49 protein-coding genes and 9 pseudogenes (2 of these 58 only partly in view) are annotated in these 56,086 nt (G+C 69.3%); 30 read left to right on the plus strand and 28 right to left on the minus strand.

Annotated elements, in window-relative coordinates; genetic code table 11:
- Positions 1-325, plus strand: the end of a protein-coding gene (locus ACGFNV_RS35515) for a transposase family protein (RefSeq protein WP_393628298.1). Its footprint begins 425 nt before the window's first position; 325 of the gene's 750 nt are visible here — the last part of the coding sequence; its start codon lies beyond the left edge, outside the window; its stop codon occupies positions 323-325.
- Positions 326-837: 512 nt separating this feature from the next.
- On the opposite strand, the gene ACGFNV_RS35520 is transcribed toward ACGFNV_RS35515, so the two are convergent.
- Positions 838-1,764, minus strand: a complete 927-nt coding sequence (locus tag ACGFNV_RS35520; protein ID WP_393628300.1) for a hypothetical protein — start codon at positions 1,762-1,764, stop codon at positions 838-840.
- 361 nt (positions 1,765-2,125) lie between these two features.
- Here ACGFNV_RS35520 and ACGFNV_RS35525 point away from each other — a divergent pair, with 361 nt between their 5' ends.
- Together ACGFNV_RS35525 and ACGFNV_RS35530 are read left to right on the plus strand one after the other, a co-directional pair.
- A complete protein-coding gene (locus tag ACGFNV_RS35525) occupies positions 2,126-2,365 on the plus strand; it encodes a hypothetical protein (RefSeq protein ID WP_393628301.1) in 240 nt (79 codons plus the stop codon).
- The gene (locus tag ACGFNV_RS35530; RefSeq protein ID WP_393628303.1) at positions 2,365-2,742 is read left to right on the plus strand and encodes a fic family toxin-antitoxin system, toxin component; all 378 of its coding nucleotides are present in this window, start codon (positions 2,365-2,367) and stop codon (positions 2,740-2,742) included. Before ACGFNV_RS35525 ends, ACGFNV_RS35530 begins: the two co-directional genes overlap by 1 nt.
- Before the next feature lie 370 nt (positions 2,743-3,112).
- On the opposite strand, the gene ACGFNV_RS35535 is transcribed toward ACGFNV_RS35530, so the two are convergent.
- On the minus strand, positions 3,113-5,017 hold the full coding sequence (locus ACGFNV_RS35535; protein WP_393628305.1) for a YncE family protein: 1,905 nt from the start codon (positions 5,015-5,017) through the stop codon (positions 3,113-3,115).
- 762 nt (positions 5,018-5,779) lie between these two features.
- On the opposite strand from ACGFNV_RS35535, the gene ACGFNV_RS35540 reads away from it, so the two are divergent.
- Positions 5,780-6,442 carry a maleylpyruvate isomerase N-terminal domain-containing protein gene (locus ACGFNV_RS35540; protein ID WP_393628307.1) on the plus strand — a complete coding sequence of 221 codons (663 nt, stop codon included), beginning with the start codon at positions 5,780-5,782 and terminating at the stop codon, positions 6,440-6,442.
- 8 nt (positions 6,443-6,450) lie between these two features.
- Here ACGFNV_RS35540 and ACGFNV_RS35545 read toward each other — a convergent pair.
- The 4 genes and pseudogenes from ACGFNV_RS35545 to ACGFNV_RS35560 all read right to left on the minus strand — a co-directional run.
- Positions 6,451-6,597 (minus strand): annotated as a pseudogene (locus tag ACGFNV_RS35545) (ATP-binding protein); the annotation flags it as partial.
- A gap of 341 nt (positions 6,598-6,938) precedes the next feature.
- Positions 6,939-7,925 carry a competence protein CoiA family protein gene (locus tag ACGFNV_RS35550; RefSeq protein ID WP_393628309.1) on the minus strand — a complete coding sequence of 329 codons (987 nt, stop codon included), beginning with the start codon at positions 7,923-7,925 and terminating at the stop codon, positions 6,939-6,941.
- Between the two features lie 89 nt (positions 7,926-8,014).
- Entirely contained in the window at positions 8,015-8,344 is a 330-nt protein-coding gene (locus tag ACGFNV_RS35555) for a hypothetical protein (protein WP_393628586.1), read from the minus strand.
- Between the two features lie 211 nt (positions 8,345-8,555).
- A pseudogene (locus ACGFNV_RS35560) lies at positions 8,556-8,693 on the minus strand (IS630 family transposase); the annotation flags it as partial.
- A gap of 128 nt (positions 8,694-8,821) precedes the next feature.
- On the opposite strand from ACGFNV_RS35560, the gene ACGFNV_RS35565 reads away from it, so the two are divergent.
- From ACGFNV_RS35565 to ACGFNV_RS35575, 3 genes are all read left to right on the plus strand, one after another.
- Positions 8,822-10,042: an alpha/beta hydrolase family protein gene (locus tag ACGFNV_RS35565; protein WP_393628311.1), complete on the plus strand. Its 1,221-nt coding sequence runs from the start codon at positions 8,822-8,824 to the stop codon at positions 10,040-10,042.
- A gap of 681 nt (positions 10,043-10,723) precedes the next feature.
- Complete coding sequence (locus tag ACGFNV_RS35570; protein WP_393628313.1) at positions 10,724-10,909, plus strand: hypothetical protein; 186 nt, start codon at positions 10,724-10,726, stop codon at positions 10,907-10,909.
- Entirely contained in the window at positions 10,872-11,234 is a 363-nt protein-coding gene (locus tag ACGFNV_RS35575; protein WP_393628315.1) for a lamin tail domain-containing protein, read from the plus strand. Before ACGFNV_RS35570 ends, ACGFNV_RS35575 begins: the two co-directional genes overlap by 38 nt.
- Positions 11,235-11,438: 204 nt before the next feature.
- On the opposite strand, the gene ACGFNV_RS35580 is transcribed toward ACGFNV_RS35575, so the two are convergent.
- Positions 11,439-11,576: an ATP-dependent DNA ligase gene (locus tag ACGFNV_RS35580; protein ID WP_393628317.1), complete on the minus strand. Its 138-nt coding sequence runs from the start codon at positions 11,574-11,576 to the stop codon at positions 11,439-11,441.
- A 253-nt stretch (positions 11,577-11,829) separates the two neighbouring features.
- Here ACGFNV_RS35580 and ACGFNV_RS35585 point away from each other — a divergent pair, with 253 nt between their 5' ends.
- Genes ACGFNV_RS35585 through ACGFNV_RS35595 form a run of 3 tightly spaced genes read left to right on the plus strand, consistent with a single transcriptional unit; the run spans position 11,830 to position 12,837 of the window.
- The gene (locus ACGFNV_RS35585; protein WP_393628319.1) at positions 11,830-12,156 is read left to right on the plus strand and encodes a PadR family transcriptional regulator; all 327 of its coding nucleotides are present in this window, start codon (positions 11,830-11,832) and stop codon (positions 12,154-12,156) included.
- Positions 12,153-12,509 carry a DUF1048 domain-containing protein gene (locus tag ACGFNV_RS35590; protein WP_392658283.1) on the plus strand — a complete coding sequence of 119 codons (357 nt, stop codon included), beginning with the start codon at positions 12,153-12,155 and terminating at the stop codon, positions 12,507-12,509. Before ACGFNV_RS35585 ends, ACGFNV_RS35590 begins: the two co-directional genes overlap by 4 nt.
- Position 12,510: 1 nt before the next feature.
- Positions 12,511-12,837 (plus strand): DUF1048 domain-containing protein, encoded by a 327-nt coding sequence (locus tag ACGFNV_RS35595; protein WP_219188471.1) that lies wholly within the window; start codon positions 12,511-12,513, stop codon positions 12,835-12,837.
- A 301-nt stretch (positions 12,838-13,138) separates the two neighbouring features.
- Here the strand turns inward: ACGFNV_RS35595 and ACGFNV_RS35600 are convergent, their stop codons facing one another.
- The 5 genes from ACGFNV_RS35600 to ACGFNV_RS35620 form a co-directional block, all read right to left on the minus strand.
- On the minus strand, positions 13,139-13,558 hold the full coding sequence (locus tag ACGFNV_RS35600) for a hypothetical protein (RefSeq protein ID WP_393628321.1): 420 nt from the start codon (positions 13,556-13,558) through the stop codon (positions 13,139-13,141).
- Entirely contained in the window at positions 13,555-15,657 is a 2,103-nt protein-coding gene (locus ACGFNV_RS35605; protein ID WP_393628322.1) for an integrase, read from the minus strand. The genes ACGFNV_RS35600 and ACGFNV_RS35605 overlap by 4 nt, the downstream gene beginning before the upstream one ends.
- The gene (locus ACGFNV_RS35610; RefSeq protein WP_393628324.1) at positions 15,654-16,223 is read right to left on the minus strand and encodes a hypothetical protein; all 570 of its coding nucleotides are present in this window, start codon (positions 16,221-16,223) and stop codon (positions 15,654-15,656) included. Before ACGFNV_RS35610 ends, ACGFNV_RS35605 begins: the two co-directional genes overlap by 4 nt.
- A 74-nt stretch (positions 16,224-16,297) precedes the next feature.
- The gene (locus tag ACGFNV_RS35615; RefSeq protein WP_393628325.1) at positions 16,298-16,939 is read right to left on the minus strand and encodes a hypothetical protein; all 642 of its coding nucleotides are present in this window, start codon (positions 16,937-16,939) and stop codon (positions 16,298-16,300) included.
- Between the two features lie 449 nt (positions 16,940-17,388).
- The gene (locus tag ACGFNV_RS35620; protein WP_393628327.1) at positions 17,389-18,387 is read right to left on the minus strand and encodes an integrase; all 999 of its coding nucleotides are present in this window, start codon (positions 18,385-18,387) and stop codon (positions 17,389-17,391) included.
- A 441-nt stretch (positions 18,388-18,828) separates the two neighbouring features.
- Here ACGFNV_RS35620 and ACGFNV_RS35625 point away from each other — a divergent pair.
- Positions 18,829-19,332 (plus strand): annotated as a pseudogene (locus tag ACGFNV_RS35625) (integrase core domain-containing protein); the annotation flags it as partial.
- An 896-nt stretch (positions 19,333-20,228) separates the two neighbouring features.
- On the opposite strand, the gene ACGFNV_RS35630 reads toward ACGFNV_RS35625, so the two are convergent.
- The 3 genes and pseudogenes from ACGFNV_RS35630 to ACGFNV_RS35640 form a co-directional block, all read right to left on the minus strand.
- Complete coding sequence (locus ACGFNV_RS35630) at positions 20,229-21,209, minus strand: aldo/keto reductase (protein WP_393628328.1); 981 nt, start codon at positions 21,207-21,209, stop codon at positions 20,229-20,231.
- Positions 21,210-21,538: 329 nt separating this feature from the next.
- A complete protein-coding gene (locus tag ACGFNV_RS35635) occupies positions 21,539-22,021 on the minus strand; it encodes a nitroreductase family deazaflavin-dependent oxidoreductase (protein WP_393628330.1) in 483 nt (160 codons plus the stop codon).
- A gap of 71 nt (positions 22,022-22,092) precedes the next feature.
- Positions 22,093-22,923: pseudogene (locus ACGFNV_RS35640) on the minus strand (SDR family oxidoreductase); the annotation flags it as partial.
- A gap of 245 nt (positions 22,924-23,168) precedes the next feature.
- Between ACGFNV_RS35640 and ACGFNV_RS35645 the strand changes: the two are divergent.
- A complete protein-coding gene (locus ACGFNV_RS35645; protein WP_393628332.1) occupies positions 23,169-24,128 on the plus strand; it encodes a helix-turn-helix domain-containing protein in 960 nt (319 codons plus the stop codon).
- Between the two features lie 530 nt (positions 24,129-24,658).
- Here the strand turns inward: ACGFNV_RS35645 and ACGFNV_RS35650 are convergent.
- Both ACGFNV_RS35650 and ACGFNV_RS35655 read right to left on the minus strand, forming a co-directional pair.
- On the minus strand, positions 24,659-25,303 hold the full coding sequence (locus ACGFNV_RS35650) for an NAD(P)-dependent oxidoreductase (protein WP_393628333.1): 645 nt from the start codon (positions 25,301-25,303) through the stop codon (positions 24,659-24,661).
- Positions 25,304-25,327: 24 nt separating this feature from the next.
- On the minus strand, positions 25,328-26,110 hold the full coding sequence (locus ACGFNV_RS35655; RefSeq protein ID WP_393628335.1) for an MBL fold metallo-hydrolase: 783 nt from the start codon (positions 26,108-26,110) through the stop codon (positions 25,328-25,330).
- 140 nt (positions 26,111-26,250) lie between these two features.
- Here ACGFNV_RS35655 and ACGFNV_RS35660 point away from each other — a divergent pair, with 140 nt between their 5' ends.
- From ACGFNV_RS35660 to ACGFNV_RS35680, 5 genes and pseudogenes are all read left to right on the plus strand, one after another.
- Positions 26,251-27,162 carry a helix-turn-helix domain-containing protein gene (locus tag ACGFNV_RS35660; protein WP_393628568.1) on the plus strand — a complete coding sequence of 304 codons (912 nt, stop codon included), beginning with the start codon at positions 26,251-26,253 and terminating at the stop codon, positions 27,160-27,162.
- A gap of 26 nt (positions 27,163-27,188) precedes the next feature.
- Positions 27,189-27,415: pseudogene (locus tag ACGFNV_RS35665) on the plus strand (dioxygenase); the annotation flags it as partial.
- Positions 27,416-27,581: 166 nt separating this feature from the next.
- Positions 27,582-27,760 (plus strand): annotated as a pseudogene (locus ACGFNV_RS35670) (transposase); the annotation flags it as partial.
- Positions 27,750-27,938 (plus strand): winged helix-turn-helix transcriptional regulator, encoded by a 189-nt coding sequence (locus ACGFNV_RS35675; protein WP_393628570.1) that lies wholly within the window; start codon positions 27,750-27,752, stop codon positions 27,936-27,938. The pseudogene ACGFNV_RS35670 and the gene ACGFNV_RS35675, both read left to right, overlap by 11 nt.
- A 26-nt stretch (positions 27,939-27,964) precedes the next feature.
- Positions 27,965-28,072, plus strand: a pseudogene (locus ACGFNV_RS35680) (transcriptional regulator); the annotation flags it as partial.
- Positions 28,073-28,171: 99 nt separating this feature from the next.
- Here ACGFNV_RS35680 and ACGFNV_RS35685 read toward each other — a convergent pair.
- Positions 28,172-29,227: an aldo/keto reductase gene (locus tag ACGFNV_RS35685; RefSeq protein ID WP_393628337.1), complete on the minus strand. Its 1,056-nt coding sequence runs from the start codon at positions 29,225-29,227 to the stop codon at positions 28,172-28,174.
- A 210-nt stretch (positions 29,228-29,437) separates the two neighbouring features.
- Here ACGFNV_RS35685 and ACGFNV_RS35690 point away from each other — a divergent pair, with 210 nt between their 5' ends.
- The 3 genes from ACGFNV_RS35690 to ACGFNV_RS35700 all read left to right on the plus strand — a co-directional run bounded on the left by ACGFNV_RS35690 (position 29,438) and on the right by ACGFNV_RS35700 (position 32,920).
- Positions 29,438-30,088 (plus strand): TetR/AcrR family transcriptional regulator, encoded by a 651-nt coding sequence (locus tag ACGFNV_RS35690; RefSeq protein ID WP_393628339.1) that lies wholly within the window; start codon positions 29,438-29,440, stop codon positions 30,086-30,088.
- Positions 30,089-30,487: 399 nt separating this feature from the next.
- Entirely contained in the window at positions 30,488-30,724 is a 237-nt protein-coding gene (locus ACGFNV_RS35695; protein WP_393628341.1) for a hypothetical protein, read from the plus strand.
- Positions 30,725-30,853: 129 nt separating this feature from the next.
- Positions 30,854-32,920 carry a SpoIIE family protein phosphatase gene (locus ACGFNV_RS35700; protein ID WP_393628342.1) on the plus strand — a complete coding sequence of 689 codons (2,067 nt, stop codon included), beginning with the start codon at positions 30,854-30,856 and terminating at the stop codon, positions 32,918-32,920.
- 42 nt (positions 32,921-32,962) lie between these two features.
- Here ACGFNV_RS35700 and ACGFNV_RS35705 read toward each other — a convergent pair whose 3' ends face one another.
- Both ACGFNV_RS35705 and ACGFNV_RS35710 read right to left on the minus strand, forming a co-directional pair.
- A complete protein-coding gene (locus ACGFNV_RS35705; protein ID WP_393628344.1) occupies positions 32,963-33,928 on the minus strand; it encodes a glycoside hydrolase family 6 protein in 966 nt (321 codons plus the stop codon).
- Positions 33,929-34,199: 271 nt separating this feature from the next.
- Positions 34,200-34,337 (minus strand): hypothetical protein, encoded by a 138-nt coding sequence (locus tag ACGFNV_RS35710; protein ID WP_393628346.1) that lies wholly within the window; start codon positions 34,335-34,337, stop codon positions 34,200-34,202.
- On the opposite strand from ACGFNV_RS35710, the gene ACGFNV_RS35715 reads away from it, so the two are divergent.
- Positions 34,288-34,404 carry a hypothetical protein gene (locus tag ACGFNV_RS35715; protein WP_393628572.1) on the plus strand — a complete coding sequence of 39 codons (117 nt, stop codon included), beginning with the start codon at positions 34,288-34,290 and terminating at the stop codon, positions 34,402-34,404. The genes ACGFNV_RS35710 and ACGFNV_RS35715 overlap by 50 nt on opposite strands.
- Before the next feature lie 313 nt (positions 34,405-34,717).
- Entirely contained in the window at positions 34,718-37,162 is a 2,445-nt protein-coding gene (locus ACGFNV_RS35720) for a SpoIIE family protein phosphatase (protein ID WP_393628348.1), read from the plus strand.
- A gap of 507 nt (positions 37,163-37,669) precedes the next feature.
- Here ACGFNV_RS35720 and ACGFNV_RS35725 read toward each other — a convergent pair.
- The 3 genes from ACGFNV_RS35725 to ACGFNV_RS35735 form a co-directional block, all read right to left on the minus strand.
- Positions 37,670-38,941, minus strand: coding sequence for a discoidin domain-containing protein (locus ACGFNV_RS35725; protein ID WP_393628349.1), 1,272 nt, complete (start codon positions 38,939-38,941; stop codon positions 37,670-37,672).
- A gap of 126 nt (positions 38,942-39,067) precedes the next feature.
- Positions 39,068-40,462 carry a prolyl oligopeptidase family serine peptidase gene (locus ACGFNV_RS35730; RefSeq protein ID WP_393628351.1) on the minus strand — a complete coding sequence of 465 codons (1,395 nt, stop codon included), beginning with the start codon at positions 40,460-40,462 and terminating at the stop codon, positions 39,068-39,070.
- Positions 40,463-40,655: 193 nt separating this feature from the next.
- Entirely contained in the window at positions 40,656-42,089 is a 1,434-nt protein-coding gene (locus tag ACGFNV_RS35735; protein WP_393628353.1) for a CitMHS family transporter, read from the minus strand.
- A 180-nt stretch (positions 42,090-42,269) separates the two neighbouring features.
- Here ACGFNV_RS35735 and ACGFNV_RS35740 point away from each other — a divergent pair, with 180 nt between their 5' ends.
- The 5 genes and pseudogenes from ACGFNV_RS35740 to ACGFNV_RS35760 form a co-directional block, all read left to right on the plus strand.
- The gene (locus tag ACGFNV_RS35740; RefSeq protein ID WP_393628354.1) at positions 42,270-43,196 is read left to right on the plus strand and encodes a LysR family transcriptional regulator; all 927 of its coding nucleotides are present in this window, start codon (positions 42,270-42,272) and stop codon (positions 43,194-43,196) included.
- Positions 43,197-43,435: 239 nt separating this feature from the next.
- Entirely contained in the window at positions 43,436-44,653 is a 1,218-nt protein-coding gene (locus ACGFNV_RS35745; protein ID WP_393628356.1) for a CaiB/BaiF CoA transferase family protein, read from the plus strand.
- On the plus strand, positions 44,643-45,605 hold the full coding sequence (locus ACGFNV_RS35750) for an HpcH/HpaI aldolase/citrate lyase family protein (RefSeq protein ID WP_393628358.1): 963 nt from the start codon (positions 44,643-44,645) through the stop codon (positions 45,603-45,605). The genes ACGFNV_RS35745 and ACGFNV_RS35750 overlap by 11 nt, the downstream gene beginning before the upstream one ends.
- Positions 45,606-46,166: 561 nt before the next feature.
- Entirely contained in the window at positions 46,167-48,182 is a 2,016-nt protein-coding gene (locus ACGFNV_RS35755; RefSeq protein ID WP_393628360.1) for a glycosyl hydrolase, read from the plus strand.
- A gap of 496 nt (positions 48,183-48,678) precedes the next feature.
- Positions 48,679-49,939 (plus strand): annotated as a pseudogene (locus ACGFNV_RS35760) (arabinofuranosidase catalytic domain-containing protein); the annotation flags it as partial.
- Positions 49,940-50,153: 214 nt separating this feature from the next.
- On the opposite strand, the gene ACGFNV_RS35765 reads toward ACGFNV_RS35760, so the two are convergent.
- On the minus strand, positions 50,154-50,672 hold the full coding sequence (locus ACGFNV_RS35765) for an MFS transporter (protein WP_393628362.1): 519 nt from the start codon (positions 50,670-50,672) through the stop codon (positions 50,154-50,156).
- A gap of 27 nt (positions 50,673-50,699) precedes the next feature.
- Positions 50,700-51,983: an MFS transporter gene (locus ACGFNV_RS35770; RefSeq protein WP_393628364.1), complete on the minus strand. Its 1,284-nt coding sequence runs from the start codon at positions 51,981-51,983 to the stop codon at positions 50,700-50,702.
- A 56-nt stretch (positions 51,984-52,039) separates the two neighbouring features.
- On the opposite strand from ACGFNV_RS35770, the gene ACGFNV_RS35775 reads away from it, so the two are divergent.
- The gene (locus tag ACGFNV_RS35775; protein WP_393628366.1) at positions 52,040-53,137 is read left to right on the plus strand and encodes a DUF5937 family protein; all 1,098 of its coding nucleotides are present in this window, start codon (positions 52,040-52,042) and stop codon (positions 53,135-53,137) included.
- A gap of 642 nt (positions 53,138-53,779) precedes the next feature.
- Here ACGFNV_RS35775 and ACGFNV_RS35780 read toward each other — a convergent pair.
- The 3 genes from ACGFNV_RS35780 to ACGFNV_RS35790 are packed head-to-tail and all read right to left on the minus strand — an operon-like array spanning position 53,780 to position 54,998.
- Complete coding sequence (locus ACGFNV_RS35780; RefSeq protein ID WP_393628368.1) at positions 53,780-53,920, minus strand: hypothetical protein; 141 nt, start codon at positions 53,918-53,920, stop codon at positions 53,780-53,782.
- Positions 53,917-54,069: a hypothetical protein gene (locus tag ACGFNV_RS35785; protein WP_393628370.1), complete on the minus strand. Its 153-nt coding sequence runs from the start codon at positions 54,067-54,069 to the stop codon at positions 53,917-53,919. The genes ACGFNV_RS35780 and ACGFNV_RS35785 overlap by 4 nt, the downstream gene beginning before the upstream one ends.
- A gap of 23 nt (positions 54,070-54,092) precedes the next feature.
- Complete coding sequence (locus ACGFNV_RS35790; RefSeq protein WP_393628372.1) at positions 54,093-54,998, minus strand: NmrA family NAD(P)-binding protein; 906 nt, start codon at positions 54,996-54,998, stop codon at positions 54,093-54,095.
- Positions 54,999-55,115: 117 nt separating this feature from the next.
- Between ACGFNV_RS35790 and ACGFNV_RS35795 the strand changes: the two genes are divergently transcribed.
- Positions 55,116-55,436, plus strand: a complete 321-nt coding sequence (locus tag ACGFNV_RS35795) for a hypothetical protein (RefSeq protein ID WP_393628374.1) — start codon at positions 55,116-55,118, stop codon at positions 55,434-55,436.
- A gap of 296 nt (positions 55,437-55,732) precedes the next feature.
- Positions 55,733-56,086 (plus strand): annotated as a pseudogene (locus ACGFNV_RS35800) (MFS transporter); its annotated part runs 721 nt beyond the window's last position; the annotation flags it as partial.

A 56,086-nucleotide genomic window follows, 5' to 3' on the forward strand; every position in this document is an offset into this window, starting at 1 on the left:
GATGCCCGGCCGCGCGCACGATCTCACTGCGGCCCGCGCCCACCGGATCATCCGGATCTGTGAACGCCAGGGCGTCCCGATCCTCGCCGACCGCGCCTACATCGGTGCCGGCCCATGGGTGACAACACCCCTCAGACGCCCGCCGGGCCGGGACCTCACCCCGACCCAGCAAACCATCAGCCGAGCGCTGGCCACGGCACGGGCACCGGTCGAACGCGGCGTCGCACGGCTGAAGTCCTGGCGGATCTTCCGCAAGTCCCGGTGCAGTCCGAATCGAATGTCGTCAATCTCCGCGGCCGTGCTCACTCTGGAGCGGCAACGCTGAAAGACCTCACTGTCCCTGAGCAGGCCCCAGTCGTGGCCCTGGGCTGCCCGGATGCAGGCGGCGAGGTGAACCTGCAGCGCGGTGTCCGCCTCGGCGAGGTGCTCCATTGCCTGCGTGTGCTGCTCCGCCTCGACCGTTGGCGTCACCGCTGGGGAGTCCTGGCGTGCGGCGTGGCGCTGCTCGGCGGCCCGAATGGATTCCCGGAAGCGTTCGACTTCACGCAGACGTGCGGCGCGCGAGGCCTTGCCACCGAGGCTGCTGGTCTTGCGCCGGCCTTTCGACTTCTTGTCCTTCGGCCCGCCGTGGTCCCCGCTGGTGAGCTGCACCCGTTTGGAGGAGCCGTCCCGCCGCTGTCGTCCGCCGCTGGTCATGCCTTAACGCTACCCAGGTCATGCCCCAGCGGGGCATGCCTGCGCTTGGGGATGGTCACGAAAAGCCGTCCACGGGGCGAAGCAGCAGACCGCAGCGCCGACGACGGTCTTCACAGACAGCTGATGTTTTTGCCTCTTGTGTCATCGCCTCCGGTAGCGCCAATGCTGGTGGACCCTGAGGATTTCGTAGCTCCATGTCGTCTGCTGCTGTGTGGTGTTCGTCCCGCAGGGCAGGCCAAGTTGTTCGGCGATGACGGGAAAACGCGGATGCATCTGCCGGTTGCCGGTGGTGACGAGGGCAGCCAGGAGCGGTTCTCCTTCCTGGCGGTCTTCGTCGACCAGCCACAGGATCACGGACTCGTCGTCGGGGTGGAGCCGGCCCAGGCCGGGCAGACGCTTGCGGATCAGGGGCCAGCTGGTGGTGGCGCCGGTCTTCGCGGTCTCCTCCAGCAGCGGCCGCAGGCCGGTGGCGATCTCATGCAACCGTGCGGCCTCCAGCAGAGCAGGCTGCGCCTGGCGAGAAGGACGTTCGGCCGCTGCCGCTGCGGGGACGGGCCGCGCAGGTGGCTGCACGCGCGGGGCGACAGTCCTCGTCGTCGGGCCCTGCTGCTGTGAGGACCGGACAGGCTTCTGCTTCTGCGCCCGGCTGGCAGACGGCGGCCGGGGCGGTGCAGCGGTGGTCCGGCCAGGGCGCGATGAGGGTACTGGCGGGGCGGATGAGGACGCCTGGAGCCGCTCAGCCTCCTGCCACCGGCGGGAGGCGAGGATTTCCTTGTAGGACTGCAGGAGCGCCCGCTGCTGCCTGGTCTCACTGGGTGGCGCCCCTGCCGCTTGCTGCCAGGCCAGCGCGTACAAGTCGGCCGCAGCCGCGACGGAGTGCCCATCGATGGCCCGCTTCAGCTCCGTCAGAGTGTGGTTCAGCATGCGGCGCACCGTGGCGATCTCCATCGCAGAGCGCGGCGCACGGCCGGTTGTGCGGCGGCGGAAGTCCGCCTGCCAGTCGGCGCCGCCGCTCAGGCGCACCCGGTTCCTCGTCACCTTCACCCCCCTCAACGCCCCCTGGAACATGGGGACATCACGTGTACGACTGCACGCCGCAGCGGCGTCTAGCCGCACGCGAGAGCCCTGACATACCCGGGGCCGGCCGGGGCCAATCCACACCTACGCAGCCCGCATCTCTGTACAGGGATCGCGCAGGCAGCCCGCCCTCGTCCGCGGTCACGCTGGGCCGGGCTGTGCGCACCCGTTCATGCCCGGGAAGGTCCCGGCGACGGGGGCGCCGCGACGTGCGGACGGCACGCCCGCCGAGCGGGAGGGGAGGTGCTCCTTGCCCGTAGCCGGTCCGCTTCTGTCGGGGCCGGGCGCTGTGCCGCCGACTGTGGCGTAGCTGTCGCCACCGCCGCATGGTAACGGCTGTTACCATGACGGTATGGCGAAGACACAGCTGGGCGCGCGCGTGGATGAGGACGTGGCGGAACTCGCGAAGAAACGCGCCGCCGACCTAGGACTGAGCATCGGGGACTACCTCGCCAGGCTGGTACAGGACGATGCCAGCGGCCTGCGCGCCCGAGCGGTGGACGCGGCCGCCCGCTTCCTGGCCGAACACCAGGCGGTCTTCGACGAGGCCGAAGAAGCCCAGCAACCGCCCAGGGGAGCACGCGCGGCCTGATGGATCTGCACATCGACGTTCCCTGGATCCTGCAAGTCGCCGAGGCCGCCGGGGCGGACGATCCGGCCCCCGACGACTACGGCGTTCCCGTCTCGGCGGTTGCCCGCCACCGGGCCGAGCTGTTCGAGCAGCCCGTCTACGGCGGCCCCTACGCCAAAGCCGCCGCCCTGGTGCACACGCTGGGCCGGTGCCGCTGGCTGGAGCGCTCCAACATGGCTGTTGCCGCCGCGTCCGGCGTCATGTACCTCGAAGCCGCCGGGATCTCCGTCAAGCCCGGCCGTGAGGACGCCATCGCCCTGAAGGACATGCTCCTTGACCCCGCCTGCACCGCGGGGAAGATCGCCGCTCTGCTGCGGACCTGGCCCACCACCACCTGACGCCCGCAGGCCGGCCACTGCCCCCAGGGCCGGGCGGCGGGAGCAGGCTGCTCCCACACGGCGGTGAGCGGCCTTTGCCCTGACGTGCTCGGCTGCGGGCCGAGGCGTCCTCCGGGGAACTGTGCAGTTCACCTACCGCCCGGCAACCGGTGTCGATGCCGCGGCGGCAGGTGTCATTCTGCGGGCCCGGCCGGGCCGCGCACCCGACGTGCCGACGCTGCTGTCGGCGGCGGGCCGGCGGCGATCTCGGCTTCTGCCTGCTGAACCTGTTGTTCCAGTCCTCGTCGACCAGTCGGTTCACCTTGTCGAGCGCGTCACGCCGCGAGTCGGCGAGGCCGTGCGCGGCCGCGCACGGCCTCGCGGGCAGCGCCTACCTGGAGAAGTAGAAGTACTTCCAGGCGCCGTGCGTGGTGGAGTTCACCGTGTCCCCCGAACTGCTGTTGATGTAGGAGGAGCGGACGCGGGCGCGGATGCCGGACTGGCCGGCATGGCCGAGGTTGACGATCGACTTGCCGTTGGTTTTGAGGGCGAAGTACTCGGTGGCGGTGTCGTACCACCTGCCGTCCGAGTACACCTGGAGCTGGACCCGCTGCTTGCGGCCCTTGTAGTAGCTCATCGACGTGGTGGCGATGACGTCGGTGTTCTTGTGGAAGTACTGGTACGTCGTGTTGCCGATCCTGCCGGTCCTGTAGTGCCCGGAGAGGGTCGTCGAGACCTTCACCCTGGCGTAGGCCGTGGCCTTGACCGACTTCGGGGCGTAGCGGGCGTCGCCCTTGAACACCGCGGTCAGAGTGGTGTCACGGCTCATGTCGAGGGTGACCCACAGGTTGCCGTGGGAGTTGACCCTGCCGGTCTTGACGAGCTTCTTCGGCTTGTCGGCACCGAACGGGTCGGCCCAGATCTCCACGGAACGGTTCGAGTACGTGGTACCCAGGTGCGCGGCGAAGGCGACGTCGGCACCGTAGGCGTAGAGCTTGCCGTTGTTGTTCAGGGTCAGGCTCGGAGTGGCGCGCGAGACGGTGGTCTTGTCGGAGGCGGTGACCGCGGTGTGGGACGCGTCGCCCGCGTAGGTCACCGTGTATGTGACGGCGCCGCCGGCCGGCGGGGTGTCCGTGAAGGAGAACTTGCCGCCCGATCCGAGGGACTTGGTGCCGAGCGGCTTTCCGTTCGGTGACTCCAGGTCGGTTCGGGTGACGGTCAGTGGGGTCCCGGCGGGCAGCGCCAGGCCGGAGGCGAGAGCGCCCTTGACGGTAAGGGGCCTGGCCCGGGTGGCGGTGGCGGGGGCGTCGACGGTGAGCGTTGTGACGTACTTGCGGGGGGCGTCGACGGCGTGGAACCGGGTGGCGTCGTCGGATTCGGTCAGTACGAACAGCTGGGTGCCGTCGTGCGACCAGTTCATCGAGTGCCCGAACCAGGGCATCCAGCTGGACGACAGGTTGCGGATGCCGGGCGGACGGGTGGGGTCGGCGCTGAAGACGTAGGTGTCGCCGAGGTTGTCGGTGTCGAGGACGGTGGCTGCGACCGTGCCGTCCTCGGCGATGCTGACCGTCTCCGGTTCGGAGGCGACCGGGTAGGTGCGCACCTGCTTCAGGTCGGAGAGCCGGTACTCGGTGAGCGCCCGGTTGCCGGGGCCCGCCACGACGACGTTCTGGCCGTCCGGGGTGAGGGCCGCGTCCTTGTAGAAGCCGCCCTTGTCCGCGGAGACGCGGATGGCCGGGGTACCGGTCGAGATGTCGTAGACGATGATCGGGCCGGAGCTGATGCCCGAGTCGAGGGCCAGCAGGGTGCCCGGGTTGTCGGGGTCGGCGTACAGCTCGGGCGGAGTGGCGAAGTCGTGCCCGCCAGCCAGGTCGAGCGTCACCGTCGGGCTCTGGGCCGTCAGGTCCACGACGCCGAGTCCGGAATCCCACTGGTCGCCGTAGCCGAACCACAACTTGCCTCCGGCGTAGGCGAGCCTGGAGGGAATGGTCTTCTCACCGGTCGCGTATTCGGCGCTTGGGGTGAGGGTCGCCGTATCAAAGGCGACGATCTCGTCGGCCCCTTGGACCGCGGCGTACAGCGTCTTGGAGTCCGGGCTCAGCTCCAGGTCCCTGACCTGCGGCAGGCCGCTGAGGGTGGCAGTGACCTTACCGGTGTAGTCGGTGACGACGATCCGATTCTGGTACCGGTCGCTGAAGTACAGCCTCTGGTGCAGGCCGTCGACGACGGTGTCGTCGGCGTCCGAGACAGCGATGGGCCTGCTGGTGTCGGCGGATGCCGCTGTGGTGCTGAGCACCACTGAACTCAAGACGATCGCCAGCGTCGTAGCGGCCGTGAGAGTGCGTCTGTGCACGGTGATTTCGAACCCCCCGGTAGCGAAAATCGGTCTGGGGCCACCGCACCCGGCGGCCGCAGGCAAATGGGTGCGACCGGTGGAGTGCATGTGACCAATGAGTGCAGGTTAAGTCATGGCCCCGACAAGCCGAGCAGTGGGATCACCCGCTGACGCGCCCGGAAGCGTCCTGGTTTCGTCGCCGAAAATCCCGCCGTCGTGCCGGGCAGCGCAGTCGCAGGCCAGCGTCCAGTGTCAAAGTGCCCTGCTCTGACAGGACGGCAGGGCAGGGGCGGTCCGTGGCCGTGCGCCCTGGTGCGGGCCGCCCCTGTCGGAGCCCGACTTCAGCTGGTGGGTATCAGGGTCGCCCTGCCGGGGCGGCCGGCGGGGACCGTGGCGATGCACGGCGCACGAGCGGGGCGAGGCCCCCAGTACGCCGGCGAGATCGAATCTCGTGGAGGCGCCCACGGATGGAAACTCAGACCCGCTGGCGACCTTCACGGCGCAACACGCCGGCGAACTCCTCACTCACCACGACGGTCCAGGGCCATGCACCACCGAACGGCGGCACCGCGCTCCCGCCGAACTGCACGGCGACCAGCGCAGCGTGGTCCCAGGCGACGTCCCTGCCCCATACGCCAGCATGACCGTTGGAAACGACGCGCTGCTTGGGAGGCCACCATGCGCAAGCCACACCGCCCTCAGGAGCAGACACTCCCCGCTCACATGCTTGCGCTCATCGACACTGCTGCTCGCCGACGCGCCGACAAGCAACCCTGCGCGCCAGATGACCTCGGCATACGGGACCAGCGGTACGCCCGGCGCCCGTTGGACGGTTCGGCCAGCTACCACGCCCAGTGGACTGTCAGCGGTCTGGCCGGCCACCTCGCGTATCAGATTTTCAGCGTGGATCCGGCGCTGGAGGGACCCGCCTCTGAGCAGGAACCCGTCCCCGTGCTGGAGCACTATGCGCGGGCGGTGTGGATCGACGCGCCGCTCGACGGCGAGATCAGCTCTGGAATCCGAGCGAAGGGCGAAAACATCTCCTCCGAAGGGTTGCGGCGTCTGGTCGAGCGCGTCCATGCCACGCTCGACAGGCAGCGAACCGGCCTTGAGGAGGTGCATGGCGACTGGGTGGTGTTCATGCCGCAAACCGGGTGGGCACTGAGCCTGGACGATTTCCTCGTGACCCGGATTGTCGAGCTCGCTGTGCATATGGACGACCTGGCGGTCAGCGTGGGCCTCAGCACGCCGGAACTTCCCGGCGCTGCCCTCGATCCCGTGGTTGCGCTGCTGACCGGGCTTGCCGTCCGGCGCCACGGCCAAGCGGCACTGCTACGTGCCCTGACCCGCGCGGAGCGGGCACCAGCTGAGATCAACGTGTTCTGAACGCTGCGTCAGCTCGCGCCAGCCCGTTCGACCTGGGCTTTAGTGTGGGCGAGGCGATAGGACTCGGTGCCTGTCCGGATGATGGCGCCGTTGAAGGTCAGCCGGTCGACGATGGCCGCGCAGAGCCGCGGATCTGTGAACGTCTTCGTCCACCCGGCCGGTAACCTGCGGTCCGCTCGATGGCCTCCCGGCCCAGCCGGAAGACCTCTCATACCCCAGGCTCGTCGCCGTCCTCATGGCGCACGGCGGCTCCCTGACCATACCGGTCACCGCGTTCGAGCCCGACTCCACGGAGCCCTGACGGATCCCGGCACGCCGTGGCGTTGAAGCCGCTGGATGACGGCACGGTGCCGCCTGTCCGCAGAGGGCCGTCTGCGGGCCGGTAAGACCTGTTGGGTCAATACAAGGACGGCGCTGACACCACAGAAGTACAGGGCGAGCATCGCACGCCACTCCTTATCAGGCCCGTTAGGTCTAACAGGGGCAACTAGATTCCTCAGCACAGGATGTGGCGCCGGTTCTTCGCCAGCAGCGGGTCCAGCGGACGGTGGCACACCTCGCACCGCAACCCGCCCGCCGGCACCGGCGGCAGCGGGGCGGGATTCGGAGCCCGGGCCGTCCGCTCGCGGGACTCGCGGACGGCCCGGGCGTACCGGGCTTCGCTGTCCAACCGCCGCTTCGCGTCGTCCCGCGCCTCCTGTTGCGACTCGCGTAACCGCTTCTGCAGGTTCTCCGGCAGTACCGCGCCGCCCGGGCCCAGGTCCAGAGCGCCGAGCGGCATCGTCACCCGCTCCAGCTCGTCCAACGCGCACGGCGGGTGATGCAGCCCGAACACCGACAGGTCCGGCGCCTGCCACCATTGGTGCACGCGCGCGTGCTCCCGCCCCAGCGATGTCGCAGCCTCCCGCTTGGAGACGGAGTAGAACCACACTGGCAGGCCTTCGTCGAGCACGATGTGCGGGAAGTGCACGCGCGGCCGCCAGAACCAAACGTCGACCACGCCCTGACGCGCGTAGTCCCGGTGACGGGCCCGCCACCCGTCATCCGTCATGAGCTTGCGCTGTGCCTCCAGCGCTACCTTCGTGCCGTCCACGAGCAGCACCTCAACGTCGGCCCGCCGGTCGCGGTCCTCCGTCCACTGCTCCAGTCGCACCCGGTCGACCCCTGGCCGGGACCGCGCCCAGGCCGCCAGGGTGTGCTTGGTCGTGATGTGCCAGACGGTCTCCGGGCTATGCCCGCCGATCGGGGCCTGCCCGGGCGGGTGCGCGAAGTGTCGGCGGACCTTTCCGCCCAGCCGCCCCCGCGTCACCAGCGGCACCTGAGTGCCCGCCGGGGCCTCGAACCCGTGGAAGCAGTAGAAGCACACCAGTTGGCCCGTGCCGCGGTACCCGATCCGCTTCCAATGCTCCAGTGGCCGCTCCGCGACGTGCACCTCCCGACGGGCCTCCAGATCGAAGCCCACGACCAGCAAGTCGTCTTGCACGGCGCCCCTTTCCGTCCGGACAGCGCCGGATGCTCACGGCCGGTCCCACAGCCCTAACAGTGCCTGTCGGCGGGCGGCGGTCCTCATGTTCACCCCTGGTAGGGATCCACCACAGCCCAGCCCTCCGGGACCTCCCGCACTTCGACGCCGGGGGCGAGGACCTGGTGCACGTACGTGCCCTTGGACCATCCGGCGAGGGTGTTGACCACGGTGGTGATGATCGGCTCCTTGACGTTGTCGAACAGCACGACGGGCTCGAGAGCCGAGCCCTCGATCGAAGGCTCCCCTCTGCCCTCCCCCAGGGGCAGCCACCCGATCACGGGGACGACGGTGATGTCGCGGCTCTCCGGGTCGCCGATGGCGATGCGCCATCCGTTGGGTGCGGAGACCAACGGGCCGGTCACGTTGTGGGACGTCATGGTGGCCAGCGTGCCGGACCGGCACGTCCTGCGGTAGGCCATACCGGTCGAATCGAGCCGAAGCCGAGCTGCTGCGCCGGTCGATCGGCTCAGCGCCGACCGTCCGCGCGGCGAAGTACTGGGTGTAGGGCGGCAGATCGTAGGGGCGGACGCGGCCTATTTCAGTCAGCCGGGCAGTTGCGGGCGTATACAGACGAAGGGGCACAGGTGGGTAGAGGCCGTGGAAGTAGGTGATGCCGTGTGTGCGGCGGTAGGTGGCAGGCAGCCTGTCAGGACTGCCGTGCTTCTGCCAGCAAGAGCCGGCGGTGGGGCGGATTCCCAGCGGCCCGAACTCGTCGAAGGCGAACGTGGGCCGCATCAGCCCCAGGATGTAAACCCGTGAGCCGATGCCGTACGGGAGAGGCACGTGACAGCGTTCCGATGTGCCCACGGACCGGCCGTGGCGGCACGATTGACGACCTGTGACACGGAGGTCCCATGACCGTCTCGCCGTTCATCGACCAAATGAGCATGACACGCCGCCGCATGCTGGGAGCCGCGCTGGCCGCCGGGTCCGCCGTGCCGCTCGCCGCCATCGCAAGCCCCGCATGGGCGGACCCGGACAGACCCGCCCCCGCCCCGGAGCGGCTCGCGCTGCCCGTGCCCACCGGGCCACACCTAGTAGGCACGGTCCCACTGCACCTCGTCGACCGGTCACGCCCGGACGACATCGCGGGCCCCGGACACTTCCGGGAGCTGATGGCCAACGTCTGGTACCCCGCCCGGTACGTCGAGCACTACCCGGTGGCGCCCTGGATGCCGGCCGGCGCCCTTCAGTCGTTCCTCACCGACGTCGGGTTCAGCGACCTGGTCCCCCTGGCGCCGCTCACTGCCGGCCACGTGGGCGCTCCAGTGCGGCGGTCGGGCCGACGGCTGCCCGTCGTCGTGTTCTCGCACGGCGCGCACAGCCACCAGAGCGACCACACGGTCATGGTCCAAGAGCTCGCCAGCCACGGATACGTGGCTGTGACGGTGGCTCACCAGTACGACACGTACACCGAGTTCCCCGACGGCCGGGTCGCCGTCCCGCTCTACGACCAGAAAGCACCGACGATGCCCGGGGACTTCGCCGCCGACCTGCGCTTCGTCCTCGACTGCGTCGAGCAACTCGCCGCCGGGTGCAATCCGGACGTCGACCAGCGGGAGCTGCCGGCCGGGCTGCTCGGCTCCCTCGACCCACGGCGCATGGGTGCGTTCGGCTGGTCGAAGGGCGGGACAGCCACCGCCTGCGCCATGCTGGCGGACGACCGCATCCGGGCCGGTCTGAGCCTCGACGGTCCGATGCAGATGAACCCGCCGCTCGCCGGTGACCTGGACCGGCCGTTCATGATGATGTCCGCCGAGTACACCCGGGCCACGGATCCCGAGGCCGCCGTGTTCTGGTCGCATCTGCGGGGCTGGCGGCTGAACATCCAGGCTCAAGGCGCCGTCCACATCTCGTACGGTGACGATGAGGCGCTTTTTCCCCAGGTGGCCAAACTGTCCGGATGGAGCAGGCAGAAGCTCCAGGACGTGATCGGCAGCCTCGATCCCGACCAGGCGGTGAAGATCCAGCAGGCATACCCGCTCGCGTTCTTCGACGAACACCTACGCGACCGCCGCGGACACCTGCTCGACGGGCCGTCCCCGGCCTTCCCCGCCGTGACGTTCCTTCCCTGAGACCCCTGGGCCATGGAGCCGCGGCCCGTCACAGGCGCCTGAGGGAGCAGGACGACTGGGCCGAGTTCCACCCGACCCGCCTCGGGTTCAGCGCGCCGTGGGACGACTTGTACGACGCCTAGGAGGTCGGCAGTCGAGATCGTGTTGCAAACGGTCAAGATCCCTTTGCCAGAGTCTTCGAGGGCGCCGAGTGGTGGCTGAGACGGTTGCCGATTCGAAGCCGCTTGAACGAACCAGATCGACTCAGACAACAACCAGCATCCGACTAGCCGGAACCAGACCACCTGGCTCACCCGCTGCGGGCTGCGCCCCGGGCGGGCACAGCCCGGTCGCGCTGATGCGCTGTAAGGCGCGCGCCTACCGGCCCGACCCATCGTGCATCCATCCCACCTGGGCCCGGCTCTACAGCGTGGAGCTTGTTCGGCCGAAGCGGATGGCCGACGCTCGCGCAGGAAGAGGCGCTGGACCGTGCGATGGCCGTGAGGTCCACGTGCCCAAAGTGCCGCCGGAGGTACTGCTTCTGCCTGCCGCTGCCTGCCCAGGTGTCTGCGTCCTCCGAACAACTTCGGTTGACCTCCCGGAGTCCAGTGGTCAGTGACGGTTCTGCCCACCGCGAAGGAGCTTCGGATGACGTCGTGGGCGGAAGGAATCCCTCAGGGCGATGTCAGGGTGTGCGGGAAGATGGGGTACGTGCAGCTCCCCTACGTCTACTGCGTCACCAAGTACAACCCCGCCGACCGCGATGAGTACGGGCATTACACGGGCACCGAGGGAACCGGCAGCGATCACGGCGAGATCGAGGCGGCCTATCTGCAGGCAGTCCTGGCGTGTGCCGTTGACCGTCCAGTACGACTCCCCGGGCCGTGACGACCGCTCCAACCGCTCACTGAACAGGGAGTGGGTGGAACTCACCAACACCACCCGCCACGCGGTCAACCTCGACGGCTGGACCTTCGAGGACGAGGACGGCCACACCTACACCTTCGAGGACTACCGCCTGGCCGGCCGCGCCACGGTCCGCATCCACACCGGAGAAGGCCGTGACACCCGCACCGACCTCTACCAGGACCGCCGCAACTACGTGTGGGACAACCGCTCCGACACCGCCTCCCTGCGCAACGACCGCGGCCGTCTCATCGACGAGGACTCCTGGGGCCACGACCGTCACCACAACGGCGACAACCGTCACTGACCAAGCCCCCATTCGGGCAGCCGGACAGGCCGCCCGAAGCGAAGGGTGAGACGACGGTGCGTCCGGCCTGGTACTGGCCTGGCGCACCGTCGGCATGAGCGGGGGAGTCCCTGGCCTCCAGCAAGCGCCCCACGGTCGGCCCTGGTCGACGGGGACGGCGCCCGCCCCATGCTCGGAGCCACCCGGGCCGAGGCGCGCGGCGACCTACGGCGATGCGATGTGCGGGACATCGTCGGGGGAGAGGTCTGGCCGGGTGCGGTGCCAGCGCGCGGGGTGGCGCCATCGCCCGGCGCCGTCGCGGGCGACGTCGACGTCGACCTCCACGACCAGGTCGGGCTGCACGAGGGTGACGTCCAGGGCCTCGTTTGTTCCCCATCCGGCGGATTCTCTGTCAAGTTCAGCATGTTGACCTGCAAGAGCCCACCCGTCAGCTCAATCGATGACCGGGCTGCAGTGTTCGACAGAACCCGGTTGCTCGCCGAACGAGTCGGCCCGGGGTTGCGTCCACCGGAGACGTTACCGTTCCACTACTCGGTGATACCGTATAGCGGTACTCGGTACCACGTAGTACTGGAAGGGCTGAGGAGCACCCGCGATGGACGACCTGACGGAGATGTTGAAGGGCACGCTCGAAGGATGCGTGCTCGAAATCATTGGCGGCGAGGAAACCTACGGGTACGCCATCACTCGCCAGCTGAATGAGCTCGGCTTCGCCGACGTCATCGAGGGGACGGTGTACACGATCTTGCTGCGGCTGGAGAGGAACGGGCTCGTCCAAGTGACGAAACGACCATCCGGGGTCGGTCCGCCGCGCAAGTTCTACGCGCTCAACGACGCCGGGCGCGAGGAACTCGCAAAGTTCTGGGCGAAATGGCAGTACCTCTCATCACGCATCGACAGGCTCAAGGAGGGCGGGAGATGAACTTCTGGGAGAAGGTCACAGGCAGCGATCTCACCAGAGATTGGAAGGCGTTCGGAGCCCGGGTCGAGGCCCTGCCGGACGACTACCGGGAGGCGTGGGACCAGATCGTCGCCCACCTCTTCCCCTACGGGGACTTCACCGGCCGCAACCTGACACCGATCCTCGACTCCGCCCTTGGGCTGCTCGAAGTGTCGGCAGCGGACGGGCAGAGCATCCACGAGGTGCTCGGCGACGACATCCAGGGCTTCTGCACAGCGCTGGCCGGCGGGGCTGGGGCCCGGACGCATCGCGACCGGTGGCGCGAGCAGTTGAACAGGAACGTCGCACGGAAACTGAGCCGGCTGGGAGGCTGACGTGAGCATCCAGGACATCATCGAAGGCAAGAAACAGTGGCGGGCGCACGTGGCCCGGGTCAAGGCACTCCCACCGGACTACCAGATCGTCTACAAGGAGATGCAGAAGTACCTGTTCAAGGTCGGACCGGTCAGCCTGTCCGACGGACTCCTCCTCCCTGGAATCGTCGACTTCTTCGAGGAGGGCGTCGCCGAAGGAAAGGGAGTCTTGGAACTCATCGGCACCGACGTCGCCGCGTTCTGCGACGACCTGATCAAGGACTCTCCCACCTACGCGGATGCCTACCAGGAAGCCATTAGCGGGGAACCCGGCGCGGCCGGGAAGTGACAGCCGCCGGACCGGTTCGCGGCGGTTCCGCCACGGTGGAGTTCATGGCGTCGTCTGCGTCGGCAGCACGTGCACAGGTGTCCCGACATCAGCTTTGAGCAGAGGGCTCTCCTTCGCGTCGGCTGCTCCGAGCTCTTTGAGCTGGCGAACCTGCTGGCGTAGAGGCCGTTCGCTGGCCGGCGTCCCTCCCCGGCCCGGGTGCAACGATGGTTAGCGCGCCGTCGGAGGGATGTCGCGGGCCTATGGCGGGTGGGGATCGACACGGCGAAGGCTGGCACCTCCGCCGCGGGGCGGCGTGTGATCACCGTCCCGGAGGCTGGGGCTGGGCAGGCAGCAGTCGAACGATGAGGCCTGGCGTGGCCAACTGTTGGCGTAGTTGTCGGTTTTCCAGGGTGAGCTGATTGACGACCCGGACGAGGTTCTCGACGTCCGTTGCCAGTTGCGCGAGCTGCTCTTTGTCGGCTGCGCGAAGTTCTTTCAGCTTAGTGATCTTCTTGCGCAGCCGTCGTTCCGAGTCTGTGGGCTGACCTCGTTCCTTGACCTTGGCGTAGAAGTCGTTCTTGAGGTCGGGATGGCGCTGGGTGAGTGCGTTGCGTGGCACCTGGGCCTCTTGGGCCAGGGCGACGATCCTGAGCGCGCCGTTGGAGTGCTGGGGAGTGCCGGCGAGGATACGGTCCATGGCGGCGCGGATGCGTGCGCGCTCGTCGAGGGCTGGGGTCATGGAGTCGTCTCCGGGGTGGTGATGCGCTGGTCGTGGTGTCGTTTGGCGTGCGCGTGGAGCTTGGTGGCGTTGAGGCGAAGCCTCTCGGCCAGTGGGGTCGGGAGGTGACTGGCGCGCTGTTCGAGCTGGTGGGCGGCTTCGCGGAGCTGGCGGGCGTGGTTGTCGGTCCGGGCGATGTTGGCGCAGGCGGGCATGCAGTGATCGAGGCGGGGGGAGGGCTGGTGGCCCGTGTGGTGGCAGAGCGCGGTGTCGGCTTTGTGGACACACATCAGCAGGGTGTTGGGGTTGTCGTAGACGGTGAGGTGGTGGTTGGCCAGCAGGTCGCGAGCCTGTTTCGCGGTGACGATCTGGCCGGTGAAGGTGGCGTCGCGTGTGGCGGCGTGGACCGCCCGGCGGGCCGTGGGGCCCGAGATGCCGGCGCCGGTGGTCAGATCCTCATGGAGGGTGGTGAGGGTCTCTACGGTGGCGCGGGCTGTTTCGACGTCGAGAAGGTCGTCGATGCCGTCACGGCCGCGGGAGGCGTAGCCGCCGGAGATGGCGGTGCGCAGGTGGCCGTACTGGATGGCGAGGGCAACCAGGCCGCCAGGGCGACGGGCGATGTGCCAGGCGAGCGTGCGACGGAAGCGTGCCGTGCCGACGGCGCCATGCGGGGCGGCCGGGATGATCTCGCCCGGGCGGTCCAGAGCTGTGGCGGAGTGGGAGGCGAAGACGACGAAGTCCTCGATGCGGCCGCGCATGGTCTTCAAGCCCAACGAGCCTTGGCGGCCGCGGCCGCCAATCGTGGCGTTGGGGGTTGTGGAGTCGAACAGCAAGGCGCCGTCCGGGACGATGCGTTCCAGTACGCGGATGGCGCGGGTGACCGGGGCGATGGCCACCCAGGGGGCTTCCCGCGGGGTGCCATGGGAGAGGTGGTTGCCGTGCTCGTCGAGTGCGGTCTTGTAGACGTTGCCGTAGATCAGGTGAGGTCCGGTGTCTGGCTCGGGGCAGCAGCCGCTGCGCAGGCCGAGGACTTCTCCGGGGCGCATTCCGGTCAGGTAGGCGATGACGACGAAGCAGGCGGTGGCCAGGTGGCGCAGCAGCGTTGTGGCTTCACCGAAGTCGATGGCCTGGCGCCAGGGGCGGTTGTCGATGCGGCCGGTGATCGTGATGTCGAGAGGGCACGGGCCGGGGTGACGGCGGATGTAGGCTGCCCATCCTTCACGGCCAAGCAGGCGACCGACCTGCTGTCGGGAGGCACCGGTGAGGGCGGCGATGTAGGTAGTGGCCGCGCGGTGCTCTCCGTTCCAGATGCTGGGCAACGGCTGTTGCTCGGTGACGATCCGGTCGAGGAAGGCGCGGAGCATGACCAGTCCCGCTGGGGCGGCTGCGTTGGTTTCGGCGATGGCGGACATTCGATGGCGCTCTGCCGCAGCCGCGAGGATGTCTTCCGCGAAGTCTTCCACCATGCGCAAGGACCAGATCAGCAAGGGGCCCATGACGGCGGGGGTGATCGGGGCGGTGATGTTCTCGCCGCCTGGGGTTGCTGACGGCAGATAGTCGTCGATGCCTTCGCGGAGCCAAGGGGGCTCGCCGATACCGGCCGGGGCCGGGCTGGTCTGGTCGAAGGCCCACAACCGGGATGTGGCGCTGAGGTGCAGGTGAACGGTGCTGCGGCTTCGGTTGCGCTGGTGAAGGTGCCGACTGTAGGAGATCAGCACGTCAGCCGTGCAGTCGGCGAGGGTGGCGATGCCCCGCGATGCGAGCCATTCCGAAAGCTGCCGCCAGTGTCCGAGAGTGGTGCTGATGACGCTGGCGCTGACTCGTGGCCGCCAGGAGACCGAGCGGTCGATCAGGAATCTCTGTGGAAGCGATCCGTTGATCATCAGCCAGGCCAGGAGGCGTAGCTCGGTGCGCAGTTGTCCGGAGGGGAAGGTGTTCCAGTCCACGCTGTGCCGAGTGGTGCTGGGGTTGTCGATCAACGCGGTCAGTGGCCAGACAGACTCCGCGTAGGCGGCGACAGGGGCCGTGTTGTCGCCGTGAATCAGGTCGACGGCGATCGTTGGGGTGTCAGGTTCGGGTAGCTGGATGGGCGCCTGGCGTGCGGGAACGGTGAGGGTCACGGGTTGAGGTCTCCGTCGAGCAGGAGAATGATCATTTCTCGGTCCCCGGGTGTCGCGGCGGCGAGGGCCCGTTGCCACTGCGCCGTGCCGAGTCGGTCTTTGAGGTTGTCCAGGCGAGCATGGGCATCTCCCCAGGTCGTCTCCCACTCGGTCATGTCCAGTAGGTCGCGCAGGGTCGCCAGCGCCTGGTGGAGGAGGGCCAGCCGGGGGTGGTGGCCGGGGTGGATACGGGCGTTGGGGCACGCAGTGCACATGAGGAAGGACGCCTGGCAGTTGATCCCGTGCCCGTTGAAGGGGCTGTGGGTGTAGTCGTGGCAATCGGCCGTGGCGGTCGGTTGGTCACCTGGCTCGGGGTGCTCGCTGAGCTGGGCTTGAAGCACAGTGCGCCGGGCGCGATCGAGTGCGTCCTGTGCACCGTCGGCGATCACCGGCACGGCCGCCTGGTGCACCTGCGGCTCGGGGATCACGTAGGTGCGATCGTGCGTGTCCTGGCTGTTCTGCCCCGACTCGCGTCGGTGCAGCACGTTGACGGTCTTGCGCGTGCGCCGCAGCAGCGAGCCCTTCAAGCCGGCCTCCTGCGCCCAGGTGTCACTGCGCCCTTTGCCAAGCAGATACTGAACGGTCCCACGCGTTGCAGGTCTCAGCGTGGATGACTGGGCAGAGCGTTGCGCCAGATCAGCAGTCGGTCGATGTCCGGGGCGTGTTCGCGTACATAGGCGCGGGCGAAAGAGGTGGCTTCCAGCGCCTGGGTGATCAGCCGTCCCGGGGAGCGGGCGTCGGTGTCGACCCAATTGCGGGTCTCCACATGCCGCCCTGCGCCGCGGCGGGGCTTGTGCAACTCCACTCGATAGACCGGCGAGCCGTCCTCGCCCGGATCGGGAGTCGCCTTCGGCACAGGCATCTCGGCGATTGCCGTGGCATTCAGGCCGTGTTCGATCACCAGCAGCATTCCCAGCGCGGATGCCTCCTTGGTGGTGAGAAACAGGCGGTGCCAGGTGTACGGAGCAGACTCACCGCCCAGAGCTTCCTTGTAGCGCCAGGTCACCCGCTGGCGCCCAGTGGCCGCCCGATACCCCGGGGCATAGCCGGTGCGGGCCAGCACATCCAGTGCCTCGCCGACCTTCGCTTCGCGGCTGCCCCGGGCGAAGGCTCCGGCTCGCCAGGCATCGAGATGAGCTGCGTTCTCACTGATGCGCAGGTGCGCGGCACGGAACAGCTGCCGCGCGGTTTTCTTCAGCACCTCGAACTCTGCTGGTCTGAGCGCTGTTTCCTGTACCTTCAACCGCGGGAGCCGCTGAGGCATAACATCCCGGACCGCGGCTGGGACGCAAGGGTGATGTCGCAGCAGGTGGACCATGCAGCGTAGCTGCTGCTGGCCTGCCGGTGTGTGGGGGCGGCTCAGCCGCCAGGCCCTCCATAGTCCCGGGGTGAGCGCGTCCAGGTCCTGCACCGGCTGGTCCTGGAGGGCGACGAACTGGGCAAAGGCCCGGATGGCACGGAAGTTGGTAGCCGCGACGGCATGAGAGTCCCACCCCTGCCCAGATCGGCACCGCTCTGCGAAAACGGCCGCCATCGACCGCTGGAGGCCCACCTCGACGGGCAAAGACGCGAAGTCGAACCGGCGGACCGTGCCGCGAGCGCTGTGATGCTCCACGACCAGGCCGCCTTGGAGAAGGATCTCGGGCCGGTGGTGCGGCCCGCTCGGGCGGGCGGCTGCCCGGCCTCGCCGGCTCACGCCACTCCCTCAAGGCGGTCGTCGACATCCTGGATGCCTTCGGCCTCCCGCGCCAGCCGCGCGAACGTTTCGTCCATCGGCCGCCGGCCCATGTTCAGTTCCGGCACATCTTCGAGCAGGGAGCGCAGCCGCAGGTCGGCCACCGGAGCAAGGTAGATGTCCCGGGTGGTCTCGCGCTGTGCGTGTCCGAGCAGGTCCTGGACCATCTGCCACGGATCACCGTAAAGCAGGCGGAAGTCCCTTCGCTCCTCCGCGGTCAGGCCCATACGCGCATCCATGACGTGGTTGAGGACCACGAGCATGAACAGGGCGAAGCTGTGCCGGCACATGTGCGGAGTGCAAAAAGGCGGCTCCGCCATCAGCGCACCCAACTCCTGACGGCACCGGTCAGTGGCCGCGCGGAAGACGTTCTCCCACGAGGCTGGTCGCAGTGGCAGCCCTTGCTCGTTCAGCCACAACCACAGCGGCTCCGGCCCCTCCGGCCCTTCGGTGTACAGGGTCATCCGCTCGGCCACGGTCGCCTCGCTCAGCGCCGTATGCCCGGCGGCGCCGTCACGGTCACGCCAGTGCAGCAGCCGCCGACGCTGACCGGTCATATGGGTCACTAGCCGCAGATCGGCCAGTTCCTCGTACCGGCCTTTCGCCTGGGCACGCCGGATGGCTGCTGCCCGCGAGGACTCCTCGTAGCTTTCGATGCCACCGACCACCGGTGCGGCTACGTAGAAAGTGCGCGGTCGCTTGGATTTCGTCACCGCCCGGGCCAAGCGGCCCGTGTAGTACCGGCCGCCGTCCAGCGCGATCCGTGGTACTTCCATGGTCAACAGCGACGCTCCCTCCACCAGGCGCATGCCTGAGGAGAACAGCAACTCGGCGTACGCGACATTGCGCGCCTCCAAGCGGCCGGCCCAGGTCGCAGCGGGCCAGCCCTGAGCCGTGTGGCCGCGCATTCCGACGTCCAGCCACCTGCGAAACGCCCGCGGGGTCAGCCAGTGCACATTGCTGGTCCGTGCACTCTTCTCCCGTCCGGCCGGGACCGAGGTCGTCCCTCCGTACCGCCCTGCAATCGTCCGCAACTCCACCGGGCTTGACGGGACGTACCCTCTCCGGTTCGCCCAGTCATAGAGCCGCGTCAACGCCGCGAGCTCGCGGTTCCGATCCCGCGGCCCTCGTCAGCCCCCTGAACGCGGCCCGCCCCCATCTGACAACCACCCACCCCGACCTCGCCGCCCGACTCGATGCCCTCACCAACTCCGTCGCAGCCACAACTACGGCCCCGTCCGCCGCCCCCAACTGAGGCGACAGGAAGCACCAAGCCCGGTCATCCGCGGGCGCCCCGGGGGCCGCCATCATGGGGGCGTGCGAAGGGGCGGCCGACGCGGTCCTGTTGTGCATCGTGTATATCGCGCTGTACGAGGCCGACGGCCAGGGACAAGGTGGTGGACCGCTGCTCCCGGCTCGCCTACACCGAGCCGCTCGCTGACGAGAAGGGCGCCACGGCAGCCGCTTTTCTGGCCCGGGCGAAGGTCTGGTTCGCCGCCCACGGCATCAACCACCTCCAGCGCGTCGTCACCGACAACGGCGCCTGCTACCGCTCGCGCGACTTCGCCCGCATCATCGGCAACCGAACCCGGCACCAGAAGACCAAGCCCTACACGCCCCGCCACAACGGGAAGGGGGAACGCTACCAACGGATCATGGCCGAAGAGATCCTCTACGCCCGCGAGTTCACCAGCGAAGAAGACCGCGCCGCCGCCCTCAGCAACTGGAACATCCACTACAACTATCACCGCCCGCACAGCGGAACGGGCGGCCTGCCGCCCGCAGCACGCCTCAAGAACGGCGTCACCAACGTTCGGCCCTCCTACAGCTGGTGCTGTGACCGGAAAGGTTTGCCGGAAGCTCGCGGCGTCCGGTGCGGTGCCTCGCAAGGCGGAGCATGACCCGCGTACTGGATGTACTCGGGTGATGCGACAACGCGGCGAGGGGCCGTGCCGGGCGTCGCGAGCCGGTGAACCTTTCCGGTTACAGCACTAGGCACCACTGCGCGCAACCTACCGCCTTGTCCCAGCAGCGGGTACTTCGGCGCAAAACGAGGTCAGCCAGTCGAGCCCGAGATCGGCCAGGTGCCGGCGCCGCTCGGTCGTGAGGTGTTCCCGTGATGCGGATCTCCTGGATCGGTTCCTCCGATTCCAGGCCGAAGAGAGCCGTGATCTTCCCCGGGGCTGACCGACACACCTGGCTGGGCTTGGGCTTGGGCTCGGCACCGGACACCGGCCGTCCGCTGGACCGGCCCGCTCAGCACCATCGACAGCGAGAATCGCTGGGCCGACGCCCGACGCCCTCCTCAACGACGACACGCTTCCGACCCCGGACCGCGTCGCCGGACTGCTGCTGATCCTCTACGCACAGGAGATCGCCACCATCAGCCAACTCACCGTCGATGACATCACCATCGACGGCGACACTGTCGCGATCACGGTCGGCGCCCCGCCGGTCGTCCTCCCCACACCGCTGGCCAGCCTGGTCCGCAAACCCGTCGCGACCCGCCGCGGCACCGCCAAGATCGGCACACCCGATAACAGCCCCTGGCTGCTACCGGGAGGCCATCCAGGACGCCCTCTCACCAACAGCCAGATCAGTATGCGTCGCCACAAGATCGGCGTCCGGCCAAACACGACCGCTCCACCGCGCTGTTCACACCCGCGACGGAACTCCCGCAACGCCGTGAGACAGCCGCCTTCCTCACCCGCCACACTCCGGAGCCCACACCGCGAACGCGCCCTTCCCGACACCGACACCGGGGTGCGACGGTTCAGCAAGTCGCCAGGGCGTCAGATCACCGGTCGATGGTGGCCATGTTGGCCTCGTCGTGGCGTTCACCCGCGGCCGGTGTGAGGTTGTTCAAGCGGTCGAGCTGGGCAGCGCTCAGTTCGATGCCGTCAGCGGCGGTGTTCTCTTCGACGCGCGCGACCCGCCGGGTTCCGGGGATGGGGGCGATGTCGTCGCCGCGGGTCAGCAGCCATGCCAGCGCGGTCTGTGCCGGGGTGGCGCCGATCTCGGCGCCGATGGCCTGTACTTCGTCGACGATGCGCAGGTTGCGCTGGAAGTTCTCGCCGGTGAAGCGCGGGTTGGTCTTGCGCCAGTCGTCGTCGGCGAAGTCGTCGACGGTGCGGATCTGCCCGGTCAGCAGGCCGTGCCCGAGCGGGGAATAGGGCACGAACCCGATACCGAGCTCGCGCAGCAGCGGGAGGATCTCGGCCTCGACGTCGCGGGTCCACAGGGAGTATTCGGTCTGCAGCGCGGCCACCGGATGCACGGCGTGTGCCCGGCGGATCGTCTCAGGGCCGGCCTCCGAGAGTCCGATGTGGCGCACCTTGCCCTCGGCGACCAGTTCGGCCAGCGCGCCGATGGTCTCCTCGATGGGCGTGTTCGGGTCGACGCGGTGCTGGTAGTAGAGGTCGATGTGGTCGGTGCCGAGCCGCAGGAGCGAGCCTTCGACCGCGGTCTTCACGTTGTGGGCGCTGCTGTCGATGGCGCCGGGGCCGTCGCCGGCGTGGGAGACGAGACCGAACTTCGTCGCCACGACGACGTCGTCGCGGCGGCCCTTGATGGCCTTGCCGACGATTTCCTCGCTGTGGAACGGGCCGTATATCTCGGCGGTGTCGATGTGGGTGACCCCGAGGTCCAGCGCACGGTGGATGGTGCGGATCGACTCGGCGTCATCGAGGCCCCCGCCCGTGGTGTAGGTGCCGGCCATGGTCATGGCTCCCAGGCCGATGCGGGAGACATCGAGCCCGCCCAGTGATACGTGCTGCATCCGGTACTCCTTGTCGTGACGGCCGTCAGGCCGGTCGGTGGTCATGATCAGGGGGGTGCGCCACCAACTGGTGGGCCGTTGCTCGGGTGGGCCGCGCGCCGTCGGCGCGGGCGCCGTTGCCCGGTGGCGGCTCAGCGCCGTGGGTGCACCGGCGCCTGCCGGCCTCGGCCGGGGCATGGTGCCCAGGCGTAGGTGGCGTCGTGGGTCAGGCTTCGGCACTGGCCGACCATCGGGAACTTCGAGCCGGCGCTGTCCGGTGAGGTCCGACGCCGGCTGTTGCCAGGGCCAGGCGGTGGGGGCGATCCGCGGGCTGAACCGGGTGCGCCGGGTCAGTGCTCGTGGGCCGCCGGCTCCAGCACGAGGACCGGGATCTCACGGTCGGTGTTCTCCTGGTACGCGGCGTAGTCGGGGAACGCCTCGACGGCTCGGGCCCACCACAGGGCCTTCTCGTCCCCGGTCACCTCGCGTGCCAGCATGTCCTGGCGCACCGGGCCGTCCTGAAGTTCGACCCGGGGGTCGGCCACCGCGTTGTGGTACCAGACCGGGTGCTTGGGGGCTCCTGCCATGGAGGCGATGACGGCGTAGGAGCCGTCGTGCTCCACCCGCATGACCGGGGTCTTGCGGATCTTGCCGCTCTTCGCGCCCAGGGTGGTCAGGATGACGACGGGCAGGTCCCGGAGCCTCTCGTTCTCTTCCCGTGCGACCAGGACACTCAGCGTCGTTCCCTGCGTACCGCCGGAGCTCTCGTACAGCTCCACCTGGTCCCGTACAAACTGCGCCTTGCTCGGCTCGTACTCGCCTTTGAGGGGCATGTTGACTTTCTCCGTGCTGTCGAAACGCACCCGGCGCGGTCCTGCGCACCGGCCGGGGTGCGGGGCGTGGTGTCGTAGGCCAGGCTGTCGCCCAGCTCGCGGGATGCCTCGGCCTGGGCAAGGAGTTCCTTCGCCTTGGCCTCGGCAGCCTCGATGGCGTCCGCACCGGCGACGAATCGCAGCAGGGGCTTGTCCTGCTGGGCGATGGTGAGCAGGGCGCGGGCGAGCTTGGCGGGGTCGCCGGGCTGCTGGCCGTTCATGCTCTTCATGCCCTCGATCCGGGGTGCGGTGCGCGGGGCGTAGTCGTCGATGGACAGCTCGGGCCAGGTGGTGGAGCCGTCCACGAGGAGTTCGGTGCGGAAGTAGCCGGGCTCCACGATCGTGGTGTGGATGTTGTACGGCTCGACGTCGTAGCGCAGGGACTCCATCCAGCCCTCTTCCGCGAACTTCGAGGCGGCGTAGGCGGAGGTGAACTCCATGCCGACCAGGCCGGCGGTCGAGGTGATGGTGATGACGTGGCCTGCACGCTGCTTGCGCAGGACGGGCAGGACGGCGCGGGTGACGTTCATCGGGCCGAAGAGGTTCGTCTCGAACTGCCGGCGCATCTGCGCGGGCGAGATCTCCTCGAAGTAGCCGGTGAAGAGGTTCCCGGCGTTGTTGATGAGGACGTCGATGCGGCCGAAGCGGTCGACGGCTGCCTGCGCGGCGGCCTCGGCGTCTTCGAGGCTGGTGACGTCGAGCCTGGTGACCAGCAGATCGTCCTGCGGCCCGCCGAGGGTCTTCTCGACCTCTTCGGGGCGGCGGCCGGTGGCGACGACCCGGTGGCCGGCGGCGAGGGCCTCGCGGGCGATGTCCGTGCCCAGACCGCGTCCGGCACCGGTGACGAGAATGACCTTGCTCATGGGGGGTTCCTTTCAGGCGCCGTGATCCGGCACCCGCTGTGTGCGGGGGTGATGCCTGCGGCGCCGACAGCGCCGCAGAGGGAGCTGGGACCGGCGGCACGAGCGCCGTCTGTCTGGACGGTTCACACCGCCGCGGGCGGTGCACCACCAACAAAACCCGCTGTCACGCGGGGGTGGGAGTCCCTGATGAGGGGGTCACTGACAGGGACCCCCAACCCGGCGGACGCGCTCGTAGAGTGAAACGCATGGCAGGCAGAAACGACCCCAGCGGCACACACCGCGACATCCGCGATGGTTTCCGCGCGGAGATCCGGGAATTCCTCGGCACGCGACGGGCCAAGGTCACCCCTGAGCAGGCCGGACTGCCCCTGTACGGCGGAGAGCGCCGACGGGTCACCGGGCTGCGCCGCGAGGAGGTCGCCCTGCTCGCGGGCATCTCCAGCGAGTACTACACCCGGCTGGAGCGCGGCAACGCCACCGGCGTCTCCGAGAGCGTCATCGAAGGCATCGCCCAAGCACTTCAGCTCGACGAGGCCGAACGCATCCACCTGCTCGACCTCCTGCGCGGTGCCGGCACGACCCGCCCGCCACGCCGCCGCCCGGCCCAGCAGCGCGTGCGGCCCGCGGTGCAGCGCGTCCTCGACTCGATGGCCGGCACACCCGCGTTCATCCTCAGCGGACGCGGGGACATCCTGGCCGCCAACCACCTCGGGCGCGCCCTGTTCTCACCGGTCTACGCCGATCCGGTACGGCCACCGAACAACGCCCGGTTCGTCTTTCTCAGTCCGCACGCGACCGAGTTCTTCCGCCACTGGGATGAAGTCGCCAACGACGCGGTCGCCATGCTGCGCGCCGAGGCCGGCCGCGATCTCTACGATCGACGGCTGACGGACCTGATCGGGGAGCTGTCGACCCGCAGCGAGGAATTCCGTCGCCGCTGGGCGGCCCACAACGTCCGGATGCACACCACGGGCGTGAAGCTCCTCCACCACCCGGTGGTCGGCGACCTCGACCTGCCCTTCGAAACCTTCCCGCTCCCCGACGGCCCCAGCCAGTTCCTCCTCACCTACACCGCCGAGCCCCACTCACCCTCGCAGGACGCCCTGAACCTGCTGGCCAGCTGGGCCGCGACCAACGACGACATCGATCAGTCCCCGCCGGCCAACGACTCCCAGCCCGCCGACTCGGGCGAGACCCCCGACTGACCGACCAGACACGCGAGTCGATCCGCGGCAACTTCTGCGGAGTAGTGGCAGCATCCGCCACCGATACATCGAGGCCAGGAACGGCACAGCCGTCTACGCGAGACCGCTGGGGTGACGTTGCACTCCAGCTCGCGTCACGGGCCGCGCGAGGGCGGGGTCCACGGGCCACTCCACCCCCCATCGGACTGCGCCTTCGGGACACCGGCCGCCTGCCGGCGTACTCGCGCGCTGCCAGCAGGCGGCCCGGGCGGCAGAGCTGTTGCGGTACGGCCGCCCCGCCGTATGGCGCGAGCCCGGCCGCGCTGCCCGACCGGGCCTTGGCGACGCTGCGCGGCTCAAGGAACAGTCGGGGCGTCTCCGTATGTGCCCATTTGCGACACTCGCGCTTGGGAGTGGGCAGTGCGCAGGACAGGGCGGCGACGCCCGCACATGGCGGCGATGGCCTCGCACCTCCGTGCGGTAAGGGGGTGCGCTGCGTGAGGATGCGGCCAGGGACTTCGGCCTGCGGATGCGGGCGCCTGCTGTGCGGGTCAGTAGCCGACGGTGAAGCGCCGGTTGAGGTGCCGGGGGTTCTCGATCTCGTCGAGGAGCGCGACCGCGTAGTCCTCGTAGGAGATGCGGGACTGGCCGTCGTCGCCGACGACTGGGCGGTCGAGGCTGGTGCGGTAGCGGCCGGTGCGCTCGCCGGGCGCGAAGTTCACCGGGGGCGGGGAGAGGTAGGTCCAGGTGACGTCGTCGCCGAGCGCCTGGTAGGCGTCGAGTGCCTGGATCTGGCCGATCGCGTAGGGCTTGTACTCCTCCGGGAATCCGGGTGCGTCGAAGAAGCGCCCGCCGTCCTCGTCGAGGAGGCTGGCGCCGCCGCCCATGTGGAGAATGCGCGGGCCTTTGGGGCCGAGGGCGTGGACGGCCGCGGCGACCGTTGCCACAGCGTTGGTGTAGAGGCGCGCGTCGGGGCCCCCGACGGTCAGCACCAGCGCGTCGGCCTCTTCGGCCAGGGGTGCGACCGTCTCGGTGTCGGTGACGTCGCCCGCTGTCGTACGCACCCCCTCGGGGAGTTCACCGAGGCGCGCGATGTCGCGGGCGACGGCGGTGACCTCGTGGCCGCGTGCGGCGGCCTCGGCGACGACGCGGGAGCCAGCCTTCCCGGCGGCTCCGAAGACGACGATCCTACTCATTTCTCCGTCTCCTTGCGGTCGGGTTCAGGCGTTCTGCGGGCCGAAGAGGTACTGGTTGCCGATGTCGATGAGGAAGGGGCCGCGGTAGGAGGGGTAGCGCTCCAGGATCGCCTTCTTGTACGCCTCGCCGTCGTCGCCGAGCAGTTCACGTGCGTCGGCGAGGTAGCGGCGCAGGTCGGCGTACACCTCGGGCCCTGCGGGCAGGCCGTGTCCGGCCAGGATCGTTTCGTACGACGTGTCGGCGGCCAGGGTCTCGACGGCCTGCTGCCAGCCCTTGATGTCGTTGTTGCCCAGGAACAGATGGGTGTCGTGGTAGACGAGGTCCTGCGCGATCAGCACCCTCTGCTCGGGCAGCTTGATCACCAGCTCGTCCGCGGCTTCCCCGCCCGAGACGGCCTCGAAGGCGAAGGGCACACCGTCGATTACCTCCGTGCCCGGGGTGATCTCGACGGTCGGGGTGACGTCGGTGACCGGGATGATCGTGCCGGTCGGGTCCTGGCCGTCGCCCTGCGCGGCGATCTGGTCGCGGACGGCGGGCAGCGCGTGCACGGGCGCCCCGAAGCGGGCGGCGCCGTGGAAATGGTCGGGGTGGGCGTGCGTGATGACCAGCCGGTCGATCGGCTTGCCCAGACCCTGGGCGTACGCGACCACCTCTTCCGCGTACCCAAGGGCGTATTGGGCGTCGACCGCGATGACCCGGGTGGGGGTCTCGATCAACTGGGTGGTGACATTCAGACTCTCGTCGGGGGCCATGTAGCTGTGGACGCGGACTGCGCCCTTGTCGACGACTGTGACCGTGCCGTGCATGGTGACCACTTCCTCCTCGGGCGGACGGCTTCAGTCAGCCGTCCCGTGCCGTTCCACTTTCACTCCGGGGGAGCGGGGCGGCGAGATACGCTGAAGACTCGCCCTGGTCGAAAGCGGACATGAGTAAGGTGATCGTGCTGATGTCGGAAGTCGCGGACAGGGCTCGCTCAGGTGACGGCCCGATCCCCGGGTTCGGTTTCAATCCGCCGGCCGCGCCGGTATCCGGCCTGGAGGTCACTGACCTGGCCGCCTTGCATGGCCGCATGAGGGACGGCACCCTGCAGCATGTCCACCGTGTCGCCTTCCACACCGTCACCCTGATCACCGAGGGCAGCGGCGAGCATACGGTCGACTTCGTCACCTACCCGTGCCGGCCCGGCACGCTGCTGTGGATCCGCCCCGGCCAGGTTCAGCGCTTCGGCAGCCCCGGCGCGTTGAATGGGACGCATCTGTTGTTCACCCCCGCCTTCCCGGCCCACCTCGTGAGTACCGCCAGTCTCCTCGACGAGTGGTACGGGCCCGTCTGTTGGCAGCTCGGCACCGGCCGCGACTATCCCGCCGTGTCCACCCTGCTGAGCCAGTTGCGCGCCGAGTTCACCCGGCAGCCCGGCACTGTCTCTCCTGAGATCCTCCAACTGCTGCTCGCCACCCTGCTGCTGCACATCGACCGGCTGCCACGGCACGGCGCACACGCCGACCCGCACGCCGGCGGCGAGATCTACGCCGGCTTCCGCGCCGAACTGGAGCGCTCCTACGCCGGCACCCGCCGCGCCGAGGACTACGCCCACCGGCTGGGCTACTCCGTCAAGACCCTCACCCGTGCCTGCCTGGCCGCCACCGGACAGCCCGTCAAACAGGTCATCGACGCCCGCGTCGCCCTCCAGGCCCAGCGGCTGCTCGCCCACACCGACGAGCCGGTCGCCGTCATCGCCCGCCGCCTGGGCTTCTCCGAAGCCACCAACTTCGGCAAGTTCTTCACCCGCCACACCGGCACCACACCCGGCGACTTCCGGCGCGCCCACCAGCCTCCGACAGCGCGACAGAGACCGTAACCGGTCCAGCCGTGTCCACCGAGCGGATGACCGCCCTCCATGTCAGCCACGGGCCCCGACTCTGGCCGACGACGCCCTCTGGACCAGTCAGCTGGCCGCCTGGTCCGCCGACCTGCCCCGCCCCACGGCGATCCTGATGGTCTCCGCCCACTCGGAGGAGGCCCCGAGGGCCCTCGGCGCCACCACCACTGTCCCGCTGATGTACGACGTCTGGGGCTTCGACCAGCACTACTACGAGGTGACGTACGCCTCGTCGACGACACTCCGGACGAGGTCGACGCACGCGCCCTGGCCGCCTCCTACCTGGTGAATCCCGGTCACTTGAGCAGGCGTCGGATGAACACGTCGCCGGCAGCGCCGGCCGTCCCGACCGCGGCGGGCGGTACCGCCCATGCCGCCACACCGTTTTCCTCGCAGCGCAGCAGCTGCTGAGTTCCGCCCGCTGGGACGCCGATGCCGTCCGTGACGACGTCCGCGCCTATGCCGTCGAACGCCTCGGCACCGACGGTGGGGTGCTGATCGTGACGAGACCGGCTTTGTGAAGACGGGCCACGCCTCGGCGGGCGTGCAACGCCAGTACACCGGCACTGCCGGGCGCGGTTCGACATCCAGCCCAACCGCTCGCCGCCGGACGGCCCCGAGGCCATGAAAGGCCTTCGGCTCCGCATGGAAGCAGCAGCACCCGTGAGTTGCACCGCGCTGTTCCTGGTATCAGCGGGCGCATACTCTCCGACCGGCTGACCCACCTGGCGGCAGAAGGCCTCGTCCTACGCTAGGTGAGGGAAGGGCCGCCGCGCGCGTTCGATACCGCCTGACGGAGGCGGGAGTGGCGATCCGCCCGGCGCTGGAGGAGCTCCGTGACTGGGCACTGGCCCACCTCGGCGATCCCGCCGAGGGCGATACCCCCTGACCCTGCGACCTGCCGCAGCCAGGCAGACACAGCCCCGGACCATACGTATGGTCCGGGGCTGTGTCTGCCGATGGAGCAGTCTGTGACAGGGGCCGCGGCTCAGGCCACGGGCACGGCGGGCTGGGTGACGCGGGAGGCGTCACCGCCCTGGAGGCCGTCGCGGGCGCCGGCGGTCGCCTCGTGGGGCACTCCGAGGGGGACCGCGCTGACGTCGGACAGGCGCGCGAACTGCTCGGGGGTGAGCTGGACGTCCAGAGCGCCCAGGTAGTCGTCGAGCTGGGTGAGGTTGCGCGGGCCGATGATCGGCACGAACGAGGTGGACGCCTGGGCGGCACGCTCACGGAGCCACGCGACCGACACCTGGGTGGGCGTCGCGCCGCTCTCCTCGGCGATGGCCAGGACAGTGTCGACGACGGCGGTCTTCTGGGCGGTGCTCTCGGTGTGAATGACCGCCTTGAGGTCGGTCAGGCGCCCATCGGTGCTGTGGCGGTACTTGCCGGTGAGCAGTCCGCCGCCGAGCGGGGACCACAGGGCGGCGCCGAGTCCCAGACTCTCGGCCATCGGCAGCAGCTCGCGGTCGGGGGTCCTCTCGACGAGGCTGTACTCGATCTGGATGCCCGCCACCGGTGCCCAGTTCTTCAGGTCCGCGAGGGTGGCGGCGCGGGAGACGCGCCATGCGGGGAAGTTGGACAGGGCGGCGTGGAGGATCTTGCCGGAGCTGACGAGGTCGTCGAGCCCGCGCAGGATCTCCTCGATGGGGGTGAGGTCGTCGGGGAAGTGGACCCAGTACAGGTCGATGTAGTCGGTGCCGAGGCGCTTGAGGCTCGCCTCCAGCGAAGCGACCATGTTCTTGCGGCTGTTGCCGGTCCTGGAGATGCCGGGCTGCGGGCCGGCTCCGTTGGTGAACTTGGTGGCCAGGACGAAGTGGTCCCGGTCGGCCGCCATGAACTTGCCCACCAGCTCTTCCGACTCGCCGAACTGGTAGGCGTCCGCGGTGTCGAGAAACGTCCCGCCGGCCTCGGCGAACCTGTCGAACATCCGGCGCGCCTCATCGGGCTCCGCACCGGCGCCCCAGCCGGTGCCGAAGTTCCCCGTGCCGAGCGCGTACTCGGAAACGCGCAGTCCGGTCCGTCGTCCGAAGGTCGTGTAGCGCATCAGGTCTCCTTGGTGCTGATTTCGCATCGGTGGGCGGGGCGGGGCGTGAAGGGGGCGCGGAGCGCGCCTGAAACAGGTGCGGTGCCGACGAACGACCCATCCGCGAGCTGCGCGATGCAGGACGTGGCTAAGTAAGAAGGTCGGTTTACTTAAGGATCCACCGTAGCCGCCTCGGGCGGGCTATGTAAAACGCTCGGTATACTTAAGGGTGTGACCGAATCTCATCCCGTACGTCGCCGTCGCGGGCGTGGCGCCCGCGAGCGGATCCTCAAAGCGGCGACCCAGCTGTTCACAGCGCAGGGGATCAACGCGACCGGGATGGACCAGCTGTCGACCGTCGCCGAAGTGTCGAAACGCACCCTCTACGCGCACTTCCCCAGCAAGGACGAGCTCGTCGGGGCATACCTGCAGTCCCTCGTGGGCGATCTCCTGCCCATCCCCCCATCACCCACCCGACCGACACCGAGCCCGCGTGAGCAGCTCCTCGCCGTCTTCGACCGGAAGCTCCCGGACACCACCGCCCCGTTCCGGGGATGCCCGTTCCTGAACGTCAGCGTCGAAGTGCCAGACCCCGGGCATCCCGTCCATCAGCTGGCCGCGGCGTACAAGAGGGAGTTCGCCCACCGTCTCACGGACCTCGCGCGCCAGGCCGGGGCCGCAGACCCGGAAACCCTCGGTGAGCAACTGGCCCTGCTCTTCGACGGCGCGGCCGCGCGCGGCACCGCACTCAACAGCAGCCACACCCGCGCGTACGCGCGATCCATCGCAGAATCGTTGATCGATGCGGCCCTCGCCGACGCCGGCCCGGCATCGCTGGGACGAGGTGGGCAACCTCCCGCGCGAAGCCGTCACCATCCGTGACGAACGGCAAGGCAGCCGACCCCCCCCGAAGCCGCTGACCGTGGCCTCGAGACGCCGGCAGCGTCAGTGACAAAGCGGTAGGTCAGCGACGTCATTGTTCAGCTGAGTCGCGGAGCCAGGAATCGTTGCAGCCCAAGGGCGCGGCGGGCCGGGACAGACCCGCTGGGCATCGTTGACAGAGGGTGCCGGGTGGGGAGTTGCGAGTTCGGAGCAGGCAATGTCCGCGAGGTCGCGAGGGTGGGGTTCAAAGGATCCTTGGTCAGCTCCGCCATGGCCGCGCGGGCCGCGGTGTCGTGTCCGTCCGGTGCCGTCAGCAGCAGTGTGCCGGCGGCTTCCAGAGCTGCGGCGTACTCCTCCGATACCCGCAGGGTTGCTCGCCACGGCCGGGGGAGGCAGTACATGGCGTGCGGACTCCTCGACCAGTGCTGCTGCGCTGCCGGCGCTGTCCGCCCAGCGCTGCAGCCGTACTTCGCGTTGATGCAGGGGGCCAGTTGCCTCTCCCTGGTGGCGTCCTGCCGGTTCGCTCCGCTCGACAAGCAGCTCCTGCGCACGTGTATGCAGTTGAGCCTGTCGTCCGGCCAGTTCCTGCTGGCGCCTCTGTACGTGCCGCGCTCGCGTTTCTCTCCGGACAACTGAGCCGACTCGTGCGGCACAGGTGGCCAGGGTGTGCGGTGTTCGGCCGGTAGAGGTATGACTGACGTGAGCCCAGCGGTGGGGAGGGGGCCAGGGCGCACCCTCGTGCTGCCGCAGAAATGGAGCCCCGGTATGCGTGAGCAAGAGGCCCGGACCGGGAGCGGCGGGCAGGACCCCGTCACTGCCGCGCCGGGTGGGCTGCTGGACGTGCTGCGAGTGGCGGCCCTCGTCCTGGGGAGCGATGGCCGGATCGTGCTGTGGAGTCCCGAAGCCGAGTCTTTGCTCGGTTTCTCCGCCGTGGAAGCGCTGGGTCAGGACGCGGGCGCACTGCTGGTGGCCCCGGAGAACCGGTCACGGGCACACGAACTGTTCGACCGCGTGCGCACGGGCACGCGCTGGGCGGGGGTCTTTCCGGTGCGGCACAAGGACGGCTCCACGCGCCGGGTGGAGTTCCGCACCATGCAGCTGCGCGATGCCCGCGGTGACGTCCATGCCCTCGGTCTGGGTACCGACGCCGAGACCGTACAGAACGTGGAGCGGGACCTGGCCCTGTCCCACATCCTGGTCAGCCAGTCGCCGGTGGGCATCGCGGTCTTCGACACGGACCTGCGGTGGGTGCGTGTCAATCCGTCACTGGAACGCATCAATGGTGTCCCAGAGGAAGCGGTGCTGGGCCGTCGCGTCGGCGAGGTGCTGCCGGCTCTCGAGGTGGAGGCGATCGAGTCGCGGATGCGGCAGGTCCTCCGGACCGGTGAGCCACTGCTGGATCAGCAGACGGTCGGCCGGACGGCCGCCGACAGCGAAGATCACGCGTACTCGGAGTCATACCACCGGATCGAGGATGCCAATGGGCGTGTGCTGGGCCTGGCGATGGCAATCCTCGACATTTCCGAGCGGCAGCGGGCAGCGGCCGAGATCGCGAAAGCACGCGAGCGCCTGGCTGTGATAGCTGACGCCGGCGGCCGTATCGGCACCACGCTCGACCTGCGCCGGACGGCACATGAACTCGTGGATGTGGCCGTTCCCGAGCTCGCCGACCTCGCGGCCGTCGATGTACTCGACTCGGTGTTCAACCCTGGCGGCATGGCAGCACCACGGGCGGACGGTCCCCCCGACTTCCGGGCGCTCGCCCTCAAAGCACGTCATCCAACCGACGCGATCGAGGCCGCGGACCCGGTCGGGGAGCCTGCCCTGTTCAGCTCGTCTCGGATCGTCACCCAGTGCGTACGCGAGGCACGGCCGATCCTGGTGGAACACGTGGACGACACGGCGGTACGGCGTATCGCCAGGGACGATTCAGCAACCGAGACGCTGCGGCGCGCCGGTGTCCACTCCTATCTGGCCGCTCCCCTGATGGCCCGCGGCGAGGTACTGGGCACGCTCAGCCTGTGCCGCACGGTCAGCCCCCGGCCGTTCGACGACCAGGACCTCACCCTCGCCACCGAGCTGGCCGCGCGCGCCGCCATCTGCATCGACAACGCGCGACTGTACGGACGCGAACGCGACACCGCTCTCACCCTCCAGCGCAGCCTGCTGTCCCAGGAGCCGCCACCGCATCACGGCGGCATCGAGGTCGCCTCCCGCTATCTGCCCGCCGTCAGCGAGGTGGGTGGGGACTGGTTCGACGTGCTCCCGCTCAAGGACGACAAAGTCGGACTCGTCGTCGGCGACGTGATGGGCAAGGGCGTCCACGCCGCGGCGATCATGGGCCAGCTCCGCACCGCCACTCGCGCCCTCGCCCGGCTCGACCTGACCCCGGCCGAGCTGCTGCACCACCTCGACGGCCTCACCGCGTCCCTCGGCGACGACGACATGCTGGCCACCTGCGTCTACGTCGTCTGTGACCCCCGGCACGACCGATGCGAACTCTCCCGCGCGGGCCACCTGCCGCCGGCCCTGGTCGACCCGGACGGGAAAGCCGCACTCCTCGACACCGCCGGCGGAGTGCCTCTTGGAGTGGGCGGCGTGCCGTTCACCGGCGAGGAGCGGGAACTCGCCGAAGGGGCAGTGCTCGCGTTGTTCACGGACGGCCTGGTGGAAAGCCGTGCAATGCCCGTCGAAACAGGACTGCAGCGTCTGCTCCGCCTGCTGGACGGCAGCCGCCTTCCCCTGGAGGAGACGTGTGACATGCTCCTCGGCGCCCTGGGCCGTGAGCTTGACGACGATGTGGCGCTGCTGCTCGCCCGGCACGGGAGCTGACGCCCGTTCCGTCACCTACCCCGGACTGGCTGCCGTCATGGATCAGTAGCCGTAGATCATCCTGTAGGCGGCCTCGGGGAGGAACTGCCCGGCCGAGGAGCCCGCTCCGGCGCCGCAGTTGCCGTCGGACTCGCCCGGGACTTTGATCCACAAGAGCATCTCGGCGCCTCCGCCCAGCCGGGTCGGGGTGCCGATACGGCGGCCGGAGGGGTTGCACCACTGGCCGTTGGAGCCGTTGCCGTTGCGGCTGGTGTCCACGACGAACGGCTTGGTGTAGCCGTACCGGGCGTTGAGTTCACTGTTGACGGCGTTGCCGTACCCGGTGTTCTCGGCCGTGGTCAGGTAGTTGGAGACGTTGAGCGAGAAGCCGTGGGCCTGTCGGAGGCCGGCTTCGTGGAGGCGCCGGGCCATGGTCGCCGCGCTCGCCCAGGCCGGGTTGCCGGCGTCGAGATAGACCCAGGTGTTGGGAGCCTGGCGGTTGAACTCGGCGAGGGCGCCGGTGAGCATGCCCTCGCGTTCGTCGATCTGGGCCTGGGTCATGCAGCCGTAGTCCCCGAGGGAGTCCGGTTCGAGGACGACGACAGCCGGGCGGTTGGCGATCCCGCCCGCGAACTGAGCGATCCAGTTCGTGTAGGCGGACGGCGAGGAGGCTCCGCCCGCGGAGTGCCCGCCGCAGTAGTCGCGGTTGTAGATGTTGTAGGCGACCAGGATGGGCAGCTTGTCCCGGGCGTCCGCGGCGCCCACGTACGCGCCGGTGGCGGTGCCGATGGTGCCGCTCCAGGAGCCGAACCAGCGGGCCGTCGGGGTGTTGGCGATGGAGGCGTTGATCGCGGGCGCCCGGCCGTCGCCGGGGTTGGCGGCGACCCACCTCTTCGCGCTGGAGTCGGGGTCCACGTAGAACCCGTTGGTCATGGTGGTCGGGTCGGCCGCGTGGGCGGACGGAGCCACGGCGAGCGCCAGCGGCAGAGCGAAGAACGCTGCCACCAGGGCGCGGAGTCTGCGGCGCATGACTGTACCTCGATTTCCTGGCAGGGATACGCCGCACGCTCGTCCTGAGCATGCGACGCGCTGAGGAAGTGCGGTGGTACGACGTCCCCTTGTGCCGGCGGCTCTGCAGCGGGGACCACGCCACACAAAGGGTGGGCGGTGTGGAGTGGGAGCGCTCCCACTGGAAGCGCTCCCAAAGGCACTGAGAACCTTCGGGGATGTGATCGGTATCGTGCGGTGGGCCGGTAAAGCTGTCAAGAGTCGACGGGCTCGGAGTTCATGGCACTCGAGTTCAAGGCAGAAGATGCGCCACGCCAGGCAGTCGATGCTCGACGAGGTGGCCGCGTGCGTGGAACACCGGCCTGACCTCGGAGATCACCATCGTCGACACCGGCACCACCGCGATCGGCGGCTGGTCTTTGGTCTTCACCTGCCCCGCGGCCAGACGGTCACCTTCGGCCGGAACGCCGGCTACTCGCCCGCCTCCGGCCAGGTGACGGCCGGGAACGTCTCCCGCAACGCCACCATCGCCCCGGCGCGTCCATCGACGTCGGCTTCCAGGGCGCTCACACCTGCAGTCCGCCACGGCCACCTCATTCACCCACCATGGCAGCGCCAGGGGCACCGCTCGTCCGTCGCCGTCGCTCTCGCCGTCCGCCCGACCTGGCCTGATCCACACCGCCCGTCGGCCGGTGTGACCGGTGCGGCCGGTTGAGCGGGGTGCGCCGCAGCGCGATGCTGGACGCAGCGCCCGTGACGGGTGACGCAGCGCCGCTCGGGGCGCGGCAGGTACGAGGTCGTGATGCACCCATGGACGACGAGCCCGGCACCACCACGGAAGCAGGGAGCACAGCAGCACCGGTGGACTTCGCGGTCGTCATCGACGCCCGCGGAGCCGTCCTCGTGTGGAGCGCGGGAGCCGGGCGCCTGCTTGGGTACGAGCCCGTGGACGTGGTCGGCCGGCCGGCCGTCGGCCTGCTCGCCGCGAAGCCGCCCTACGCGCTGCGGCGTCACCTGGCCGCCAGGGAGCCGTGGACAAGCGATCTGACGCTGCGGAACCGGCACGGAGACCATGTCACCGTGCAACTGCGGGGCACGCCGCTGACCGACGTGGACGGCAGGACCCACTGGGTCGTCACCCCGGCGGAGGTGACATACGACGCCGGGCCGACCGAAGCGGGGGCGGGGGAGCTGTGGAATCTCACGCTTGCCCAGCTCCCGTTGCCCGTGGCCGTCTATGACAGCGAGGCACGGTTCGTGACCTGCAACCAGGTGATGAGCCGTGCCATGGGACTGACGCCGGAGGAGATGAGGGGGCGTACGTTGTGGGAAATCTATCCCGCCCCGCCCCTGGACGAGATCGACCGCCTTCAGCATCAGGTGGTGCGCACCGGCGAGATGATCTTCCGCGAGGAGCAGCCTTTCCGAGCCTCGGGCGAGGTCCGTGATCACGCGTGGTCGCTCTTCCTTTCCCCGCTGAAGGACCGGGCGGGCGCGGTGCTGGGGCTGTCGGCGTTGGTGATCGACATCACCGAGCAGTACTGGGCCCGGCGTCGCTTGGCGGTCCTCAACGACGCCAGCGTGCGCATCGGCAAAACCTTGGACGTGACCCGGACGGCCGAGGAACTGGCCGAGGTGGCGGTGGCGGGGTTCGCCGACTTCGTCACCGTCGACCTGCTGGAGTCGGTCGTCCAGGGGCACGAGCCGCAACCGGTACCGCCCGCCACGCCGCTCGTCTTCCGCCGTACCGCACAGCGGTCGGTGTTCCCGGGGTGCCCGGAATCCGTGGTTCCGGCGGGCGACACCGACGTCTACCCTCCCGGCTCCCCACCGGCTCAGGCGCTGAACACCGGCCGGGGCGCCTTCTACCGTGTGGGCGACCCGGTGCTGCGCGAGTGGTCGACGGCCTCCCCGGCCCGTGCCGAGAGCATCAGGCGATTCAAGATCCATTCAGTGATGATGGTGCCCCTGCGCGCCAGGGGCGTCACCCTGGGCGTGATGCACCTCCTGCGGCACCGTACCGCGGACCCCTTCGTCCAGGACGATCTGATGCTCGCCGAGGAGATCGCCGCCAGGGCGGCGTTGAGCATAGACAACGCCCGCCGCTACACCCGCGAGCGCCGGACCGCGCTCACCCTCCAGCGCAGTCTGCTGCCCGAGCGGTTGCTGGGAGCGCAGGCGGTGGATCTCGCCTACCGATACTTCCCCGCCGGCTCGGGGGACGAGATCGGCGGGGACTGGTTCGACGTCATCGCACTGTCGGGGGGACGGGTGGCGCTGGTGGTGGGCGACGTCGTGGGCCACGGCGTGCACGCCTCTGCCACGATGGGCCGGTTGCGCACCGCGGTACGGACGCTGGCCGACGCCGATTTCGCGCCCGACGAGTTGCTCACCCGGCTGGACGATCTAGTCATCCGCCTTGACCGGGAGGAAGGCCCGGACGCGCGACGGGAGGCGGAGGGGGCCTCGGGAGAGGTCGGGGCGACCTGTCTCTACGCCGTCTACGATCCCGTCGCCGGCCGATGCGACCTGGCACGTGCGGGGCACCCGCCGCCCGTCCTGGTTTCGTCCGACGGCACCGTCCAGGTCCTGGACCTGCCCGCCGGGCCACCGCTCGGCCTGGGCGGACTGCCCTTCGAGTCCGCCGGGATCGACGTGGGGGAGGGCAGCCTGCTCGCGTTCTACACCGACGGCCTGATCGCGGCCCCCGGTCGCGATGTCGACGTCGGACTCGACCTGCTGAGTGAAGGGCTGCGCCGTCCAGCGGCAGACCTCGAGGACACCTGCGAGAAAGTGCTGCGCAAGGTGCGGCCCGACCCCTCTGCCGACGACGTCGTCCTGCTCCTGGCCCGGACCTCCCTGCTCGACGCCGACCGGGTGCGCACCTGGCAGTTGCCCATGGATCCCGCGGCCGTCGCCGGAGCCCGCAAGGTGGCGGCCGCGCAGCTGGACACCTGGGGGCTGGCCGAGCTCGAGTTCGCCACCGAGCTGGTCGTCAGTGAGCTGGTCACCAACGCCATCCGGTACGGCAACGACCCCATCCAGCTACGGCTCATCCGCGCCGACGCGCTCATCTGTGAAGTCTCCGACGGCAGCAGCACCGCCCCGCACATGCGACGGGCCCGCGTCTTCGACGAGGGCGGACGCGGACTGCTGCTCGTCGCCCAGGTCGCCGAGCGCTGGGGCAGCCGCCAGACCTCCGCCGGCAAGACGATCTGGGCCGAACAGCCCCTGCCGGATGAGCGTCCCAGCTAAGGGCTGTCCCGTAATCCCTGGCGGGCGCGCGACGACAGCTACGGCACCTCGCCGCGTTGTCGGAACGTCCGCATACATCCAGTATGCGGACGTCCCTCCGCCTTGCGATGCACCGCATCTGACGCCGCACGCTGATCCACCAGGGATCACAGGACAGCCCTTAGCGCTGTGACCGGAAAGGTTCACCGGCTCGCGACGCCCGGCACGGCCCGTCGCCGCGTTGTCGCATCACCCGAGTACATCCAGTACGCGGGTCATGCTCCGCCTTGCGAGGCACCGCACCGGACGCCGCGAGCTTCCGGCAAACCTTTCTGGTCACAGCACCAGCGCTACAGCCGGCACAGCGCGAGAACCGGGCGAGCCGGCCGCCGGAGGGGCGATGAAACGGGCGCGGGAAGCGGCATCAGTCGTGGGGCGTGGTGGCGGGGGCCGGGTCGTCGGCATCGGGGTGAGGAGCGGGCTCGGAGCGCCGCGTCGGCGGGCCGCGCGGCGCTCCGAGCGAGCCGGTCAGAACTGGCAGGTGTCCATCCAGCGGGTGACCAGGGAGGTGTTGTTCTTGTCGGCATCACGAGCGGGACCGCACAGGAAGGGGCTGAAGCGGGTGTCGGCACGCAGCCAGAGGCTGAAGAACGACACCATCCACTTGCCCTGCTTGGCCTTGTCGCCGTAGCCCGTCATCGGGCACAGATGGTCGCCTGGAACTTCGATGTAGAGCTTCTCGGCCTGGGACATGGAGTTGTACCAGGGCACCGCGTAGCGGCTGCCGGGGGCGGCGGGGTCGCTTTGACAGGTCAGGAAGAAGGTGGGCTCGGTGACTTCGGAGAAGTTCGCGTTCGGGTAGTACGGGGCCGTCGGCGCGCCCGCCTTGAAGCGCGGGTCGTCCCGGAGGGCCGCCATGACGCCACCGCCGCCCATCGAGTGACCGGCCGCGCCCAGGGTGCCGTTGAGCTTCCCCGACAGCGGGTTGCCCGGGGTGTTGCCGAGCGCGAGCAGCTGGGTGCCGGCGGCGGTGATCTGGCGGCCGCGCGATGCGGGATCGTCGGAGAGTGTGTTCGTTCCGACGTTGATGACGACGAAGCCCCAGGAAGCGAGGCGGGGTGCGAGCCACTGCAGGTTCTGCTGTGTGCCCTGATAGCCCGGCATCAGCACGATGCCCGGGTACGAGCCACTGGCCGTCGGATACGTGACCGTGCCTGAGCCGTACCCGCTCGGGCTGGGAACGGTGTAGGTGGCGGTGGTCAGCGGCCCGTCGGCGGCCTCCAGGGAAGAGGTCGTCGGGTCCGGGATGCCGTTGCCCGGAGGGGTGCCCTCACCGGAGCCGTACACCTGGAACTCCCACAGCGAGTAGCCGTAGACGGTGCCGCGCTGGGTGCCGTGGAGGCGGATGTACCGGCCTTTGCCGTTCACGTCGAGGGTCTGCGTGCCGCCGGTGCTTGTGGTGGTCGAGTAGATGGTGGTCCAGGCGGTGCCGTTGTCCGAGGTCTGGATCTGGAAGGAGCGGGCGTACGCGGCCTCCCAGCGCAGCGCCACTTGACTGATGGTGGCGGTGGCGCCCAGATCCACGGTCAGCCACTGCGGATCACTGAAGGTGCTCGACCAGCGCGTCCCGGTGCTGCCGTCCACCGCCGCCGACGCGGGGGTGGATGTGTTCTCGGTGGACGAGGACGTGACGGGCTTGCCCTGGGACAGCAGGTCGGCGGTGGCTGCCGGCGCGGTGGCGGCTGTCAGCAGAGTCAGCGCCATGGCGATGGTGGTGGCCAGTGCGAGCAGTGCCGTCATGGCAGGAGACCGGGTCTGTAACGGCGCGTTGGTGTTGGTTGAACGAGTGCATGGACGCATTGCCTTACCTCCACCTCGTTTGTGACCGCCACGGTGGCGGACCGGATGACCGCCGCGAGCGGCCGACTACCGGGACTGTGCGAAGAGCCAGTCGATGACCACGTCGTTCTCGTACGTCTGGGCCCATGCCAGGTGCGGGCTCACCGGTGTCGTTCCGGCCGTGTAGCTCGTGAACAGTAGGTGGCTGCGCGCGGCCCGGGCCTGCCGTAGGAGAGCCCGTGACCGGGCCTCGAACTGTGCCTTCGGGAGGTCGTTGGCCCACTCCCCACGGGTGACCGGGGCACCGGCGGTCTCCAGCGCGTTCATCAGGGTCCAGGTGCCGGGGTTGCCGAACCGGCCCTCCCGGTAGGGGACGACCGGGTCGTCGACCGAGTGGTCGGCCCAGATCGGGATGTGCGTGATCCTGTCCATGGCCGCCGCGTCGCCCCAGCCGGCCGTGGGCAGGGCAGCCGCGAACACTTCGGGTCGCCTGGCCAGCAAACTGTAGATGCCGCGGCCGCCTGAGGACAGGCCGACCAGATAGAGCCGGTCGGTGTCCACGTTGCGCGAGTGCTCGCGCACGAAGGTGTCGATGAGTTCGATCAGCGCGCCCTGGACCTTCGCGTCGGTCCAGTCCGTGCCGTCGGGTCCGTCCATGGGGCGGGGCAGGGGGATCTGCGGAGAGAGGACGAACGCGGGGTTGCGGCGCTGTCGTTCCGGTTTGGCGAACGTGACCGCGATCCGGTTGGAGGTGAGCTGGGTCATGTTGTTGTCCGCGACTTCGCCACCGCCGTGCAGGGTGACGACGAGCGGGTACCGCGTGCGGGTGCGCGGGTTCCGTATGAACCCCGCGGGCCGGTACAGCCGGAAGCCCAGTTCGAAACCTGCGGAGTCGGTGAAGGAACCGGCGGCGAAATCATCGACCACGGGGGTGATGACGTCGTCGTTCCGGTCAGCGAACGGACCGGCCTTCAGCACCGGTGCACCTTCCGGGGTGCGCACGTCCGCCACCTGTTTGACGGAGTATGCACGGTCGAGCGGAAGGGGATCGGTGCCGGCCGCCCGTGCGTTGGAGTCGTTCGGATCGAGTTCGACGATCAGACGGCCCCCTGGCCGTCCGGGGTGGGTGCGGTCGTCCACTTCTGCGGAAGTGTTGGAGTAGACCCGGGTCACCGTGCGAGCCGCTGTCCGTCCGCCCACGGTGGCCTGCACCTGGAAGGCGCTGGGCGGGACCGTCCCGCCGCGTACGTCGATGCGATGCGCGTACTGGATGGCGACCGCTGTCACCAGCCAGTTGTTCCTCGGTGTCACCCGCGTGAGGAGGTCAGTCCGCAGGACCGGATTGAGTCCGGAGGTCGCTTGCCGTCCTTCGGACGGGGCTGTCGTGTCGTCGGCGGCCGCCGCGGTCGCCGTGCTCACCGTCGGCGCCGCGACCGCGCCTGCGGTGACGGCGAGCACGGTCCGTCTGGGGATCGATCTCATGAGTCCTCGTCTCGGTCGGTGGGGCACCCGGACCGGGTGCCGTCGTGTGTGGATCCGGTCGTCCGGCTCCGAACTCCCGGGAGCGGGCGGCACATCGGGGACCATGACGCGGCATGTGCGGTGGCTGCCGGGTGTCCGCGGCCGACGGGGACTCCGCTCGGCCCGGGACACCACACCGGGCCCGCGACACCGGTCACAGCGGGAAGGCGCCGGTCACCAGGGCACCGGCGGTCATGACGAGGGTGGTTGCGAAGGCCCAGCGGAAGATGAAGCGCTGGTGCTCTCCGAGCGACACACCGCTCATGCCGACGAGGATGAACGTGGACGCGGTGAGCGGACTGAGCGGGAACCCCGTGGTCATCTGGCCGAGAATGGCCGCCCGGGCGACCTCGGCCGGCTCCGTGCCGAACCCGCTCGCGGTCTCGGCCAGTACGGGCAGTACGCCGAAGTAGTAGGCGTCCGGGGTGAAGACCAGGCTCAGTGGCATGCCGGTGACGGCCACCGCGACGGGCAGATGCGACCCGAAGGAGTCGGGGACGACGGAGACGAGCGCCTCGGCCATCTCGTCGATCATCTTGGTGCCGCTGAGGATCCCGGTGAGGACGCCGGCCGCGAAGATCATCGTGGTGACCAGGACCACGCTCTTGGCGTGCTTGTCGAGCAGCGCCTGCTGCTGTTCCCAGGTGGGGTGGTTGACCAGCACCGCGATCGCGAACCCGAGAACGAACAGCACCGGAAGCGGCATCACTTCCTGGACCAGGCAGACCACGAGGGCGACGGTCAGCAGGAGATTGAAGATGCTCAACCAGGTCCGCGGCAGCGGCGGGACCCGGACGGTGCCGGGCCCGTCGCCGGGGGACCGGAGGGCCGGACGCTCCTGCCCGTCGGCCGTCGGGGGAGTGGCCCGCAGGCTCGACTCGGCAGTCGCGGCAGCGGCCGAAGCGGCAGGTTCGCGGTCGTCCCGCTCCTCCTCGTCCGTGCGCACATCCGTGGCCGGGCCTCGCGGGGACAGCGCGCCGAGACGGTTGCGCTCCCGGCGGCCGAGCAGGTACGAGGCCACCAGTACCCAGGCCACGCCGAAGCCCATCGCGGGCAGTACGGGGTTGAAGACCTCGGAACTGTCCAGTTTCAGCGCCGCCATGGCGCGTACGGTCGGGCCGCCCCAGGGGACCATGTTCATCACGCCCGCGCCCAGGCAGACCACTCCGGACAGCACCAGGGGGTTCATGCCGAGCCTCTTGTAGACCGGCAGCAGCGCGGAGACGGTGATGAGGAAGGTGGAGGCGCCGTCGCCGTCCAGGGCCACGCACAGCGTGAGGACGGCCGTGGCGACGGTGATCCGCAACGGGTCGCCCCGCGCCGCGCGCAACAGACCGCGGATCAGGGGGTCGAAGAGACCGGCGTCCACCATCAGACTGAAGTACAGGACCGCGAACGCGATCATGATGCCGGTGGGGGCCACCTTGGACAGCCCACCGAGAATCAGCTCGCCCAGATCGCCCGCGAACCCGCCGATGAGCGCCGCCAGGACGGGAAGCAAGATCAGAGCGACCAGCACCGAGGCGCGTTTGGTCATGGTGAGCAGCAGGAGGACGGCGATCGTGGCGAAGCCCAGGGCTGCCAGCATGCGGCGCTCGCTTTCTCGGGGACGGCCCTCGGCGGCGGTGGGCGGGAGCTGGGCGGGGGCAGGCCGAGGTGTTACGCGAGAGTTTCGGAGCACCATCGGATCCCTGTCCAGCATCAAACCGAGATCTGTCCATGCGATAAGCGCATCAATTCAAGCGGGCGCGCCCTATGCTCGTCGGCCATGGAGGCCCCCACCTTGCGTCAACTGGCGGCGTACACGGCCGTCGCCCGGGCCGCGAGCTTCACCGCGGCCGCCGCTCGGATGCACGTGTCCCAGTCCTCTCTCAGCCGCGCGGTCGCGGATCTGGAGCGGCAACTCGGCGTCCAACTGCTCGAACGGGACACCCGTAACGTGCAGTTGACCCCGGCGGGCGCCGAGGCCCTGCGTATCGCCGAGCAGATCGTCACCGCTCACCGGGCGGGCATGAAAGAGTTCAGGCGATTCCTGCTCGGCGAGTCGGGAACGGTCGCCGTGGCGACCCTTCCCTCGGTTGCCGCGGTGCTCCTGCCGCAGGTCATCTCCGACTTCCGCGAGCGGCGGCCGCAGGTGGCGATACGCCTCCTCGACGGCCTGGAGCGGCTGGTACTGGACCGGGTCCTGTCCGGTGACGCCGACTTCGCGATCACCACCGTCGGGGACCCGCCCGAGCAGTTGGAGCACCGCCCCCTGGTCAGGGACCGATTCGTCGCGGTGCTGCCGGAAGGCCATCCGCTCGCCGACCGCCCCGAAGTCGCCTGGGAGGACCTGGCTCGTCAGCCGTTCCTGGCCGTCGGGCGCGACTCCAGCGTGCGTCGCCTCACCGATGCGGCGTTCGCCCAGGTCGACGCCCATGCGGCGCCCGCGGCCGAGGCGGGCAGTATCGCGACGGTGGGCGGACTGGTGACCGCCGGCCTCGGGGTGTCAGCGATGCCCGCCCTCGTGCTCCCGCTGATGGGCGCCGGGCCCGTCGTCTGCCGTCCTCTGGTGGACCCCGTGGTGGACCGGCGCCTTGACATCGTGCTGCGTGTTCGACGAACGCTCCCGACCGTGACGGAGCGGTTCCTTCAGACGCTCGAAGAGTTCCGTCTTCAGGGCCGCGCTCTTCCGCCCGGGGTGTCCTGGGCATGAAGCCGCGTGGGGGCTTGCGGGGGTCGAGGCTCGCACAACGCTGATCGCCCACCACACCCGCGCACCGACCGCTTCGGCGATTCATGCGTTCTTCGCATTGATTGATGGCCGTCTGTTGCTCGACAGGCATTTCTCCGTTCCTGCAGTCTGAAGACCCGGCCGGGGACGGCGTGCCGCACGCATGCGGACGCAGCGGCCAGGGGACCTACGCGAAACAGCATGGGCGAGGGAGCGCATCGGTGTCGGACGACGAGCGGAACACCACCGGACGCGGGCAGTTGCAAGGGCTGAAAGTGGTCGAGTTCGCCCATGTGGTGGCCGGGCCGCTGGCAGGCTCGATGCTCGCAGACCAAGGGGCCGACGTCGTGCACGTGGAACCCCCCGGCGCCGGAGACGCGGCCCGCGCGATGGGGCCGCAACGCGACGGTGTCCCCCTGTGGTTCAAGGTCGCCGGCCGCAACAAGCGCTCGGTCACGCTTGATCTGCACCACGAGGCCGGCCGGAGCGTCGCTCGCCGACTCATCGCCTGGGCGGACGTCGTCATCGTCACCCTGCGCGCCGGACGCCTGCGCAGCTGGGGACTCGACTGGGACTCCGTGCACCGGATCAACCCCCGGGCCGTACTGCTGCAGATCTCCGGCTTCGGTGCCACCTCGTCGCAGGCGGACGCCCCCGGCTTCGGCAAGATGGGTGAGGCGCGCAGCGGAGTCGTCCACCTGACCGGATTTCCCGACGGCCCGCCCGTGCACACCGGCTTCTCGCACGGCGACGCCGTGACCGGCCTGATGGGCGCCTACGCCGTCCTCGCCGCCCTCCACCGCCGTGACCACGACCCCGGTTTCGACGGCGAGTGGATCGACCTCGCTCTCTTCGAGTCCCTCTTCCGTCTCGTCGAGTGGCAGGTCATCGTCCACGACCAGTTGGGACAAGTGCCCGAACGCTCCGGCAACCAGCTGGCGGTCGCCCCCGCGGCCGTGATCAACACCTACCGCTCCCGCGACGGCGAGTGGATCACGGTGACCTCCGCGACGCTGCGTTCGGTCCGTAACATCGCCGGCCTGCTCGGACTCCCCGAGGACGAGTACGCCACGGCGCGGCAACAGCACGAGCGGCGCGGGCAACTGGACGAGGGCCTGCGCAACTGGGTGGCGCAGCGCGGCAGCGGCGAGTGCCTCGAGGAGTTCACCCGCGCCGAAGTGGTGGCCTCACGAGTGTTCGACGCCGCGGACATCGCCGCCGACCCCGTGTACGCCGAGCGCGAGGACATCGTCACCGTCGACGACCCCGACCTCGGTCCGGTACGTATGCAGGCGGTGATCCCGCACTTCCGGCAGCGGCCCGGCCGGGTCTGGCGGACGGGGCCCTCCCTCGGCCAGGACAACCACCTCGTCTACGGGCAGTGGCTCGGACTCAGTGCGGAAGAGCTGGCCGACCTGGAGAAGAGCGATGTCATCTGAGGCGTCTTCAAACAGGCCTGCCGAGGCGCACACGAGAGCGGTCGACCGGCCCCCGCTGCGGTCCCTGCTCTTCGTTCCCGGCACCAGAACCGGCTGGCTGCCCAAGGCCCGGGCGGCGGGCGCCGACGCGGCCATCCTCGACCTGGAGGACGCGGTGCCCGCCGCGGACAAGCTCGCCGCCCGCGCACAGGTTGCCGACGCCATCGCGCGGACCGTCACCGAGCCGGCCGATCAGACGGGACGGATGGCGTTGTTCGTCCGTGTCAACCCGCTGGACGGCTGGGCGGGGGCCGAGGAACTGCGCGCGGTCGTACGGCCAGGCCTCGCCGGCATCGTGCTCCCCAAGGTCCGCTCCGCCCAGGACGTGAAGCTTGTTGACCGGCTGCTGGGCTGGTGCGAACGGGAACAGGGCCTGTCGCCCGGACGGGTCGCCCTGGTGCCCCTGCTGGAGACGGCCCGTGGCCTGCGCGAGGCCTACGGCATCGCCCAAGCCGCCTCACGCATCGCCTACTTGGGCGCACTGACCGCACCCGGCGGCGACGTGGAACGCGCCGTCGGCTACCGCTGGAGCGCAGAGGGAACAGAAACGGTGGCACTGCGCTCCCGCGTTCTGCTGGACGCCAGGGCAGCCGGAGTGCCGTGCCCGGTCAGCGGCTTGTGGACGCGCGTCAGCGACCTGCCGGGGCTACGCGCCTTCGCCGAACAGAACCGTTCCCTCGGCTACGAGGGGATGATGGCGATCCATCCTTCCCATGTCCCCTTGATCAACGAGGTGTTCTCTCCCGGTCCCGACGAACTCGCCCGCTCCGCAAGGCTGATCGCGGCCGTCGAGGCGGCACAGGGCGAGGGGACGGGCGCTGTGGCCTTCGAAGGCGACATGGTCGACGAGGCCATGGCCCGTACGGCACGCCTCATTCTCGAACGACATGGGGCAGCGCGTTCGCGTGCCTGACGAACTCCGTGGGAGACCGCCTACGGCGCATGTACACCCGCGCGGAGAGCGAACTCTTTCTTTTCTCCTCAACCTCTAGTCAAATAGCGTTACTTGAAGCACGCGCGTGTCGTGAGTTGCGGATGGTCCCCGACCAGGACCTGCTTTCCGCAGCCGACCGCGTCACGGGAAGGACCCCCCACAAGTGACCAACAGAGAAATCTTGACGATTCTGGTTGAGTTCGGCGGCGAGACCGACAGCCGTTACGGGGGGCGCGCCCGGCCCGCTGCACAAGGGGATACCTGAGCCGGATCGCACGAAGAACGACACGACGGCCTGGCGGTCGGAGTATGGAACGTGGTCAGCGACGGTCTGAACGCCTGGGCCGCCCAGCCGTACCGCGGAGGGCTCGCCCCTCTTCTCGGACACTCCCACCGGAGAAGCCAATGGCGACCGTCGCCATACCCGGTGCCGCGTGGCGCCGCCGCCGGAGGGCTCCCGGCTCACGACGCCCCCGATGCGGTGCACCCGACCCCAGTGGGTCACCCCCTGCGAGAGATCGCCACGTCAAGGAGACGTACATGCCCAACTCTCCCCTGAAGCGCCGCACCTTCATCCTCCTCGGTGGCACGGTCGCCGTGGCGGCCGGCATCCGAACACCGGTGGCCGCCGCGGTGACCTCCCCCTCGGCACCCACCGACGCGCCGACGCCGGTCCGGATCGTCGACGACAGGGCGACACCCGCCACCCGCGCGCTGTTCGCGTACCTGAGGCGGCAGCAGGGCAAAGGCATCCTGTTCGGTCACCAGCACGACCTCACCTACGGCTTCACCTTCACCACTCCCGACGGCAAGGCGTCCGACACCAGGGCGGCGGTGGGCGACTACCCAGCGGTCTTCGGCTGGGACACCCTCATCCTCGACGGCGACGAACGCCCCGGCGACCAGGACGGAACCGAAGCCGGGAACATTGCCGCACTCAGCCGGTGCATCCGGCAGGGGGACGCACGCGGCGGGATCAACACCCTCACCGCCCACATGCCGAACTTCGTCACTGGCAAGAACTTCTACGACACAACGGGCCGAGTGGTCAGCCACATCCTTCCCGGAGGGGCGAAGCACGCGGACTTCAACGCCTTCCTCGACCGCATCGCGAAAGCGGTCAAGGGCGCGCGGCGGCCGGACGGCACCGCGATCCCGGTCATCTTCCGCCCCTTCCACGAGAACAACGGAGGCTGGTTCTGGTGGGGCGCGGGCCACACCACCTCAGGCGAGTTCATCGAGCTGTTCCGCTACACCGTCGAGTACCTGCGTGACACCAGGGGCGTCCACAACCTGCTTTACGCCTACTCGCCCAACTCGAGTTTCGCAGGCGACCCGGCCGGCTACCTGAAGACCTACCCGGGCGACCGTTTCGTCGACATCCTCGGCTACGACTCCTACGACGAAGCCGTCGGACCGACCGCCTGGCTGGACGGTCTGGTGGGGGACCTGGCGATGGTGGTCCGGCTGGCGAACGAGCGAGGCAAGGTGCCGGCCTTCAGCGAGTTCGGGGAGGGCGGTACCGAGGTCCGCGACCCGCAGTGGTTCACCCGGCTGTTGCGAGCCGTCAAGGCGGACCCGCTGGCCCGTCAGGTGACGTACATGCTCACCTGGGCCAACTTCGGAGGCACCAAGCGCGCTTATGTGCCGTACCCGGGCCACGTCCTGCTGCCGGACTTCGTCAGATTCCACCAGGATCCCCACACGCTGTTCGCCGCCGATCTGCGGGGGGTGTTCTCCGCCTGCACCACCGCTGTCAGGAACGCCCCGTTCGCGCATCTGGTGACTCCCCCGGACCGACAGCGCGTGACGGCCTCCAAGGCCGCCGTCCGGGTGCGTGTCACGCCCGCGAGAGCGAGCCGGGTCACCTACTCCGTGAACGGTGGACGCGCCAGACCGCTGCGCCTCGACGCCGACGGTTTCCACTCGGGCGACTGGTCGATCGACCCGGCTTTGCGGAGCAACCGCTCGGTGACCCTCACCGTGAGCGCGCGAGTGCACGGCGAGACGCTCACAGACTCGGCCGTGGTCCTCCTCGGCGAGGTCGCACCGCTGCCTGCCGGTTGGGTCGACGACTTCGAGGGCTACGCCGGAGATGACACCGCCCTGAGCGAGGCGTACACCCATATCAACTCCAACACCATCACCCTGTCGCCCGACCACAAGTCCTCGGGCTCCTACGGACTGGCCTACGCGTACGACCTCACCGGCTCCGATTACACCGGCATAGGCAAATCGGTCGTCGCGGACTGGTCCGCTTTCACGTCCCTGGCGCTGTGGCTGCGGGGCGACGGTTCCGAGAACGGCGGGGCTGTCGAGATCGTCGCTGGCGGAGTCCCGTTCCAGTACCGGTTTCCGCTGGCCGACACGAACGGGCAGGAGATCAGCACACCCTTCAGCGAGTTCCGGCCAGCTCCCTGGGAAACCGAACACACCGGAGCCCTGCTCGACGCGGCTCGTCTGGCCAAGGTGACGGCGTTCAGTCTGTACCTCGGCCGTGGAAGCGGCACGGTGACCAAGGGCGTCGTGTACGTGGACAACATCAGGGCCGTATGACACACCCGGCACAAAGTCACCGCCGCCCGAGCCGGCTTGCGCCGGGATCACGCTCGGGCGGGGGTTGCTGGACCCCCGGCGCCCAGGCGGCGGAAGTGCGCGGCCAGGGGCCGGGCGAGGCGGAGTTGGGTGTGGGCGACGTACCAGCCAGATCCATCGGTCCGCCGCCTCTGGGGTGCGGGAGGTTCGGACGGAGCCAGATGCGAGCCAGCACCCGTCCAGGTCCGGGACTCCACCGACGGCATCATCCCGAACTGACGGACGCGGGTTTCGCTACGCCGCCACAGCGGCCTTACCAGGGCAAAACATGGGATGGATCGCGCTTCGGTCGGGTAGCTGCGTGTCCATTGACAGGGCGGGAGGCGTATGGAATCACTATTGACATGGGATGTCTGAGGGTCTCCTGTGGGGCTCTCGGATGTCCTGGTCTCTTCGGGTAGGCCCGGCACTCTCTGTCCCTTTCCCACCCATACTCAAGGAACAGAATGCAGCCTTCATCCGTTTTGGCCCGGAGCCCCGCAGCCCTTGGACGACACTTACCCTGGTGAGTTCGGCGTCGGGGCGGTGTCTGGATGTCAAGGGCAACGTCGACACGCCGGGAACGGCTTTGGACATCTGGGACTGCAACGGCCAGGTCAATCAGGCGTTCGAGTTCACGTCGGCGGGTGAGTTGAGGGCGATGGGCGGCACCCGGTGCGTGGACGCCTACGACGACCGGACGGCTCCGGGAGCCCAGGCGGTCATCCGGTCGTGCGACGGGCGGGCGACCCAGGTGTGGCGGCAGAACTCCGACGGGTCCGTCACCGGAACCCGGTCCGGCTTGTGCCTGGACGTCAACGGGGCGGGCACGGCCAACGGCACTGCGATCATCCTGTGGACGTGCAACGGCCGGAGCAACCGGAAGTGGAGCCCCCCCGACAACTCCGCCTTCGCCCGGCGGGTCGTGCCCCTGCGACATCTACTCCGCGGGCGGTACGCCGTGCGTGGCCGCGCACAGCACGGTGCGGGCGCTCTACGGTTCGTACCGTGGCGCCTTGTACCAGGTCAGGCGTTCCTCGGACAACGCCACCAGGGACATCGCCGTGCTGGCGCCCGGCGGCTTCGCCGACGCGGCGGCACAGGACTCGTTCTGCGCGGGCACCTCCTGCGTGATCACGGTCGTACGCGACCAGTCCGGGCGCGGCAACGACCTGTGGTACCAGGGATCGGCCCAGGTCCCGGGATCGAGTCAGAGCAGCCCCGCGAAGGCGACCTCGGAGTCGCTGACCGCCGGGGGCACCAAGGCGTACTCGCTGTACATCAATCCCGGCAACAGCTACTGGCGGGACGGTCATCTGACGGGCGTGCCGACCGGTGCCGCGCCCGAAGGTGCGTACATGGTCACCAGTGGCACCCACGTGAACAACGGCTGCTGCTTCGACTACGGCAACAGCGAGACGAGCCGGAAGGCCGACGCCGCCGGGGCGATGGACGCGATCAACTTCGGTACCCAGTGCTGGTTCGGCGGCTGCGCCGGCGGTGGTCCCTGGGTGCAGGCGGATCTCGAGTGGGGCCTGTTCTCCGGCGGCAGCCAGTCCTGGAACGCCAACCAGCGGGCCTTTCCCGGCAAGTTCGTCACCGCGATGCTGAAGAACAACGGGACGTCGAGGTTCGCCCTGAAGGGCGGCAACGCGCAGTCCGGCGGCCTGACCACCCTGTGGGACGGCGGGCTTCCCGGCGGATACAGCCCCATGAAGAAGCAGGGAGCCATCGTCCTGGTGGCTGTGTGGCTCTCAACGAGTGTCGTTTGTCGATGGGTTCGGATGTCAGTAGAGGGTCTGTGCACTTCTGAATGTCGGTGAGTTTCGATGTCACTCGGGTGTGCGGCAAGGGCGTCCTCGTCGGGAGCTGGGAGCTGGGAGCCGGGAGCCGGGACCTCGAAGCAGGCGAAGAAGTCGTCCAGCGCCTCGGGGCTGAGCGTGAAGTGAAGGGTCAATGGTCCGAGACGCTTCGGCGGGTGCGGAGTTCTGCCTCGGCCGTGACGGCCAGGGCGACGACGGTCAGCAGGGACAGCAGTGCCCAGGCCGGGGTGAAGCTGCTGGTGAGGTCGACCAGCAGGCCGAGCACGGGCGGAACCGTGACGATGGCGATCTGGTTGACGGACATGGCCAGACCCAGGGCGAAGCCGGTCTTGCCTGGTGGGGCCGCTTCGGTGACGTAGGCGACCCACGGGCCGTACCAGCCGAAGCCGAAGAAACCGAGCCAGACGAAGACGCCGGAAGCGACGACTGGTGCCCTCCCGGCCGGTGTCATCAGCACGGCCAGCCCGACGATCACGGCGACCATGCAGACCAGCACGATGGCATAGCGCCCGGACCTGCTCCGGTCGCTCCAGGCCGCCAGGCAGATCCGGCCCGCAACGCCCGCACCCTGGGATGCCACCAGGACCAGGGCCGCCTGCCCGGCGCCGACCGATTTTCTTGGCCCGGTTGAGCATGGCGGTTGGCCCACGAGATGGGTGCGCGGGCGTCGCCGGGTTCACGCTTCGGTGGCGGACGTCGCTGATGCCCGGTGGGGCGGCGCCGGAGTTGCCGGCAGCTCTCGGAGTGCACGGATGGGGGAGTAGAAGACCGGGAGGAAGGCGCCGGCCAGGCACACCGCGCCTGCCCATACGACGATGCGTACGTTCGCGGCCTCACCGATGAGGCCACCGAGGGCGGAGCCGATGGCCAGGGCGCCGGTGAGCAGGAAGCGGAAGGTGGCGTTCATGCGGCCGAGCAGCGGGTCTGGAGTCAGGTGCTGGCGCAAGGTGACGCCGAGGACGTTGTCGATGCCCGTCTTGGTCATGGCGGCCAGCCACCCGGCGCCGGCCACCCACAGCCACGGACCGGTGTCGACCAGTGCAACGGCCAGTGCGGCGGGTGCGAACCACAGGCCGGCCAGGGCCAGGGTGCGGCCGTGGCCGAGGCGGGCGGCGAGGGGGCGGGCGAGGCGGGCACCGAGCAGGATACCCAGGCCGCCGGCTGCCCAGTACAGGCCGAGTGCTCCGGCGGGCAGGTTCAGTTCGCGGGCGAACAGCACCGGCAGCATGGCGTTGATCATCTGTGCGCCGAGATTGGTGAGGGTCGCGGTGAGCGCCAGGGGCCGCAGCTCGCGGGTGCCGAAGACGTGGCGAAGCCCTTCCGTGATCTCGGTCCGTAGCCGTCGCCTGGCGGTTGAGGGCTCCGTGCGAGCGTGGTGGCGGGCGATACCGGTGAGGCCGCAGGCGGAGGCCAGGTAGGCGAGGGCACCGCCGAGAATCGCCAGGGGTGCCGTGAGGAGTTGGACCATGAAGCCGCCAGCGCCGCGGCCGGCGATGTTGGCGCCGGCCATCAGGCTGACGATGGCGGCGTTCGCCGGCACCAAGCGCTCGCGGCCGACCAGTTCGGGCAGGACGCTCTGCGAGCCGACGTCGAAGAACACGGTGGCACAGCCGGTCAGCAGCACCACTGCGTACAGCTGCGGCAGCGAGAGCACGCCCAGCCACCAGGTGAGCGGAATCGAGGCGAGCAACACCGCGCGAGCGGCGTCGGCGGCCACCAGCAGGCGGCGCCCGGGCAGGCGGTCCACCCACGCGCCCGCGGGCAGCCCGATGAGCAGGAAGGCGGCGGTGGACAGCGCAGCCAGCGCACCGGCCTGGCCGGGGCCGGCGTCGAGCGTGGTGACGGCGAGCAGCGGTATTGCCACATAGCCGACATTGCTGCCGAGGTGGCTGAGGGCGCTTGCGGCAAAGAGCGTGCGGAAGGCGTCCACCCGCCACGGGGAATCTGGGGCTTCGGTCATGCGGCGTACGGTGCGGGACCCTGCGCGGCTCTCCATAGAGATTTACGCTGAGCTAAATGATCGAGATCGAATTCGCCATGGAAGACGTGGCCCGCACCCGCTTCGCGATCTCCCCGCTGTGGGAGGTGGTGGCAAGCGTCCGGGTGCTCAAGGGCGCGGACGCACACGGCCTGCACCGCACCTGGGCAGACCAGGTACGCCCGCGGCTGGCGGCGACCGGCCTCGACCTGAGCCCGCTGTTCGACCTCGTCCCGATGCCCGTGCGCTCGCCTTGGGCCGGCCGCATCCCGGGGTTCATCTGCCCGCCGCCCACGACGCCGCTGCCGTCGCTGGAGATCGAGCTGGCCACGGTGCGGGCCATGCCGCCGGCGCTCCTGCACACCACGGCCGAGGTGCCGGAAGCGCGGATGGCGGCGCTGCGCGGCAATCCGGCCGCCGAGCTCGCGCGGCTGGCAGATGCGATCGAGGCGTACTGGGAGCTGGCGCTGGCCCCGTACTGGTCGCGCATCCTCACCCTGCTGGAGGGCGACATCCGCTACCGCGCCGGCCGCCTGGTCGCCGGCGGCGCGCAGCACCTGTTCACCGACCTCGACCCGCAGGTCAACTGGGCTCAAGGCACCCTGCACCTGGAACACCGCACCGTGCGCGGAGCGCGTCAGCTCGACGGCCAGGGCCTGCTGCTGGTGCCCTCCGCCTTCGTCTGGCCGCGCGTCTTCTCCGTGCTCAACGAACCGTGGCAGCCCTCGCTGCGCTATCCACCCCGCGCCGTCGGCACGCTCTGGCACACCCGGCCCGCGACCGTCCCCAACGCTCTGGCGGGGGTGCTGGGCCGCTCCCGCGCGATGGTCCTGACCGAGCTGACCGCCCCCGCATCCACCACCGAACTCGCCCGCCGCACCGGCCTGACCCCCGGCGGCACCTCCCAGCACCTCACCGCCCTGCGGAACGCCGGGCTCGTCAGCGCCCACCGCGCAGGCAGGCAGGTCTTGTATGCACGCACCCAAGCCGGCCAGACAGTGACAGAGGCCGCAGAGTCGGGCTCACCTCCATCCGCTGCGGACACGCAACCCCAGGACCCACAGGCTGCGAGCGAACCTCGAGGGACCGATCGCGGTGCTCAGCCGGGCCAACTCAAGCGCTCGGGGGCCAACTGAAGCGCTCAGTCACACGCAAGGAGCGGGATGGCCTTGATTCAGCGGACCGGGACACGCGCATGTGACGTGCGTCTCACTTCCGATTTCGAACCTGTAGGGCGGCCTGGTTCTCGGCGGAAGGGGTGAGGCCGGCGACCGTCGCCTGGCCCTGAAAGGCAGTGATGCCCCACCTGTTCGAGCACCTCGCGCTGCTCGCGGCGTTCGTCGTCCTCACGGTGATCGCCCTCACCCTCTCTCGCGATCGACGCCATCGACGAGCTCACCGAGCCCCAGGCCTGCGTCCTGTGCGCCGCGATGAAGGTCGTCGAGCACGTCGCGATCGCCTATGGCACCGCGCTGGCCGCCCAGGACACGCCGCTCACACTGGCCGTAAAAGCGGTGATACCGCTGCTTCGGTAAAGGCAGCTCCGCGTGCACGCGCGCCACGGCGGCCGGAGCCTGAGGCTGTGGACTTTCCCGTCGATGTCGCGCTCGCCGAGCTCGTCCCGACCCTGCCGGTCGGGGCGGGCTGGCGGTACGAGATGAAGTTATGGACAGGGTTCGATCTTGTCCGTTGTCCGCATGAACTGCTCCGTGTCCGTGGCCCGTTCGCCGATGTCGGCATCCCAGCCGCTACGTGGCACTGCCCCGGGCGGTGTCGTGTCAGGTCAGAGTCTGGGCTGCGTAGAGGGCTCCGAGGGCGAGAGTGCCGAGCAGGAGTCGGAGTGCCGTCTCGAGCAGGTGAGGCTGGAGCCGGGCGCCGAGGTAGCCGCCGATGAGGCCGCCGAGGCCAGGCCGAGTCACCAGTCCATGGCGACGGGCCCGGGGCTCACCAGCGCGAGTGCGGTGTACACGGCCGCACCGGCGACAGAGGTGGTGAACGTCGCGACGAATGTGGCCGGTGCGATGAGGGCCAGGGGCAGGCCGCGGGCGGCGACTATCGGCCCGAGCACTCCTCCTGGGATTGCTGCGGCAGTCAGCCGAGGTAGAAGTCCTTGCGGACGGCGACGAACTCCTCGACGGTCAGGGGCCGCTTCCCGGTGATGCGCTCGACGTCGATGGTCGCCCTGTCGTAACGGTTCGCTCGGTGCAGCTGCGCCATGGTCGCGATGTGCTGCTCGGTGTGCTGTGGCAGGCCCGCGTTCGCCAGTACCTCTGTGCGCCACCATTGCAGGGGGACGTCCAGATAGGTCACCGTCCGGCCGAGTGCCTGGGAGAACTCCTGGGCTACTTCGGTCATGTCGAGCGCCCGCGGTCCGGTCAGCTCGTACACCTTCCCGGCGTGCTCCCCGGGATCGCGCAGGATGGTCGCGACCACCTGGGCGACGTCGTCGGCCGCGACTGGCGAGGTGCGTCCGGTCCCGAACGGCAGCGCCAGCGTGCCGTTCTCGCGGATCGACCGCGCCGCGAGGACGGTGAACAACGGATTGTCGAGGAACGTCGTCGGGCGCACATGCACCACGGGCAGACCCGACCAGTCCAGCACCTGCTCCGCCAGCCAGTGCAGCCGTTGCTGGTGGGATTCCGCGGTGCTGGTGGCGGTCATCTGCGACACCGTCATCTGCGACATGTCCACCAGCACGTCGAGTTCACCGTGCGCCTTCGCGACCGTGGCCATGATGGTCGCCGCCAGCAGGTGGTCCGGGGACACACTGAGCCCGAAGTACGCCCGGCGGACGCCCTCGAGCGCAGCCGCCACGGTCTCGGGCCGGGTCAGATCCCCGGTGACGATCTCGGCGCCCAATGCCCGCACCTCGGCCGCGCGGTCGTCCTCTCGGCGAACCAGGACGCGGACCGGCACGTTCTGCGCGCGCAGCCGCTCGGTGACGAGGCGGCCCATGGCGCCGGCGCCGGTGACGAGAACGAGGTCGTGATCAGCCATCGGTAGCTTCCTTCCGGAGGTGTTCGCCTCGTAAGCCGCGCAGCCAGAGGTCAGCCCTGGTCGGGTAACCGCAGCGGCCGGTAGCCGTCGCCATCGAGTCTGGCCGACTCACCGCCAATGTCCACCGTGTGGGTGCACGCCCAGGTCATCCAGCCGCTGATCCAGCCCGCCGACAGCACCGACATCGTCAACGGCGGCCTGCCGATCCACATCGGCGCCGCCCTGCTCGGCCACGTGAATCTCCAGACCACTCAGGGGTATGTCGCGGTCTTCGCCGAGGACATCGTCAAGCACTACCAGGAGTTCCTGAACCACCGCCGGGCCCTGCGTCCTGAGGACGAGTACAGCGACGTCACTTCCGAGGAGTGGGCGGAGTTCGAGGAGCACTTCGACCCCGTCACCCTCGGCATCCCAGCCGTCCCTTCCCCGAACAGATGACGACCAGGGTCGAACGCCGGCAGTGGCACTCCCGAATGAACGGATCGCCGTTGCGGAGGGCCGGTGCCCGAGGGGACAATGCGTGGAGGTGCCGGGTGGTCATCCCGGCGAAGTGTTGGAGGCGCTGCTTGTGAACACCACATCGCGGTGCGCCTCGCTGTGCGCGCCAGACGCTGACCACTTCGCTTCGCCCACCGGCTGACCTGCTTCGTTCACGGTGGGCGCTTCCCCTTTTGGGATGGGAGACCACCGTAGTGTCCGAAGACTTCGGGACGGTTGATCGCCGTCCTCTGGCAATGGTTCTTGCTGCCAACCTCGTTTCGATCGCAGGGAATTGCCTCACCTACATGGGCGTGCCGTGGTTCGTGCTGCAGAGCACAGGCAGCGCCGCCAAGGCCGGGATCGTCGCGTTCTGCACACTGCTGCCCGCCGTGCTTGCTGCACTCGTCACCGGTCCGGTCATCGACCGGATGGGGCGACGGCGGGTGAGTGTCGCCTCGGATCTCGCCTGCGGGGTCGCCGTTGCGGCGATCCCGCTGCTGCAGTTCGCTGGCATCCTGCAGTTCTGGATGCTGTGCGTGCTGATGGCGCTGACAGGGCTGTTCCGTGCGCCGGGTGAAACCGCTCGCGGCGTGCTGTTGCCCACGCTC

This window comes from Streptomyces sp. NPDC048751, from assembly GCF_043198595.1.
Taxonomy (GTDB): domain Bacteria; phylum Actinomycetota; class Actinomycetes; order Streptomycetales; family Streptomycetaceae; genus Streptomyces.

Bases quoted from the DNA above. Each gene is read 5' to 3' on its own strand.
- ACGFNV_RS35795 (WP_393628374.1), top strand. From the start codon at position 55,116: ATGTCCACCGTGTGGGTGCACGCCCAGGTCATCCAGCCGCTGATCCAG.
- ACGFNV_RS35750 (WP_393628358.1), top strand. From the start codon at position 44,643: ATGTCATCTGAGGCGTCTTCAAACAGGCCTGCCGAGGCGCACACGAGA.
- ACGFNV_RS35770 (WP_393628364.1), bottom strand. From the start codon at position 51,983: ATGACCGAAGCCCCAGATTCCCCGTGGCGGGTGGACGCCTTCCGCACG.
- ACGFNV_RS35590 (WP_392658283.1), top strand. From the start codon at position 12,153: ATGAACTTCTGGGAGAAGGTCACAGGCAGCGATCTCACCAGAGATTGG.
- ACGFNV_RS35705 (WP_393628344.1), bottom strand. From the start codon at position 33,928: ATGCGCCGCAGACTCCGCGCCCTGGTGGCAGCGTTCTTCGCTCTGCCG.
- ACGFNV_RS35630 (WP_393628328.1), bottom strand. From the start codon at position 21,209: ATGCAGCACGTATCACTGGGCGGGCTCGATGTCTCCCGCATCGGCCTG.
- ACGFNV_RS35735 (WP_393628353.1), bottom strand. From the start codon at position 42,089: ATGCTGGCAGCCCTGGGCTTCGCCACGATCGCCGTCCTCCTGCTGCTC.
- ACGFNV_RS35655 (WP_393628335.1), bottom strand. From the start codon at position 26,110: ATGCACGGCACGGTCACAGTCGTCGACAAGGGCGCAGTCCGCGTCCAC.
- ACGFNV_RS35525 (WP_393628301.1), top strand. From the start codon at position 2,126: ATGGCGAAGACACAGCTGGGCGCGCGCGTGGATGAGGACGTGGCGGAA.
- ACGFNV_RS35775 (WP_393628366.1), top strand. From the start codon at position 52,040: ATGATCGAGATCGAATTCGCCATGGAAGACGTGGCCCGCACCCGCTTC.
- ACGFNV_RS35635 (WP_393628330.1), bottom strand. From the start codon at position 22,021: ATGCCCCTCAAAGGCGAGTACGAGCCGAGCAAGGCGCAGTTTGTACGG.
- ACGFNV_RS35540 (WP_393628307.1), top strand. From the start codon at position 5,780: ATGCTTGCGCTCATCGACACTGCTGCTCGCCGACGCGCCGACAAGCAA.
- ACGFNV_RS35585 (WP_393628319.1), top strand. From the start codon at position 11,830: ATGGACGACCTGACGGAGATGTTGAAGGGCACGCTCGAAGGATGCGTG.
- ACGFNV_RS35790 (WP_393628372.1), bottom strand. From the start codon at position 54,998: ATGGCTGATCACGACCTCGTTCTCGTCACCGGCGCCGGCGCCATGGGC.
- ACGFNV_RS35600 (WP_393628321.1), bottom strand. From the start codon at position 13,558: ATGACCCCAGCCCTCGACGAGCGCGCACGCATCCGCGCCGCCATGGAC.
- ACGFNV_RS35520 (WP_393628300.1), bottom strand. From the start codon at position 1,764: ATGTTCCAGGGGGCGTTGAGGGGGGTGAAGGTGACGAGGAACCGGGTG.
- ACGFNV_RS35570 (WP_393628313.1), top strand. From the start codon at position 10,724: ATGGGGTACGTGCAGCTCCCCTACGTCTACTGCGTCACCAAGTACAAC.
- ACGFNV_RS35695 (WP_393628341.1), top strand. From the start codon at position 30,488: ATGGCGTGCGGACTCCTCGACCAGTGCTGCTGCGCTGCCGGCGCTGTC.
- ACGFNV_RS35650 (WP_393628333.1), bottom strand. From the start codon at position 25,303: ATGAGTAGGATCGTCGTCTTCGGAGCCGCCGGGAAGGCTGGCTCCCGC.
- ACGFNV_RS35685 (WP_393628337.1), bottom strand. From the start codon at position 29,227: ATGCGCTACACGACCTTCGGACGACGGACCGGACTGCGCGTTTCCGAG.
- ACGFNV_RS35725 (WP_393628349.1), bottom strand. From the start codon at position 38,941: ATGACGGCACTGCTCGCACTGGCCACCACCATCGCCATGGCGCTGACT.
- ACGFNV_RS35645 (WP_393628332.1), top strand. From the start codon at position 23,169: ATGGCAGGCAGAAACGACCCCAGCGGCACACACCGCGACATCCGCGAT.
- ACGFNV_RS35660 (WP_393628568.1), top strand. From the start codon at position 26,251: ATGTCGGAAGTCGCGGACAGGGCTCGCTCAGGTGACGGCCCGATCCCC.
- ACGFNV_RS35530 (WP_393628303.1), top strand. From the start codon at position 2,365: ATGGATCTGCACATCGACGTTCCCTGGATCCTGCAAGTCGCCGAGGCC.
- ACGFNV_RS35755 (WP_393628360.1), top strand. From the start codon at position 46,167: ATGCCCAACTCTCCCCTGAAGCGCCGCACCTTCATCCTCCTCGGTGGC.
- ACGFNV_RS35700 (WP_393628342.1), top strand. From the start codon at position 30,854: ATGCGTGAGCAAGAGGCCCGGACCGGGAGCGGCGGGCAGGACCCCGTC.
- ACGFNV_RS35565 (WP_393628311.1), top strand. From the start codon at position 8,822: ATGACCGTCTCGCCGTTCATCGACCAAATGAGCATGACACGCCGCCGC.
- ACGFNV_RS35740 (WP_393628354.1), top strand. From the start codon at position 42,270: ATGGAGGCCCCCACCTTGCGTCAACTGGCGGCGTACACGGCCGTCGCC.
- ACGFNV_RS35720 (WP_393628348.1), top strand. From the start codon at position 34,718: ATGGACGACGAGCCCGGCACCACCACGGAAGCAGGGAGCACAGCAGCA.
- ACGFNV_RS35730 (WP_393628351.1), bottom strand. From the start codon at position 40,462: ATGAGATCGATCCCCAGACGGACCGTGCTCGCCGTCACCGCAGGCGCG.
- ACGFNV_RS35555 (WP_393628586.1), bottom strand. From the start codon at position 8,344: ATGACGTCCCACAACGTGACCGGCCCGTTGGTCTCCGCACCCAACGGA.